Genomic DNA, 54,742 nt, shown 5'->3' on the forward strand with positions numbered 1-54,742 from the left:
GGGTGACGGATATCGTGCGACGATGAGCGCAGCACCCGATGCGTCGCTTGGCGGCGGGCCTGTGTCAGAGAACCCGCTCATCGATCTCGACACCATGCCACAACTCGCAAGGTGGCTCGAACTTCAGGAACTGCCAGCGACCGATGACGGACTACTCGAAGCGATCGAGCGGCTCCGGGAGCGGGGTTACCTCAGCCACTCACTCACTGAGGGTGAGGGCGAAGGTCTCTGGTTGAGTGAACTTGGCGAAGATCAGGTGCGCTTCGTTTCGAGCCCTGGCGGGCACTCTCAGGCACGCATTGAAGACCTATTTGCACAGCTCATCGAGCAGCAGGTTGCGGCTGGCGAGGGTGCCGATCAGTCTATGCTCGTCGCGGGTATCGGAGACGACGAGCAGTTCGCTGCCGCGTCGGCACTTCTCGCGAGAGCGATGGGGTATGAATCGCGGGTTGTCGTCGGTGTGAGACTTGGTGGCGAGGCGGCGGGTGTGCCGGGTATTCCCGCATGCTCCGAGGTGTGCGCAGGTATCAATGTCGCTGCGTGGATCGAGGTGCGCGGGGCCGACGGGGTGTGGGCGCCAATCGATGTATCGCCGCAGACCGATATCGCGCCAACGATGCTGCAGAAGGGTGAGCAGCTTCCCGAGTTCCCGACGCAGCCCGAAGAGCAAGACGCAACCGAGGCTGACCAGCCTGTGGGCATGAGCAACCAGGAGGGTGGCGATCCCGGAAATGACGAGGAGGACCGCCTGAGCGCACTGTGGCCGATGCTGCGAATCGCTGGTCTGCTGCTGCTCGCAGTGCTGCTCATTGCGATGCTCGCGCTATTCATTCCAGTCGTGAAGCGCATCAGAACAAAGCAGCGCCGCTCGCATCCGTCACCCGAGGTGCGAGCCCTCGGTGCTTGGGATGAGCTGCTCGACACCTACCGTGATTCGGGCGCCGTGTTGCCCCGCATTGGCGGCAGAGACGCGAGCATGCGAGCGCTTGGTATCGCGGGCGGCGACTGGATCGCATGGACGACGGACCAGGCGGTGTACTCTCGAGAGGGAATCACGGTTGAAACCGCGACAGCACTTTGGGGAGTGGTCGACGCGAAAATTGCAGAGCGACGCAAGACCCAGAGTTTCTGGTCGAGACTCGCGAGCCGATTCTCACTGGCATCGTTCGGCGGAATCTTCACAAGAAAGAAGCACGGCGCAACGCGCGGCCGTGGCGCAAGGGGGACAGTGCGATGATGCAAGGCGTGCAGCTTGAGGCGGCCGTCGTGAGCGATGTCGGCCGCAAGCGCCAGGTAAATGAAGACACTGCGCTCGCGCTGTCACCTGCCTTTATCGTTGCCGACGGCATGGGTGGGCACGAAGCGGGCGATCTTGCGAGCCAGGCCGCGGTCGCCGCATTTTCTGAGCGGATCGCACCAGGGAGGCCCTCAACGGTGGTTGAGGTCTCAGAAGCACTCGACGCTTCACGCATCGCGGTTGCGCACGTCGCAGAGGGTCGCGCGCACGGAGCCGGATGCACGTTTACTGGCGCAGTGCTCGTCGAAAACGAGGGCGAGCTGAACTGGCTCGTTGTGAACATCGGGGATTCGCGCGTGTACCTGCATCGTGGCGCAGAGCTGCAGCAGGTCACCGTTGATCACTCGCTTCGCGACGAAGTGGGCCCGGCGGCAGACGGCACGCGGGTTCCGCGCAACGTGATAACTCGGGCGCTGGGGTCGGCCGATACGACCGCGGACTCGTGGCTGCTGCCTGTCGAAACAGGTGCGCGGCTGCTTATCTGTTCTGACGGACTCACCACCGAAATTGACGGTGAGGAATTGCGGGCGACCCTCACGATGGGTGGCCGAGCTGAGTCGGTAGCTGCAGAGCTCGTGCGTCGGGCGAACGAGGCTGGCGGCCGCGACAACATCACCGTTGTCGTCGTTGACATTCTGGCCGGAGGCCTTGCGTGGCACCTCGGTCCCGAACGATCCACCATCGGCGAGACGTACGACGATGACACACTCACCGCGACTGTACCGCGGCGCAGGCCACCCGTGTTGGGAGGTGCGACGAGTTGAACCCTGACAAACAAAGCGGCGATCCCCGCAAGGATCAACCTGACGAGGACGCGTCCGAGGCAGAGATCGCGCCCGAAGAAGAGTTCGACGACGCAACGGTAGTCGCGACTCACGACGACGCCACTGTGGTGGTGACGCACGAAGAGTTTTCTGACAGAACCGTAGCTGTATCAACGGGCGATGCTCGCTCAGGCAGCGAACCGCTCCACAAAACGGTCGTTGCGAGCGGCGTGCAAACCGATTCGGGGGTTCCGAGCGGGCCGGTCGTCGACGGGGTTGAGATCCCGCCGAGCCTCGCGAAGTTGCTCTTCAAGCGGCCGCTCGATCCGAAGCGCAGGGCGCCCGAATCACCGTTCCCCAAGAAACAGTCATCGCTGCCGCGCGGCGGGGTGCGTCCAGATATTCCGGTGATTTATGGGGCGCGGCCTGAAGAACTCGTGCCGCAGAATGAGGGCACAGATTTCGCACGGTGGATCGGCCCACCCCCTGCAAGCTACGCGCTCGATCCAGTCGACCGCGACACATTGCCCTCGACAGCGCGGGTGAATCGCCGCTTTTCGCGCATCGCAATGTACGGCGGGGTCGGCGTCATCGTTGTCACGTTGTGCGGCCTGTGGTGGATCGTGGGAGAACTCTTTTAGAATTGAGCGGGCGGAACCACTGGGGAACTGCCTTGAAGACTGTATACGGTACAAAGACGAGGAATACATGAACAGCGACATTGCGTACCCGGGTGTTGGGGGAGCCGTCTTCGCGATGGTCGGTATCTGGTCGGTCGTTGTGATCGCGTTGTACGTCTGGTACCTGTGGTCGCTTGCGCGCCTCTTTCCCTACCTTGATTTGCCGAAGGCTCATGGGTGGATCCCGGTCTGGAACCAGTGGAGGTTGATAGATCGTGGTGGCCTCCCAGGTTGGATGGTGCTGCTCGGCCTCATTCCCGGCCTGGGCATTGTCGTGCTCATTGTGTCGATCATTGCGATCCACCGCATTAATAGCGAGCACAACGAGGGTGCCGGAATGACGGTCTTGGGGCATTCATACCGCCACTGTGGGCGACGCTGCTCGGTACCCGTCTGCGCGATCGCGGGTATGGATCTACGTCTGGCGGAGGCAACGCTCAGGGCGCACCTGGCGCCTTCGCGGGTCGCGGTCTCGTCGAGTACGGCCCGAATGGGCAGGTATATCCGCTACTCAACACGAACGGTGGGCAGGTGCCGGTGCAGCCAATGCAGCAGGCACCTCACGCGGCTCAGGCTCCCCAATCCCCGATGTCGCCGCAACCGCAACAACCGGCCGGGCAGGGCTTTGCTATGCCGCCGGTTCCCACAATGTCTCCCGCACCGAACGCCGCTCAGCCCCAAATGCCACCGGCGCCCGCAATGCCGCCCGCACCTGGCGCGCCTGCTCAACAGCAGCCAAATACGCCAGTGGCGCCTCCTGCCGATAAGCAGTGGAGCCTGAGTAAGACAGTCGATAGCAACTTCGAGCGTCTCGCGAACGAAGAGAATCCCGCGATGGATCGACTGTTCGCAGCGAACGAGAATGCTCGCCCGTTCTCGTGGCCCGAGCCGCAGCCTCACGGACAGGTGCCGCCAGCGCCTCCGGTAGCGCAGCCTGCACCCGCGCAGCCTCCAGCGCTGCAGCCCCCTGCAGCCCAACCGCCGGTAGCTCAGCCACCGGCGGCAAAGCCGCCGCTCCCAGCGTTCATGCCACCTGCGCCGCCAGTTCAGAACGGAGCGCCGCCAGCGGCAGCCCCAGCGGCTCCTGCCAACCCAGCGGCCCCAGCGGCCCCCGCAGCTACTCCCGTGTCTCCAGAGCAGCCCGTAACTCCCGCAGTTGTGCCTGGTACTCCGGCCGCAAACGCAACACCCGAAGCTCCAGCGCGACACGCGGTTCCAAGTGCCAAGCAGGGTCCGCCCACGGTTCCGACATACGCTCCACCCATCCCGAAGCCTGCAGCAGCCCCTGCCTCGGTCGCACATGACCCCTCAGAGGACGAGCTCGATCGCACGGTAGTGGTCTCACGCAAGGCGGCTTGGGTCATCGAGTTGCCTGACGGGCGCGAGCTTGACCTCCCCGGTGATGATGTCGTTATCGGGCGCAGGCCCACCGCGGTCGGCGAATCAGACGTACTTGTGGTTCCTGATCCGACCCGCACACTCTCAAAATCACACGCGCGACTTCGCCGCACCAGCGACGCTTGGACAATCGAAGATCTCAACTCGACGAACGGCGTTTTTGTGTTCGACGATGCGGGCGTGCAGATCGAGGTCGAGCCTGGTACCCAGAGGCTCGCGAGTGAGCATCTCATCGTCGGCACGCTCGAGGTACGGTTGCGCCGCGCAGCGTAAACTGCTGCCGCTGCATAACGAAAGCGAAGAAACATCGGTTGTCCAGCAATTTGAGTAACATCGCGGAAACACTTCGACGACTCTAAGCCAACTGATGGGTTTGAGACGTATGCTGACCGAGTGAGAACGATTAGTTACAACTTGCGCAAGCATCGTGCTGTGGGGGAACTCGCACATCTTGTCAAGAAGCACAACGCTGAACTGCTGTGCCTACAAGAGGCGAAGTCTGCGGGACTCCCGGCCCACATTGGGCCGCTCAAACTTGTGCACGCGACCGAGAAGAACCGTCTCGGCCTCGCGATGTATGTGCACTCTGACCGTTTCAAGGTGAAGTCAGCACACACGTTTGAGTTGAAGAAGTCGCTCCACGACAAGATGCTCGCTCCAGCACACGAGCGTTTGCTTGGTGCTCGTCTCCACGACCACGAGACCGAGACCGACTTCATTGCGGCATCGTTCCACGCGGCACCCCTCACAGCGCCAAACTCGCTCAGGCGAACCCAGATCAACTCGGCGATTAGCGAGCTGCGCGGCCTGGGGTCGGGACTCCCCACGATCATGGTGGGCGACTACAACTACCCAATGTTTCAGAAGAGTCTCGCGAAGAAGATGCAAGACGAGGGCTTTCAGCTGAAGCGTAGCGACAAGAGCACCTACAACCGATACTTCTTCTTCCGCGGCCACTACGACTTCGTAACCTCGACCGGGTTTAAGGTCTCGCAGGTGAGCACCCTCGACCGCGGCAGCTCCGATCACATGCCGATCATGGTGACCGCTGCGCACGCCCCAAAGATCAATGAGGCGCGCGCGGCCTAAAGGCCAGACAAGAGACTAGGCCTCGCTCGTCTCTTTCGCCTCGTTCGCGTGCTTCGCGCACCGCACCGCCGGGCTGTCCTGTCGAACATCGGCGGTCGCCGCATTGAAGCGGTGCAACCCTTCACGAAGCTGATCTAGCTCATCTTCAGACCAGTTAGCGAAGCGCTCGCGGTATGAGTTCGCCCACTGCTCGCGAATGCGACCAAAGATTTTCTGTGCTTTATCGCTCGCCGTGAGCAGTTGCACGCGGCGATCCTCAGGCGCTTCCACCGATTCGACGAGCTCGAGCTCTCTCATCTTGGCCACCTGGCGGCTCACGATTGACTTGTCCATTTCAAGCATCTGGCCGATACCTGTTGCCGTGAGTGGACCCTTGCGCACGATGATCTGCAGCACCATCATGCCAACCGGGCCGAGTTCGATGTCGACCTCTTCTGCGTAGCGTGCCCAACGCGTGCGCGAGAACGCCATCACCTCGGTGAACTCGGTGATGATCGCGGCGATCGTGTCGCCGTCGTTCGTCTGGTTTTCCCCCATGCTCATGACACTAGCGGTCCGTGGGGGTGCCCGGTGATCGATTCGGCAACACAATGGGGCCGGTGAAGTCGACGAGTACGCGCTGCTCTGGAGCTTCTGCTGCCGTGAGTTCGTCGAGTTCAGCATCGAGGTCGGTCCCGGCGCCGATTCCCGCCACATCGTCGCTCTCGGCGGCCTTGCGCAGTTCATGCAGGCGCTCAGCATTGCTCTTGGTGCTCAGCGGGATGTTCGGGATGAAAATGATTGCGATGAGTGCAATCAGCGCCGCCGGTGACACGTACAGGAAGATGTTGCCGATCGCGTGACCGTATGCAGACTCTACGGCATCGCGAAGTGGGGCCGAGAGATCCGCAATTTTGGGAATCTGCCCACCCGCAAGCGCCTCAGCGCCCTTGAGTTCTTTCGGCGAGAGCTTCGCGAGCGCCTCGTTCATGTACTCCATGACCTGGGTGGCGAGCAGCGCGCCCATGACCGAAATGCCGGCGGTTCCGCCGACCGTGCGGAAGAAGGTGACGGCTGCGCTCGAGGTGCCCATCTCGGTTGGCTCGACCGTGTTCTGCACGACGAGAACGAGATTCTGCATCGTAAGGCCGACGCCGACGCCGAGGATAGCGAGCCCGACACCGATGTACCAGTAGCTGGTGTCGTATCGCATCCATCCAAGCATGAAGATGCCGACGAAGAGTGAGATCGCGCCGCTCACCATGTAACGCTTCCACTTGCCGGTGCGCGTGATGATTTGGCCGACCACAGTCGATGAGACGAGCACGCCCGCCATCATTGGCAGCGACAGCAGGCTCGCCTCGATGACTGAGCGGCCGCGCGCGAGCTGCATGTACTGGCCGATGTAGACCATCGTCGCCATCATCGCGAGGCCGACGGTGACGCTCGCGATCGATGACATGGTGAACGTACGGTTCTTGAAGAGTGTCATTGGGATCAGTGGCTCTTCGACTTTGAGCTCGACAAAGACTGCGATGACGAGCGCAACGACGCCGCCGCCCGCCATGAGGAACGACTGCCACGAGAGCCACTCGAAGTTCGTGCCAGCGAGCGTCACCCAAATGAGAATGCTTGAGAAGCCGAGCGAGATGAGGGCGGTGCCCCAGTAGTCGATCTTAATCTTGCGCTTGAGCGTCGGCAGGCGCAGTGTGCGCTGCAGCATGATGATTGCGACGAGCGCGATCGGGGCTGCGACGTAGAAGTTCCAGCGCCATCCGACGGTATCGGTGAGTAGACCGCCGAGGAGGGGGCCACCCACAGTCGCGACTGCCATGATCGCACCGAGGATGCCCATGTACTTGCCACGCTCGAGTGGGCTTACAATCTCGGCGAGGATGATCTGTGCGAGCGCACCGAGGCCACCTACACCGATGCCCTGGAATACGCGGCAGGTGATGAGCCACGATGGATCTTGCGCAAAACCAGCCGCAGCCGAAGCCAGGATGAAGATGACGATCGCGACCTGCAGTAGCATCTTCTTGCTTGTGAGGTCTGCGAGCTTGCCCCAAATCGGCGTAGCGATAGCGCTCGCGAGCATGGTTGCCGTCACCACCCAGGTGAATGCGGTCTGTGTTCCGCCGATGTCAGCGATGATGATGGGCATCGAGGTGCCGACGACATTCATCGCGAGCATAGAAACGAAGTTCGCGAGAAACAGGCCTGCGAGGGCAAGGTTCAGTGCGCGACCGACAAGTGGTGCGCCGCTGGCTGGTGCCGATGGGGTGGTGAGAGAGCTCCGGCTCATTCGGTGGTGGGATCCTTACGATAGTTGATGACGGTCAACTATATAGGTTTAGTTGATCAATGTCAACTAATGCGGATCCCGCGACACTAGGACCGGTCTGACCTACTTCACGTCGCTCGTGCGCTGCGCTCGCTGCGAGAAGTAGACCGGGATAAGCGAAAGCAGAATCATCACAGTCGCAACCACGTTCACCTGATTGACTTCGTTCGGCCGCGCCATCTGATTCATGATCCACAATGGCAATGTCTCAACACCCGGCGGGGCCGTAAAGATCGTCACCACGATCTCGTCAAATGACAGCGCGAAGGCCAGGAGGCCGCCCGCGATAAACGCCGAGCGAAATTGCGGAAAGGTGATGAGCCGGAATGTCTGCCCAATACCGGCACCAAGGTCTGCCGAAGCCTCTTCGAGGTTCGGGTTCATGCGGCGCAGACGCGCGATCACGTTGTTGAATACCATGACCACACAGAATGTGGCGTGCGCGATTATCATGCCCCAGTAGCCAACATTGATTCCCATCGGCTTGAGTACTTGGTAGTACGTATTGGATAGAGCCACGCCGGTTACGATGCCGGGCAGGGTGATCGGAAGCACGATGAGCAGATTCACCGTGTGCTGACCAAAGAAGTTAAAGCGTTGCAGCGCGAACGCCGCGAGTGTGCCGAGCACCAGCGCAAAAGCGGTTGCTACGGAGGCGACAATCACCGAGTTGAGCACGGCGGCGTGCACCGCTGGGTTGACGAGCGCCTTCTCCCACCACTCGAGCGAGAACCCGGCAATCGGCCACCCCGATACTCGCCCCGAGTTGAATGAGTTCGAGATGATGACGAACATCGGAATGTACATGAACCCGAGCACCACAAGCGTGACGATGCTGAGAATGATCTTGGTTCCGCGATTCAGGCGAAGCATGACGTAACTCCTGGGTTCAGACTTACAGGTTGTTGAGCGCACCGGTGCGGCGCACGGCAGCGAGATAGGCGATCACGAGCACGATTGGCACGAACGAGAATGCAGCAGCGAGCGGTGGGTTCAGGTTGATGTTCTGTGCGATGATGCTGCCGATCATCTGTGTTGATCCACCGACGTACATCGCGGCAATGAAGTCACCGAGGCTCAGCGAGAACGTGAACACTGAACCGGCGATGAGTGAGGGCAGCAAGAGCGGTGTGACTACGGTGCGGATCGTACGGAAACCGCGCGCCCCGAGGTCGGATGAAGCGTCGAAGAGGTTCGCGGGTATTTGGGAGATCGCGGAGTAGACCGGAATAGCCATGTACGGGAACCAGAGGTACACCAGCGTGAAAATCACCGTAAGTACACCGAGACCGGGTCCGTGAATTCCCAGCGGCTCGAGGGCCCAGTTAAAGAATCCGTTTTCTGTCCAAACCAGGCGCATACCGATGATCTTCACGAGATACCCCGCCCAGAGGGGCAGCGTCACGAGAATTGCGAGCACGGCGCGTAGTTTTGGTCCGGCGACCTGCGACATGAAGACCGCGAGTGGAATCGAGAACAGTGCGCAGATGAGGGTGACTGCAAGCGCAATGCCGAGGGTGCGCAGCGCGGTCATGGCGTACGCGGGCACTGTGATGAGTTGAGTGAAGTTTTCGAGCGTGAAGCCTGGCTTCACGCGTGAGGTAAATGGGTCGGTCGTCCAAAATGCCGTAATGAGCATGATGGCGAGCGACAAGATGTACACGCCGACAAGCCAGACCATCGGCAGAGTGAGAAGTGACGCGAGGCGTCCCTTCGGGTGCCGATAGAGTGCCGTCGAAATTGGCCTCGGTGCGCGTTCGCGAACGGTCTGCGTACTCACGGTGTTCCTTGCTGACGTGGTGAATGAGGGTGGGTGTGGATCGGGCGGGAGGTCTCTTACCTCCCGCCCGCATCACACGGCGCGGCAGCCTTTGAAGCTAGCCCTTTACGGTCGCCCAGGCGTTGGTCCAGTCCTGGTAGTTTGTGCACTGAATATCGGTGCGGCCGTCGAGGCACTGATCAATTGGGGTGGTCCAGAACCACACCTGCTCGAAGTACTCCTCGTCGGTTGCGTTGTAGTAGTCGCAGTGTTCCTTGGCCTCGTCGCTCATCTCACAGAATGCGGCGTTGGCAGGTGCCATGCCGAAGTTCATTGCGATAGCTCCGTTAACGTCTGGCTGGCTGGTGTAGTCCATCCATGCGTAGGCGCAGTTCGGGCTCTCTGATTCTGCCGCGAGCATCCAAGCATCCGACCAGCCGGTCGAACCCTCTTGTGGCAAGACGCTCTTGAATTTCTCGTCCTGCGTGGCCTTGCGCAGCACCTCCCACGAGGTACCAACGACCGAGTTGCCGCCAGTGAACGAGGTGACGTTCGTGGCGGGTGACCAGTACTCAGACACCATCTCGTTCTGCTGCTTGAGCAGGTCGGTGGCGGCAGCGAGTTGCTCCTGGTCGAGCGCGTACGGGTTCTCAATGCCGAGATCTGGCTCGTGGTGCATGAGGTAGATCGCAGCGTCGGCGATGTAGATCGGGCTGTCGTAGGCCGCAATCTTGCCGGCGTAGGGGCTGTCAGCCTCCCACACGACGTCCCAACTTGTGGGCTCATCAGTGACGACTTCGCTGTTGTATTCAAGGATGTTTGCGCCGCGGCCGATTGGGATACCGTAGACGTTGCCGTTCAGGGTGTCATAGAGCTGACCCTTCATGCCTGACACAATGTCGTCACCGAAGTTCGGGATGAGCTCGGTGTTGAGTGGCTGCACATTGCCGTCGACGATGAGTCGGAGGCTCGCGTCGCCCGAGGCCGAGACGAGGTCGTACTCACCCGTGCGCATGAGCTGCACAGCCTCATCGCTGGTCGCGAAGATCTTGCGGTTAACGGTGCAGCCGGTGTCTGCGGTGAACTGATCAGCCCAAGCTGGCTCGACGAAGCCCGACCAGGCGAGAATGTTCACCTCGTTCTCGAAATCGCCGAGCTCCTCGATCATGGGAACCTCGGGCACGTCGATCTTCAATGTGCCGTCGTCTGAGACGGATGCCCCACCGTCACCGCTTGCGCAGCCGGTGAGAGCGAGGCCGAGTGCCGCCGCCATAGCGAGTGGCACTGCGAGCATCTTCTTATTCATCATTACTCCTTCGGATGATGGATTTGGTGGTGGCTTTAGGCGGCAGCCGAAACGGGTTGCGTGCCGGGGATCGGGGTTGCGTGTGTCTTTTGGAAGCGGAGGCTGACGGTATCGCCGCGGCGCAGGCTCGCCTCGGTGCGGGGGGTGTGGCGGTTCTGTTTCTCGGAGATGTACCGCACACCATCTTCGACGTCGACGAGGTAGCGGGTATGTGCGCCCGCGTACACGATCTCGGCGATCGTGCCGCCGAGGGCGATCTCATCGGTCTCGAGTGGAGTCGTAGGATCGGCGAGCTCGACGCGCTCGGGCCTCAGGCTGTGCAACTCGCTCGAGCCGAAGAAACGGGCTGCAGTTGCGGACGGGATGATATTCGTGATGCCGAGGAACCGAGCGACAAACTCGGTCTCTGGAAACTCGTAGACTTCGCGCGGGCTGCCGACCTGCTCGATCTTGCCGTTGTTGAAGACGGCAACACGGTCTGAGAGCGTAAGCGCCTCTTCCTGGTCATGCGTGACGAACACGAAAGTGATACCAACTTCGCGCTGAATCTGCTTGAGTTCGATCTGCATCTGCTCGCGAAGCTGCTTATCGAGTGCGCCGAGAGGTTCATCGAGCAGTAGCACTTTCGGTCGCAAGATAAGGGCGCGGGCGAGCGCAATGCGCTGCCGCTGCCCACCCGAGAGTTGCGAGGGTTGGCGGCTCGCAACGGCGCTGAGCTGCACCTGTTCGAGCGCCTCGCCAACGAGACGGTTGCGCTCGGTCTTTGAAACGCCGCGCACTCGCAGTCCGTAGGCCACATTCTCGGCGATGGTGAGGTGTGGGAAGAGCGCGTAATCCTGAAAGACCGTATTTACTTCGCGATCGAAGGGCGCAGCGGCGGTTACGTCGTCGCCGTGGAGGAGGATCTTGCCGGCGGTGACGTTCTCGAACCCAGCGATCATGCGGAGCACGGTCGTTTTGCCTGAGCCCGAGGGGCCGAGCATGGAGAAGAATTCACCCTCGTAGATCTCGATGTCGAGATCTTTCACTGCGGTGAAGTCACCGAACTGCTTGGTGACACCGTTTACGGAGACTGCGACATTCGCAGACTGGAGCATTTGCGTGTGGGCGTCATTCTTGCGTTCTCGCGAACGACCAAGGTCGAACGGCTGAGTCATTGCTCGCTCCTCAAACTTCGTTGTTGGTGTGAATACCATGAAACTTTAACATATGAGATTATAGGTTTTAAGCGAGCGCGCAAGTTCGCCGTTACATTTTGGTTACGCTTTACGGAGGGGGCCTATGACTCGCTCGGTATCTGTCGAGTGAACAAACCCCAGAGTCGTGGCAACAACACAGATCGGAGGTGTTCGTGAACTCACCAGCGAGCACTGCATCGCCGAGTCGTCTGCGCACCGCTGCCTTCGCGCCCATCGGTGAAGAGGGTCGAGCTGACATGGTTGTCACGAGACTCGTGCAGGCGATTTCTGTCGGAGCCTTTACTGAGGGCGAGCGACTTCCCAGTGAGAACGAGCTCTCTGCGCTGCTAGGGGTGGCCGTGCTCACCGTGCGTGAGGCGCTCAGTGAACTGCGTTATCGCGGCCTCATTGAGACAAGACGTGGTCGAAACGGCGGCAGTTTCGTGAGGCAAAGCCAGGCAGCGGTTGAGGATGTGAATGCACTCGAGCTCGTAGAGCGTTCGCGAGTGGAGCTCGCGGATCTCGGGGTGCACTACGAAGTAATCTCTGCTGCGTGTGCTGAGTACGCATGCTTGCGCGCGATGCCTGAGGAACTCGAAATTGTCGAACAGATTCTGCACGCTGCTCGAGAACTTCCCGCATTCGCTTGGCGCAGGCGAGTAACCGAGGTGCAACTCGAGCTCGCAGCCTTGAGTCAGTCTGTGCGACTCACGACCGAACACGTGCGAGTACAGACGGAGTTCACTCCATTGCTCGCGCTGCAGGACTTCGACCATGACGCCAGAATGCACACGCACGACGGCCTCATCGAACAAATCGCGGCCACGAAGCGTGGCGATGTTCAGGGAGCGAGAACGGCAGTGCGCGAAAGCGTGCGTGGATCAGTGAAATGGCTGGTCGAGTTTCGCAACGACCTGCTTGCCTCTGCGCCAGACAACTTCTCGCGCGAACGCGATGTTCGTGGCACACTTGAGGCTCGACGGAGAAGTCGTGAAGGGGGTGCGGGTCATGTCGCTTGACGTGAAGCAAGTCGATATCAGTGCGACCGAGGGTATCGCCGTAGTTGATGATTTTTTTGACGGTGTGTTTGCCCCGCTCCGTGCCTGGCTGCCCGAACTCGCCGAGTTGTTTGGGGCGCTCGACAGCAAGATCACCGGGTCACAGCTCGCGTCGCTCGTCGAAGGTGGATCGTATGCTGTGCTTGATACGGCCGACCGACCTCTCTACGGCGCGGGGTTTTGTGGCAGCGACTTGCTTGTGAGCGGTGGCAATCCGCTCGCGTGGTGGCAAGGTCCGGAAAGACAACTGCTCGCGTCTTCCACGTTCGGCCCGGGTCAGGCAGCAATCGATCTCGAGCGTCTCGAGTGGTACCGTGTGCCTCGCCAGACGGGCGAGCATCACGTGGCTGGCCCTTTTGTTGACTACCTCTGCTCGAATGAGATCACGCTTACCTCGACGGTTCCGCTTATTACCGACAGGGGTTTCCTTGGCGTCGCGTGCGCTGACGTCTTGCTCGCAACGGTCGAAGAACTGCTCATGCCAAGTATTAGGGGTATTGAAGGCGCAGCTCTCGTGAATTCGAACGGACGCGTGGTCGTGTCGACGGATCCAGATCACGAGACCGGCGACCGGTACTTTGGCATAGCTGACGATGACCATGCGAGCGCACAGTTGCTGATCGGGCGATCCACACGCTACCCATTCGCGCTTGTGCAACCGCGGTAAATGCACCCTGAGGCGACCCTGAAATCACCCTGATTCGAGCCCCCTGCGGGGTCTTTTTCAGCGAAATCCCGTACGCTCTGGAAGCGTGACGATACCCGAACATGACGCCGATAAAGCCCGTCGCCTCGCGCGACCGGTGGCGAAATTCATGGCGCGCTGGCGCCATTGGATTCGCAAGCGACCCTGGCTCGACATCGTTTACCGTGTACTCGTCACAACTTTAGGCGTGCTCATCATGGTGCTCGGCCTCATCATGGTGCCGCTTCCGGGGCCCGGCTGGCTCGTTGTGTTTATCGGCCTGACCGTGCTCGGGTCTGAGTATCACTGGGCGAGGCGTCTACTTGGCTGGCTCCGGCGGGCGCTCGCGCGATTCTGGGAGCGTTGGCGTGCGTGGCGGCAGAGCAGAGAAGCCCGGAAGGAAGCAATCCGCCAGGCCGACGCAACGCGGCCGTAAACACGCATGGCCCGAGCGTCGCCCGGGCCACACGCAGTCTCACCAGTGTTACTTGATGAGTGGAACGTTAAAGATAAACGGATCGCCGCCACCGCGACGGTAGGTCTCGATGACCTTGGTAGCCGCAATGATGTGGAACACGAACAGCACTAGGTGAGCGATAAGGAGCACGAGCGGCCCAATCACCGGGATGAGCGCGAAGATCCACCCAACGACGCCGAGCGCGGTGCGGAGGAGGGCGAAGTTCAGGTTGGCTGCGTGCAGCGCACGAACCTGCGGATTGCCCTTGTCTTTCTCGATGATGTAGAAAATGAGCGCCGGGATCCAGAGGAAGAACACCGAAAGCCAGTAGTTGAGCGTGAGGTTGCTCGCGGGGTCAGCTGGCGGAACCTGCTGCGGAGCGCCGTAGGAAGGCTGCTGCGGCGGAGGAGTCTGGCCAGGAGGCGCGGCAGGCGGTTGTTGCGGTGGCTGCTGACCACCGGGCTGCTGCGGTTGGTTCGGTGCGCCTTCACCTTCGGGTGGGAGCGTAGTCATTCAGGTCTCCTCCTTTGGAGCGTCACGTGATGAACTCGACGAGTAAATCTCGACCAGGTAACAAAAACACTACCGTGATCGCACCGTGAGGGCTAGAAGACGTCTGGGCTCGGCGTGGATGTGTGCAGGATCGAAACGTCTGCGTGACGGTCGAAGCGGTACCCGGTGCCGCGCACGGTGCGCACGATGTCTTGGTACTGGGCGAGCTTTACGCGGAGACGGCGCACGTGCACGTCGATGGTGCGCTCGCTCGGAATCTCCTCGCCTTCAGCGTCTGCCCACAGTGTCTCGATGATCTCTTCGCGGCTGACTGTGCGGCCCTCGCGAAGCACGAGAAACTGCAGCAGTTCGAACTCGCGGAAGGTGAGCGTTGCTGGCACGTTGTCGAGCAGCACGCGCTTGCGCGAAAGGTCGAGAACGACGCCACTCGCCGCGCGGTCGAGGTCTTCGTCGTGCTTCTGGCGTGCGTGCGCTGCTGGGTCGCCGAGCGCGAGGCGCACGACGTCGATGTCGCGGCCACCGGTGCCCTCGGGTGCGAGGGCGACCGCTGCGTAGGTTTCTGCGGCGGGTGAGAGTTGCGCTACGAGGTCTTTGATCTGAGCGACGATCGCGCCGAGGTGTGGATCGTTCGAGTTCAGCTTGTCTTCTGCGAGCCCTACGTAGAGGGCAAAGCCGCGAACCTCTTGACCGGCGGGGAGATGAGCGGCCGAGGTCTGGTGAGCGGGGGTCTTGGTGATGGTTGCGTTCTGAGCCATGATGATGAAGTCCTTATGCGTGTCCCGGTTGCGGGAGATGTGCTGCGAGTGTGGGTGCGCTCTGTGTTTGCTCTTACGGCCGCGGTAATAGTGCGGATCACGTGTGCTGTGAGCAAGCCGAGCGCCAGATTCGATGAAACGTGCGTGTCGGTTACTTACACATTCGGCAGCACATAGCATCGCGACCGGACATCATCATGCCGGTCATCCCAAAGTTCACCTCGGAGGCGGACTGGGTGCGAATAGAGCTATGCATAAGGACAAGTTAAAGGTCAAATTGCAAATATGTCAAGCCGAGCCCTAAGATTGGCCCGCAAAATCGGGGCCGAACTAGACAGTTCCGTAGAGACGGTCGCCCGCGTCGCCAAGACCCGGCACGATGTACGCGTGCTCGTCGAGCCCCTCATCCATAGCCCCGAGCACGAGCGTGACATTGCGATCGCCGGCGGCTCTCTTGATCGCCTCAACGCCTTCCGGCGTGCCCAGGATGCAGATTGCGGTGATGTCGTCGGCACCGCGCGCAAAGAGAAATTCGATTGCGGCCGCCAGCGATCCACCGGTTGCGAGCATGGGGTCGAGCACGAAGCACTGCCTGCCAGCGAGCGAGTCGGGAAGGCGCTCTGCGTATGTGGTTGGTTCGAGGGTTTCTTCGTCGCGCACCATGCCGAGGAAGCCGACCTCGGCGGTCGGCACGAGCTTCACCATGCCCTCGAGCATGCCGAGCCCAGCGCGCAAAATCGGCACGATGAGCGGTAGTGGCTCGCTCAGTCGCACACCGGTTGTGGGCGCTATCGGGGTCTGAATCTCGACCGGATCAACCCGCACCTCACGCGTCGCTTCGTAGGCGAGGAGGGTCATGAGCTCTTCAACGAGCAGACGGAACGTCGGCTGCGGCGTCTTGGCGTTGCGCAAGACGGTGAGTTTATGGGTGATGAGTGGGTGATCTGCCACGAAGACTCGCATGCGCCTATTCTATTGCCGTGAGCACTATTCCAGCATCGCCCGGTGAGCGAACGGCCATGGCGGCGGCGCTCGAAGAGGCGCGAATCGCGGGCGCTGCGGGCGAGATTCCTGTGGGGGCGATCGTGCTCGGGCCCGACGGTGAGGTGCTCGCGCGGGGTCGAAATGCCCGCGCGCACGGTGTGGATCCCACAGCTCACGCCGAGGTCATCGCGATTCGGGAGGCAGCAACCCAGCTTGGCGACCGGTTTCTCGACGGCTGCACACTCGTCGTCACGCTTGAACCGTGCACGATGTGCGCGGGGGTGATCCTCGCGGCTCGCGTGCCGCGCGTGGTGTTCGGTGCGTGGGACGAGAAGGCTGGCGCAGTGGGGAGCGTCTATGACCTGCTGCGCGACGGCAGGCTGCCGCACCCCGTGCCCGAGGTGGTGTCTGGCGTGATGGCCGCCGAGTGCGCTGCCGTGCTCACTGAGTTCTTCGCCGAACGTAGGTAGGCGAGTCGCTGCCGTGAGTTAGTGGATCGCCCGCCGCTCGCGTGCGGTTACTCGCAACCCGGAGGCAATGAGCCGACGAACGAGCTCGTGTCCACTCACGTGGGTTGCACCCGCAGCGACGAGTTGCGCGTGCATGTCAGCTGGCACGTCATAGTGGTCGCGGTCAAATCCCCGCTCCGGGATTCCGTTTGCGCGCGCAAACGCGTGCAGCTCCTCCAAGTTGTCGTCGCTCACCAAGTGCGCCCAGAGCTTGCCGTGGGCGGGCCAGCGGGGATCGTCGATGAGCACCATGATGGGCAGCGTTTCACACGTTAGTCGCTCGAAAGCATCACGATCGAGCTGGTGGTCGGGGAGGGGAGGGTTGGGTCGATCCACACATCTGGTTCGATGTAAATGACCCGCGCCGCAGGTACCGCCTTGCGCACGCGACGCTCGGCGAGGTTGATGATCACCGACACCTCCGCCATCGTGGTGGTCGAGGCGAGCGAAATCTTTGCACCAACCATGAGCTCGTCTGGGCCGAGGTAGAGAGTCTTCATGTGAATGACCTTCTCGACGTCTTTCGAGTCGGTGAGCGCGACCTGGATCTTTTCGTGGTCTTCGAGCGTCGCGCCCTCGCCGACGAGCAGGCTCTTCGTCTCAGCACCAATAATGAATGCGACCCCAACGAGCAGCACACCAATGAGGATCGTGCCGATCGCGTCGAACAGGCTGTTGCCAGTGAGCGCGGTGAGCCCGACGCCGAAGAACGCGAGCACGAGGCCGGTGAGGGCTGCAAGATCCTCGAGCAGAATCACCGGCAGTTCGGGCGACTTTGAACGCCTGATAAATGAGAACCAAGACGAGTCGCCCTTGAACGGACGGCTCTCGCGAATAGCGGTGCGCAGCGAGAAACTCTCGAGCACGATTGCGATCGCGAGCACAACAAGTGGCAGCCACCACTGCTGCAGCTCGTGCGGGTGACGAATCTTTGAGATGCCCTCCCAAATCGAGAACAGGCCGCCGACCGAGAACAGCACAACCGCAACGATGAACGCGTAGACGAATCGCACGCGACCGTACCCGAACGGGTGCTCGAGGTCTGCTTTGCGCTTCGCCCTGCGGCCGCCGAGCAGCAAGAGGAGTTGGTTGCCCGAGTCAGCGAGGGAGTGCACGCCCTCGGCAAGCATCGACGATGAACCCGAAATGGCCCATGCGATGAACTTTGTAATCGCAATCCCGACGTTTGCAAGCAGAGCCGCGATTATTGCGCGGGTGCCACCCTGAGCACTCATGTTTGCCTCCCTGGCGGTAACCTCTCGATCTCAGTGTATGGGGAGACGCATTCTCAGGTGCTGAATATGCGCGCGTCCTGAGATTTCCGCCCGCCGCACCGCGATCTAGTCTGCCTACACACCTTGGTTTCAGGCAGACTAGAAATCATGACCTCAGCACACAGCCCCGTCTCACTTCCGCGCACCGTCATGATTGGGGTCGGATCGATGGGTGGGGCTATATTGCAGGGGCTCCGAGACCCAGCTGTCGAGATTCCGCGCCCCATCACTGTGACGACGAGCTCGGCGTCGAGCGCAAGCGCATTCGACGGCGCCGACGATGTTGTCGCGCTCTCGGGTGAGGTGGATCCTGACGCGAACCGCGTTGCTGTGCGCGGCGCAGAGCTCGTGATTCTCGCGGTGAAACCCTGGATGGTCGTCGACGTCGCCCGCGAGATCTCAGCCGATCTTGCCCCGGGTGCGATCGTTGTGAGCGTTGCTGCCGGGGTGCAAAGCGAGCGCATCGAAGCCGAACTGCCCGGCGCTCAGGTGGTGCGCGCGATGCCGAATACCCCGTCGCACATTGGGTGCGGCGTGACGGGTGTGGCTGGTGGATCCACTGCGAGTGACGGCGCTGTGGAGACCGTGCGAAACCTCTTCGAGACCGTGGGAGACGTTGTCGTCGTGCGCGAGGACCAAATCGACGCGGTGACCGCAGTGTCTGGATCGGGACCCGCCTACCTCTTCTTGTACGTCGAAGAAATGACGGCCGCAGCGCTGCGCATGGGATTCACCGAAGAGCAGGCGCGCGTGCTCGTCACAGGAACCGTTTCGGGTTCCGCCGAACTACTCGCGCGCAGCGGGGAGAGCGCAGAACAACTGCGCAAGAACGTCACGAGCCCGAAAGGCACGACCGAGCAGGCAGTCTTTGTGCTGCAAGACGCCAAGTGGGGCGAACTGTTCGACCGCGCGCTCGCCGCGAACGTGCGCCGATCAGAGGAACTCGCCGCGGACGATTGAGGTAGCGAGGCAGGTTGGCGAGTGCGTTCACCTCGTCTTCCGGCTCGCTTCGCTCGCTGCCAGACCCGACCTGCCGAGGTGAACGCACTCGCCACCCAGCCGGGAGCGCTAACCGATCGTTGCGAAGCGCTCTACGTCGTCGGCTGTACCCGACACGATGATGAGGTCGTGCGGAGAAACCACGGTGTCTTGCGTCGCGTGCGTGAACGGTTGCCCGGGAGCTTTTACTCCGACGACCGTCACGCGATATCGGGTGCGCACCCCACTGTCAGTGAGCGAGCGGCCGCGAATTGAGCGAGGCGGGTACATCTTCGCGATGACGTAGTTGTCGTCGAACTGAATGAAGTCGAGCATCGACCCCGAGAGCAGGTGCGCGACGCGCTCGCCAGCTTCGCGCTCGGGGTAAATCACGTGATTCACGCCGATGCGCTCGAGAATCTTGCCGTGCGAGTGCGAGATAGCCTTCGCCCAGATTTGCGGTACGCCAAGATCCACTAAGTTCGCGGCAATGAGCACGCTCGCCTCGATTGACGCACCGGTCGCCACGACGGCGATCTGAAACTCGTCGGCCCCGATCTGCTCGAGTGCCTCCATCGACCTCGCATCCGCCTGCACTGCGTGGGTGACTCGATCCGCCCACTTTTGCACCAACTCAGGGTTCGTATCGACCACGAGCACCTCACGGTCTTGACGATCAAGCTGCCCGGCTGTCGAGGCGCCGAACCGGCCCAGCCCGATTACAAGAACGGGTTCATCACTTCGAATTTCAACCAACGATCGGCCTTTCTTCTGGGAGTCTGAACATGCGTGAGCGACTCGTAGCGGCGACGGCCGCGGCGAGCGTGACGGTGCCGACGCGGCCCGCCCACATCGTCGCGGCAAGAATGTATTTGCCCGAATCGGGCAGGGCTTCTGAGAGGCCGGTCGAGAGTCCACACGTGCCGAAGGCCGAGATGACTTCGAACAGCGTTTCATCGAGAGTGGTACCGGCGAGGTGCATGATCGCTGTTGTGGCGACGAGCACGATGGTCGCGCCCCAGATAAGCACGGAGACGGCGACGCGGAGCACCTCGTTCGGAATGCGGCGCCCGAACGCCTGCATGTCTTTGTATCCGCGTGCTTCGGCGTAGGCTGCGATAAACAGCACCGCCAACGTTGTGACCTTAATGCCGCCAGCGGTCGATGCCGATCCACCACCGACGAACATCAGCATGTTCATGACGAGCCTCGTAGAACCGTTCATTTCGGATGGATCGATAGTGCCGAGGCCGCCCGAGCGGGTCATGACCGACATGTACCCCGCATCAAACAGCGTGCGACCGAGCGGCTCTGAGCCGAGCGTGAGCGGATTGTTCCACTCGAGCGACCCGATGAGAAGCCACCCGAGAATGAAGAACGCGAGCGTCGCGGTGAGCGTGAGCTTCGCGTGTAGGCCGATGTGGTTACGGCGGATCGAGCTGCTTCGCAGCGTTCGGTAAAGGGCAAAGATGACGGGGAACCCGATGCTGCCGAGGAACACACCGAGCGCGAGCACGCTCAACAGGTAGTAATCGCCAAGGTGCTCGGTGAGGCCATCGTCGAGCGGAACGAAGCCGGTGTTAGTGAAGGCCGAGGCGGCGAAGTAGAAGCTCTTCCAGAGGGCGTTCCAAAAGCCCAGGCCGTCGGTGAGTAGACGGGGAAGAATGAGTGCGGTGAGAGTTGCCTCGATGACGAGGAGGCTGAGCACCACCGCCGTGAGCAAGCCACCAATATCGCCGAGACCCACCGCCTGGCGTTCTGAGGCGCCCTTGGCGGTGCGATTTGGGTTCGTGTCGCTCGCGACCATCAGTCGCTGCCTGAGCCCGAGCCTGCGGGTTACCGTGAGCCCGAGAAGGCTCGCGAGCGTGAGTACGCCCACGCCGCCGATCTGGATGCCCAGCAAGACGACGACATCACCAAATACAGACCAGTGCGTCGCCATATCGACCGTGGCGAGGCCAGTCACGCAAATGGCTGAGACCGCGGTGAAGAACGCGTCTGAGATTGGCGTCATCTCGCCAGTTTCGCTCGCGATCGGAAGGGCGAGAAGCGCGGTCCACAGAAGCACAAGTGCACTGAATACGAGGATCGCGAAGCGCGCCGGTGTCGTGTGGATCAGGGCATGAAACCACGAATTACGCCTGCGTTGAAAGGAGGATCTGCGGGCGAGTGCGCTCGTGCTCACGTCTCCTTCTTTCACGTTCGACAAGATCAATGTTGTCATGCTACACACCTGGCGAGATACCCTGGTCTGTATGCCAGACATTTTCGGAGTCATCGCAGATGCGACAAGGCGCGACATTTTGCAGGTTTTGCTTGAGCGTCATGGTGCCGGGTCAGAGATTAGTGTTTCCGAAATCGTGAATCAGCTGGAGATTAGCCAGCCAACTGTTTCGAAACACCTGAAGGTGCTTCGCGACGCCGAGCTCGTCACCGTGCGCGAAGAAGGGCAGCATCGCTTTTATTCGCTCGACCCTGAACCGCTCGAGATGATCGAAGACTTCGTGATTCCGTTTCTCTCTGTTGGGTTCGATACCGAGGTGACCGTCGAGTACCTCAACGGAGACGGCGAAACGGTCACAGGGCCCGACGGTCTCCATGACGACGCGATCATTTCTGAAGAGGCAGCTGGAGCCGCTGAGCGAATTGGACGCGCTGCAGCCGCTGCCGAGCACCGGGTAAAAGAACTGGTTGCTCGCTTCAAATTGCATTCCTGAGAATTACTCGGTTCGCGCGAGGCCCTTTCGGGTTGTAGACTAGACATTCTGTGGGCCACGATACGGTTCGGCCCGTACGGCCCGAGAAACTTTGTGAGGTAACTGAATGGGTTCAGTAATCAAGAAGCGCCGCAAGCGTATGTCGAAGAAGAAGCACCGCAAATTGCTTCGTAAGACGCGTCACCAGCGCCGCAACAAGAAGTAGTAAAAAGAGGCGGTTGGCAACAGTAGCGATACGTTGTCAGCCGCTTTTTTATGCCGTTTTTGAGGTTGTTGATGATGGTGTCAAACTGTCCGCAACTGGCACTCTTGCGGACTCAGTGCGGACAGCTTGCGGACTAGGTGCGTTGGCTGAGTTCTATCGTCAAGTGATGCGTCTTGCCACGCGCTGAACGGTCGAGCACCCCATCGACGCGGTACTCTTCCCCGCGCCAAACGATCCAACTCGACACGGCCTGAAGATCAGTACCAGGATCGCTGACGACAGCACGCAACTGCTCGACAGCAACCAAACGACCATAGCCCGACTCGAAGTTCACGCCAGCGGTCGAGTAGTACACATGCGCCGGTATCGTCGCGATCTTCCCCACAGGGGCAGGTAGCTCATTCCCCCGGTCGTCATAGCCTGGCGACGGGCCTGTCTCGCCCCATAGCTCGATCTCGTCGCGTAACTGCATTAGGCGGCCTTGCGTCGGTGCGCGTCGAGTACAGCACGCTCGAGGATCGACCAGCCCTGAAACGTCGTGTAACGCGCCGAGTAGTCACCGATCTGCTCAGACTGCAACAGCTCAGGATTATTCGTGAGCCGTGCCGTTGCTGAGACGATGACGGCCGCGATCGCGTCGTTCGGCTCCCCGTCGTCGAAGCCAACGCCACGGGTGTGCATACGCGCCATTTCAGTGACGAGCGGCAGATGATCCCCGGCCAGGGCGACGAGGCTGGTATCGCCACCCCGACCGAGAAACTTTGCTACGTCAGCAGCAGTAACAGCAGCCATGATTAGCCGATGTTGATGCCGCGAAGCACGACGACAGCTTCAGGGTTGAGCGGCTGCGCGTCGTAACGTGCGGTCACACGGATCGCCTGCTGGTCGTAGTCACCGAAAGTCTGGTCAAGAATCTTGACGGTCGGTGCCTGGTCGCGTGCGACGGCGATCTGACTGAAGTCTGCGAGCACGGCGCTGGTCGTGTCCTGAGTGTCGTCGATAATCGGAATACGGTTGGTGACGATGACCTGTGAACCAAAGAGGCGGAATACGCCGTCCTGGGTTGCATCAGGGGTGAGTAGGTACTGATTCGAGCCACTGTCCTGCTTGATCTTGCGAAGCTCGATGAAGGTCTCTGGTCGCATGAGCCACTTCGCTGAAGCGGTGTTTGCGTTGCCTGAGAGCAGCTTGCCCCATGCGTCGAGCACGTCGTCGAGGCCGATAGCGCCGACGCCGGTGATCTCCTGCACGCCTGCATAGTTGATGATGCCGGTCGGGGTGGTCTGTGGGTCAGGGGTGCCCGGTACGGTTTCGGTGGGTGCTGCGCCACCGATGAACGCTGCGTCGAGCTTGTCGGCAACGTCCTTTACGAGACGATCCTTGATCGCTGCTTCGAGGCTGACGACCGACTGGCGTGCAAGCTCGTTGCTGAAGCGGGTGAGCGTCTTGACTGACTTGATGGTTGACGGCAGCAGCACGATCTCGTCGAAGTCGACGTCGTCGTTGCTGATCTGCTCGTTTTCACCCTTCCAGTCGGGGGTGGTTGCGCCGCCGAGCTTTGGTACGCGAACGGGTGAGCCGTCGGTGTCGAAGATGCGGGGGCCAGCTGAGAGGAAGACTGATGCTTGCTCGAGCGGCTTGACGAGAATTGACTGCACCTGTTCAGCGGTGAGTTCTGGTGCATTGGCGGTTGATACGGCCATGATGATTCCTAACGTGAGATGTCCACCTTGGTAGACAGTTAATGAGTCACGTTGGAGTCAGTCCAAACGAAAGGGGCAGGCCATCAAGACCTGCCCCAAGTATACCCCATAGGGGTATTTCTACATGAACTTAGCGCCGCGCGGCTTGTCTTCGACCTCGATGACCTGCATTGGAATCTCAGGGCTGATGAAGATAGAGACGTTCTGGCCCTTCGCTGTCGTCAGGTCGAGCATGTGAGGCTTGGTCACGTCGACACCTTTGAGTGGGTGCTCGTCAAACACGTAGGTGTCGCCGTTGTACTTCAGCCGGTACTTCATCTTCATTGCTGCCCCTTTGCTAGCTTGCGTTGTTTTTGAGCAGAGCGCTCAGACTGAACGTATCGGATACCCCCGACAGTCCCTGCCCAATGTCCCCTGAAGGCTTGCGTGTTGCAAGATGCGGCTTCGTTTTGAGCAGCGCGTCGATAGCTTCGACCATTTTGTTGGGGTCAACAATATGGTCATTGTCGAAGGGCAGATCGCTAGGGTCAGCCAAACGCCCAGTAGCGGCAACAAGAGCAGTGTGCAGGCGAGTCGCGATCTCGTCACGATCCTGAGCACGCTGCCGGTACTTCGCGTTCTCGTCGCGTAGCTTCACGACGTAGTCGCGGGGGAACGTGTCACCGTCCAACGTCCCGGATTCGGGATGATCGCTACTTCCAAATTCGGAAGTATCGCTATTCCGGAATTCCAGATTATCCGGTAAGTCAGAATCTTGACTTACTACCTGTTCGGTGTTCTCTTCACTCATTTTTCCTCCTCAGTGATTGGCTGCGGGGTACACCTGCAACCGGGGTGATGGATCATTGTTAGGTCTTTCGGGAACATGTAGCCGCCTCTTGCCCATGACGCGCATAGTTCGCACGCGCCAGGGTCTAGACGTCGCACCCAGCCGATGACGACGCCAGATTCACGCATAGCGTCATTCCAGCCGCGCTGTGCAGCAGCGGCAGGTTCAGCGAACGCGAACCTTGCCAGTCGTGCCGTAACGTCGACCGTGCCAGCGGCCAGCGCGAGCGTCAGCAGGCCGTCACGCAAACGATCTTGGTCGTCTGGTGCCACGACCCCGACCGTCGGCTGCACGGTGCCCAGCGTCACGCTCAATTCGGTCGCGAGTGCGAGATCGGCCAGAGTGACCGCGCGAGCGTTACCCTGTGCCACCTGAGCGGCGGCAAGCTGCACGAACTGATCTTGCGTTAGTTCGCCAGCCTGCCACGCCTCAAACGTCGCCAGTACCTTCGCCTGCACGTCGTCAGTGAGGCGTTCTAGTGTGCCGTGGTAACTCATTCGTCAGTCACCAGAAACGCGCTCAGATCAGCACCTGTAGCGTCGAGCGCTTCAGACCTGCGAGCCTGCTTGATCTGCTCAATCTGCGACGGCGAGTAACCGAGCGGGTCAGCGAGCACAGCTTCAAGCGGTACACCCATACCAGCAAGCTTCGCGGCAGCGTCGGCAACCTGCGCCGGGGTGCGAGTCTCTGGTGAAGCCCAGAGCGTTTCAAAGTCGCGAGTATTGTGACCGTCGCGAACCTTCAGCACGAGGTCGGCAACCTTCGCCCATGCGCGACCGTAGGTGCGTTGCTTCGAGATGACCTTCGCGACGAGTGAAGCTTCAGCCGAACGGATCGCGTCAGCACTTGGCGGCTGGTCACCATTCAGGCCGAGATAGTGCGGCGGCAGACCTGAGACCGCGCCGATCTGCTGAGTGAGTATCGCGACGAGATCGCCATAGCCGTCGATGCGTGCGCCGTCGAACTGGCCGAACTTGGTCGCCGGGTCTTCAGACTGCCAGAGCCGGTCACCCTCGTTGCTGAACGGGTTGATCGGGTTGCCGTCGTCGTCTTCGACAACTTCAAGCCCGGTCACCCAGCGGCGAGGCCTGGCGAAGTATTCCGACGAGACCATCGCGTCACTCATGATCTTCGCGAGTCCGTCAGTGAGGTCGAGAATGTCAGCCATTTCTGACGACCCTTCGACGTCGAGCAGCCTGGCACGGTTCACCAGCGGCACGACGGGAACTTCACCGAGTGGGTTGTCGATGATCTCGGTCACCTTCAGCGCGTTCTCTTTGCCCTGGTAGCGGGTGATCTTGTCAGCCTCATAGACGACAGCATGATGATCTTTGCCGTCTTCCCAACGCTTCACAGCAGCCCTCACAACGCCCGTTGCCGGGTCGGTTGCGACAGACACCTGCCGAGCACTTTCGACGGTCACCAGCGGGCCTGTAGCGCCAGCCCAGACGAACACGAACGAGCGCCCATAAGTGAGCGCGTCGACGTGAGCGAGGTGCGCCTGCGATTCGAGATCGTTCGCCTGCCAGATACGCCAGAGCTGGTCGTCGGCAGCGTCTTCACCGATTGCCCTGAAGCCGGTCACCTGCATACGCTCAGCGACCGACGACACGAGCAAGCGGGGGAAGTTGATGCCCAGCACCTTCAGCCGTGAGCCGAGCGCTTCACGCGACTTCGGTGACAGAAACGCTGCGGGTTGTCGGCCCTCGTAATATGCATCGAGCTGCGAGAGTCGCGACTGCGATTCGTCGAGCTTTGCCGACAGATTTTCGAGAATAGTTTGCGTGCTCAAAACGAGACCGCCTTTCTTGATCGTTTACGGCCATGCCAGGCGGCACGGTCGAAAGCGGCGATCATCGCGACAGTCGCGTCGATCTTCCGCGGTGAGTTTTTCTTGTCCTTCTGAACAAGAGCGCCGACAGCGGTCTGCTGCGCGACAGTGTTGCGAACGTGCTCAGCAAGACGCTGGTCACCGTTATGGGTTAATTTCTTCTCCATGACAGCGGCATACACACGATCAGCAGCTGGCCCCATACGGTTGCGGTAGCCGGTATTGAACTCGACGACGCGACGGTCGCCGAACTGTTTGCCCCACTCTTCAAGCTCAGAGCGCCAACCCCACGGGTCAGCAGCAAGCTCGACGACGTCGTAACGGTCGAACGCTTCAGCGACCGCGTCACCCACGTCGCCACGCGGCACGCGCCAGCCAGGTTCGCCAGGGTTCGCCCAAATGTTGAGCGGCACAACATGGAAGTCGAGCGTCACAGCCACCAGCGCCGTCGAGTCGCCAGAGGCCGACCCGTCGAAGCCGAGCACAACCCTCTCGCCGTCTTTCAGATGCCGGTCGACCGCGAGAGCATCCCAGACACCGAAGGGCAGCCACGAGTCGTTAGCGCCGACCCATTGGCCGAGCCGGTAACGCCTGAACGCCGCTTCACGCATCGTCTTCGCGACAGAGAGCAGACCGTCGGCGGTGAGGAAGTCACCCAGCGCCGGGTTAGCTTTCGCCCACTGCTCACGGTCGAAGAGATCACAGCCCTGGTCGGCGGCGAACTCTTTGAAGTAGAACGACGGGTCTTCATTTAGCCGGCCATATTTGACCAGCTCGAACATGACTGAGTCTTGTGAGTCAGACGGCGTCGAGATCGCCAGGGTGAGCGACTGCGGTCGTTTACCGGCGACCGATGATGCAGCTTCCCAATCGTCAGCCGTGACCGTGTGTAACTCGTCAACGATCAGCAGGCTAGGGTCGAAGCCCTGCAACGCGGCCACGGTCGACGCTGCGGTGAGTAGTTCCCCGCCAGTGTGCGGCACCTTGATCGACGCCTGCAGCAAGTGAGCACGTTCAGCAAGCTCAGGCGATAACTCGATCATTCGTGAAGCGATCTTCAGCGTGTGCCGAGCGACCTGCTCGGTGCCAGCAACGACCATGACCTGCGGCGACAACGTGCCAGACGCGAACAACTCATACAACGCGATGATCGCGGCAAGCGTCGTCTTCCCATTGGCACGGGGCAACGACACTAAGCCGGTACGCGGTCGACCAGACTCAGGGAAGAGACCCTTCACGATCTCGACCTGCCACTCACGAAGCTCAAACGGTTCGCCAGCGCCCACACCCTTCGGCACAATCACAAACTCTTCAGCGAACCGAACAAGACGCTGCCAGCCCGGTTCAGGCCAGCCCGTGAAGTCCAACGGGTCAGCCGTAATCGCACCCTTAGCGCCAGCCCTTGCCACCAGAATCACCCCCTAATTGAGAACCGTTCTCAAATTGTGTAAACCTAAATGCCTGGCCGCGGGGGTGGGGAGTCGGGGTGGTGTGGGTCTTCCCCCGTGGGTCGTTTGCTTCGGTGGGTGCTCCCTTGCGTGCGTTGCAAGGGCGGCAGAGTACGTCGACGTGTTTCAGTGTTGTTGCTGGCCATTCGAGATGGTCTGCTGTGAGGTCTTCAGACGTGCCACAGGTTGAGCACCAGGGTTGTAGTGCTCGAGCGCGTTGTGAGAGTTTGCGCCAAGCATCGTTGTAGCCTCGTTCTTCGCGGCTTCGCTTCGTGGGTTGTGCGTGTGGATGCTGTGGGCAGCGTGACTCTTCGGATGGTTCGCCACAGAGTCCGTCGTTGGTGGGGGCGGTGCAGAGTTTCATGACCGGGCCTCTTCTTCTTCAGCGAGGTCGTGTACGCGGTTCACGAAGGCGTAGACGCGGGGGCCGTACTCGATGAACGCGACGATCCTTTTGCCGGAGTAGATAGCGATGACGGGGCGTGACGTGTCCCCGGTCTTGTAGTTGTAGTGTGCTGCTCTCACACGCGGAAACTTCCGACTCATGGTGTTTTCTCCTTCATTGGATTGTTCGCGAGATTCGTATGAGTCTTTGGAAGAGTTTTGTTTTTCTCCTTCGCCCTTGGTTTTCGAAGAAAACAAAGCTGATCAAGAATCACTAATAAGAACTGGTCACTTACTGGTAGTAGGCAATTCTTTCCGGTTCTTTGCGCGAGATTTGCCGGTTTGTTTTGCGAGATTTGCCGGTGGGTGCGAGAGATTTGCTTATGGTGGCAGTGATTTCGGCAATTCTTGCCGGTGGTTTCTGTGCTCCATCGGCAACTCTTGCTACTGGAATATCGGCAAGTCTTGCCACTGGCCCTAAGCACTTCGAGCCTCCGACCAGCCGTCCTGGTAGCGCTGCCACTCAGGGTCTTTCGCTCGATAAGTTTCTGGCACGTTCAACACATAGACGTTGTTGAGCCATTTGCCCTTGCGTGATTTTCGTTTCTCGATTTTGAAGGCGTTGTTATGTTCCAAAGTCTTAACGTGCGTTTGGATCGTGCGCACGCTCTGGCAAGTCATTTGGGCTAGGTAGTCGTAGCTGGGGAACGCGTAGCCGTATTCGGCATTCTCAGACTCTGCAATAGCGAGTAGGGTCAGCTTTTCTCCAGGCTTCAGGTCGCGAACTAATTTGTTGCCGAGATTGAACCTGTTGACATCCCACGCCCAGTTTCTTGCGGACAGTGTCATGACTCCCCCTTCCCTAAGTAGTGGGGGGAACGACCGCTTGGCCGCTCCCCCTTGTCGTTATTCAGCGTCGCCCTCGACGAGCGGCTTTGGTTCGAGTCTGTTGTGCCTCTCGAAATACATGTGCCGAGCGTGCTCGAGGTTGACGAGCAGGTGGCGAACGAGCACCATGACCTCGTCTTCGTCGAGCGGCTGGTCGTTGATGATGACGACGGGGTGGTCGTCTTCAGTGATGCCGCTGTCGATGGTGAGAGAGCCGCCGTGGATCGGGAACATCTCGATCATGGGGCTGTATCCGTCGATGTATGGGAATGTCATTTAGATTGCCTCCTCGTGCTGAGGCGCGCCGGGTTCCGTGCAGCGTCTGATGAAGCGGGACTCTTCTTCGAGTACGTGCGTTGCGACTGATTGAAGAGCGGCAGCAACGGCCAGGGCTTCATTCGGTTTCATGAGAATGTTCGAGGTGAGATCGTCGGTTAGTTCGATGATCGACTCACCGTTTGCGAGGCTGGCGGGTTGTACCCAGACGCGGTTGCGGCCTACGTGCAACACGAAGAGCGCATCGAAATTGTCTGAGGGGTGTGGGATACTGGTATTCATCGTTTCTCCTTCGTAGGGGTTTCGGTTACCCTCTTCGCGACTGTCGCCAAACTGTTTCGCGTAGGGGGTTTTTTCTTGGTTACTGTGCATCGAATGCCTCCTCGATAAAGCGGTCAAGCTCAGCTGCGGAGACGACTGTGCGGCCTCCGAGCTTTCCGGTCTTGATCTGGCCTGTGTGGATTAACCACCTCGTAGCCGCCTCGGACCGACGAAGCTCTGCTGCTACTTCTTTGACGAAGTAGAAGCGCGGTGACGCTAACTCCTGCGTGGTACTCATTAGAACTCCCATTTCTGCGAGCGATCTGCTTGCAAGAATGAGACTAGCACAACGAATCTCATATTTGGGCAACTTTCACAACCATTTTTGTGAGAGGCTTATCTTCATGGATGAAGAGAGCGGTCTAGAGTCACTGTTCGGCAAGCGCCTACGCGAGCTGCGTGAGGAGCGCGGACATACGCAAGCTCAGGTCGTGGAGTGGCTTGTGGATCATGGTGTGAGTTACATGAATACTTCGACCCTGTCTCGGATTGAGTTGGGTACGAGGCCGGTTCGGCTTGGGGAGGCAACAGTCTTTGCCCGTTACTTCGATATTCCTATGGCGGCGCTTGTGACGACTAGCGACAATTACCGGGCTATTGATTTGGTGTCTCGTCGGCATAATGAGGCGCGGAATAGATTCGTTAGATTCCGGCAGGCGGTGGTCGATGTTTCTCGTCATCAGCAGTCGCTACCGAAGATGCTTGAAGTGCTTGATGAAGTTATCGAATCTGAACCGAAGGGCAGTGAACTTCTTAAGCCTGTCAAGTGGCTCCGTCGAAACGTGCTCGACTTTGTTGAGATTGATCTCGTGGAAGAGACGCGCAATTTGGTAGCAGAGACAGAGGCTCGATTTGAGCAGGGTGAAGAATCAACGGCAGGTAGATTCTTGAACAGCCGAGACACACGTGGCTAGCATTACGAAGCGTCCTAACGGGAAGTACCGGGCTCGTTATCGCGACCCTGACGGTAAAGAGCACGCACGGCACTTCACGCGCAAGATCGACGCTCAGCAGTGGATCAAAGAGGTAGACGCCTCGATCCTTACTGGGCAGTATGTCGACCCGAAGGCTGGCGAGATCATTCTTGCTGCCTACTTCAGGAAATGGGAAGAGCGGCAGGTCTGGGCACCAGCAACCCGCAAGTCCGCGCACAACGCGCTCAAATGGTGCGACTTCAAAGACTTGCCGATCAAGGCGATCAAGAAGTCTCACATCGAGTCTTTCGTGAAGTCACTGCATGACAAGGGTCTTGCTGTGTCCACGATCAAGCTGAACATGCGCTTCATGCAGATGGTGCTCAAGTCTGCTGTTGACGATCGTTTGATTCCGAGCAACCCGACGATGGGGGTGAAGCCACCGAAGGCCGAGCGTAGCGAAGAGATGGTCGTGCCTGACGTGCATGAGGTCGGCACGCTAATCAATATGGCCGAGCGGCCACTCAAGCTACTTGTCGCATTGTGCGCGTTTGCTGGCCTTCGTCGGGGTGAAGCGGTCGCGGTGCAGCTTGGCGACTTCGACTTCGACGCGAAGACGCTGAACGTGCAGCGCCAGGTGCGCCAGGCTGACGGCGGCAGCGAGTTCGAGTCGCCGAAGCACGGTAGTAGTCGCGTCGTGTACTTGCCCCAACAATTGCTCGATCTCGTTGCTGATCATGTTGAGAATTGGGGTGTTCGCGGTGCTGAGAAATGGCTGTTCTCGACTACGCCTGACGGGCCTGGTCGTGGCTATCTCGAGCCTCATTGGCGCGCGCTGAAGGTGAAGGCTGGTCTTGATGATCTGCGCCTGCACGATCTCAGGCACTTCTACGCTTCAGGGTTGATTGCTTCGCGGTGCGACGTCGTTACCGTTCAGCGAGCGTTAGGGCATTCGTCCGCGACGATTACACTGAACACATATTCGCACTTGTGGAAGACCGCTGAAGACCTCACCAGGGGTGCAGCGGGTGGCCTGATGGAAGAGGCGAGAATTGAACTAGCGTAGCTCTTGCGGACTGGGTGCGGACAGTACCCTTTTTAGCCGCATGTTTCTGCGGTAAGTGAGACAACAAGAAGTAAATTGAACTGGCGGTTGGCAATGATCTCAGATCGTTGTCAGCCGCTTTTTCGTGCCGTTTTGATGTGAGAACACTCTGGGGCTGCCGCGCTCGCGCTACAGGTGCCGAATCCTTGCGGCAGGGCTGGGCTACGACCAATAGGCCTACGAAATTACGGAAGGCGGGTGAGAGCCATGGGCGACGAGGAGAAGCCACCGCAGAATTGGGTCATGACCTCAGCGGACTTCGCTAAGCGCGTGGCGAAGAACCGCGAACGACACCAGGCGGGCGCCTCCACCCGTGACACGTTCGTCGGCGACGACATCCGGAAGTTTCGCACGGGGCGGATCACCTGGCAGCAGGGCTTCGTTGATTTCGATCTCATCAAGCCGTCCGAGGTCGAGAGGTCCCTGTTCCACCTGGAGAAGTCGCTGCCCGTGCTGGTTTGGAATGCGGCGGCACTGGGGGGGTAACACCTTCACGCTTTCGCAGGTGCAGGCACTGCTGAACGGCGTGACCGTCGGGGGAAGGAACCCGAACAGGCAAAGCAGATCCTCGCGCTGAGCGAAGGTATGGGCCTGATGATCAGCGCGGTGCGCAACGGTTCCTTCTCTCTTAGTAAGGAGATGAGCGAACGGGTTCACGGTGTCGTCGCTCAACACGAGGCGATTGAGTCGGGTAACTTCCGTGGCGAGGGCAGCGTCCACGGTGGCGGTTCCGTCAGGCTTGCTGGCGGCGGAACCGTCGAGGGAGACCCGACCGGTAAGAACGGGGCTCAGTTGCAGCTCGACTACGCAAACCTGCTGGCCGCACTCGGTAAGCTGAGCGACCCGAGAGAGCGTGCGTTGGCGTACTTCGCCTCAGCGACCCGGTCCCAGTTTACTTCGACGGGAACAAGCGCACCGCAAGGATTATGATGACTGGCGCGCTGATCCAGGCGGGGTTCGAGTTGATCAACATCCCGTACGCGCGGCAGGAGGAGTTCAATGTCGCGCTCGACGAGCTATTCCGCACCGACGACGGAACGAAGCTGATTTCGTTCCTCACGACGTGCACGTTGGTCGACAAGCGTTGAGTCTGCAAGCTCCAGTCGCGTGCTGTTGTCGTGTGCAGTGACCGGTGAGCGATTTAGCGTCAGGCGAAGTTGGAGCACCAGGCGAACTCCCGCCGCCGAAATCGTTCGTATGACGCTAGATTTTCGCCTGAAGCTCACTTGTGCACGCCAAATCTTATCTTGAGTGATTCAAAATAAGGTGCTAAGCTTGGAGCACTATGACCGAGGCGCAGACAGTAGATCCGACGCAGTTGAGCGAGCAGCTCAATGCTGTCGGCTTACGCTCTACGGCGCAGCGCCGCGCGGTCATGGAGGTACTCGCGCGCGGTGGTCACTGGACCGCCGCTGACGTCTTTGATGCGGTTGCAAAAGACCTCGACGGCACCTCGCTGCAGGCCGTGTACGGCGTGCTCTCGGCGCTGACCGAAGTCGGCCTCGCTCGCAAGATCGAGCCGCCAAACAGTCCGGCGCTGTACGAGCGGAGGGTCGGCGACAACCATCACCACCTCGTGTGCACCGAGTGCGGAGAAATCAAAGACGTGCCGTGCGCGGTGGGCGAAGCCCCGTGCCTTACGGCATCGGAGCAGTACGGTTACGCGATCCACACCGCTGAGGTCACGTACCACGGAGTGTGCCCGACCTGTCGGGCAGCGTAAGCCACTCACGCAACGCCACAGATTTCATAGATTCCCAAACATCTCACCGTCCGACCCAATGTTCAGAAAGGTCATCATGACAGAACAGAAGATCACTACCACCCAGACCGGTACGCCGATCGCTAGCGACGAGCACTCGCTCACCGTTGGCGCAAACGGCCCGACCGTTCTTCACGACCGCTACCTCGTTGAGAAGCTGGCTGCGTTCAACCGCGAGCGTGTGCCCGAGCGCAACCCGCACGCAAAGGGTGCTGGTGCATTCGGCGAGTTCGTGGTGACCGAAGACGTGTCGCAGTACACCCGCGCCGCAGTGTTCCAGAAGGGTGCGAAGAGCGAGACGCTCATTCGCTTCTCCTCTGTTGCTGGTGAGCAGGGCTCGCCCGACACCTGGCGTGACGTGCGCGGCTTCTCGCTTCGCTTCTACACGACCGAGGGCAACCTCGACATCGTCGGCAACAACACCCCGACCTTCTTCTTGCGCGACGCGATCAAGTTCCCTGACTTCATCCACTCGCAGAAGCGACTCGGTGCATCGGGTCTGCGCGACGCAGACATGCAGTGGGACTTCTGGACACTGTCGCCAGAGTCGGCACACCAGGTCACCTACGTCATGGGCACGCGCGGCCTCTCGAAGTCGTGGCGCCACATGAACGGCTACGGCTCACACACCTACCAGTGGGTGAACGCGGCTGGCGAGCGCTTCTGGGTGAAGTACCACTTCATGTCACAGCAGGGCGTTGTGCCAATGTCGGGCGATGAGGCAGAGCGGATCGCGGGCAGCGATGCTGACTACTACCGTCGCGACCTGTTCGACTCGATCGAGCGCGGCGAATACCCATCGTGGGACGTATACGTGCAGATCATGCCGTACGAAGAGGCGAAGACCTACCGCTTCAATCCGTTCGATCTCACCAAGACTTGGTCGAAGAAGGACTATCCGCGTATCAAGGTGGGTACCTTCACCCTGAACCGCAACCCGCAGAACTTCTTCGCTGAGATCGAGCAGGCTGCGTTCTCGCCGGGCAACCAGGTTCCGGGCACCGGCATCTCGCCAGACAAGATGCTCATGGCTCGCGTGTTCTCGTACGCAGACGCGCAGCGCTACCGCATCGGTGCGAACTACAACCAGTTGCCGGTCAACCAGCCGCATGCCACCGAGGCCAACAACTACATGCACCAGGGCAACATGCAGTACCACTTCCCGCCCGCAGAGCAGCGCGTCTACCACCCGAACTCGTTCGGCGCGGCAGGCGGTCCGGCAGTTGACGCTGCGGCTGGCGTCGAGGCGAGCTGGGAGTCAGACGGCGAGCTCGTGCGCGCCGCCTACACCCTGCGCGAAGATGACGGTGACTTCGTACAGCCCGGCATCCTGTACCGCGACGTGTTCACCACGGAAGACCGCGAGGCGTTCCACAGCACGCTGCTCGGCCAGGCAAACGCGATCACCATCGACGAGATCCGCGAGCGCTTCTTCCAGTACTGGACGAACGTTGACGAGGGCCTCGGCAAGTTCCTGCGCGAGGGCTACGCAGCTGGCGCGGGAGACACCGCGACCGACATTCACGAGTCGACCGACTAAGTTGCGCGAGTGATGCGGTCCTAGAGACAGCGAAAGCGAAGGCCGGCGGGGGAGTTCCCCTCGCCGGCCTTCGCCCTATTTGTCAGTTCCGCTTACTCGGCTTCGTCGAGCGGGTAGTTTGTGGCCGCAAACCTGTACATCGAGCCCTTCTCACGAATCCAGGCCTTTATATCGAACGTCTCAATGTCAATTTCCTCAATGGGCTCGGGTGTTCTCGTGACACCATCCCACCCAATTTGATCCATCGCCCAAAAGAGCTCAATGAGGTTGTTTTCGGGATCCCAGAAGTACATACGAAGCTGGCTTCCTGGCCCTCCCTTGCGCATTCCCTGGATTGTCAAGCCCTCTTTCCGGCAAATCTTTGCCGCACGACGGAGGTCTTCAAAGTCCGAGAGCTCGAATGCAATGTGGTGCAATCCTGGCTTCGCGGTGAGATTGTCCTTTTCGTTTGACCAGGTACCTGGCTGACCTTTTGCTGCCTCGGTCGGCGCTTCGCCTTTGAGTCCAAAGATTGAGACAACGTGGTGCTCGGTATTGCAGCGGAGCCATGCGCCCTTGTCGTAGGGGGATGACTCGGGGAATGGGAGCCAGTCTGAAACTTCCATTCCCAGAATCCGGCAATAGAAGTCGACGAGTCGATCGACATCCTGTGCGACCAAACCGATGTGTCCAATGGTTGCTGGGCGAATACCCATATCCTGAAATCCTTCCAGATGAAACTTGCTGACTTGCTCGATAGTCAACCACAGGGGGCACTACACTAAAACAAGCAAATCCCGATAACTGGGAAAGTTAGATGAGGTGTGATCGTATGTCTGAAGCACAGCAGGCCTCGTCGAGTGGAGGCCAGTACTCGAGCATCGGACGTGCGCTAGAGATACTCGAGGCGTGCGCTGCAGCAGAAGAGCCTCTTTCGATCACTGAGATCGCAAAACGTACGCGCATCTCAACGAGCGCGGTGCACCGCACCTGTTGGAAGCTCGTTGATCTCGGGGCGCTCACGCAAGTTGGGCACGGATTCAACCTTGGTATGAGAGTGATTGCGCTAGGCGGTTCTAGCCCTTGGCTGCGGTTTCTTCGCACTGAGGCGGCGCCCCTGCTTCACCGTCTGGCTTCCGAGACCGGGCTCTCAGGCAATCTGGCATGCTTGGTGAGCGGCAAGGCCATGCTTGTTGACGAGGTGTTTTCCGCTGAATTCGGTGTTCCGAAAGAACTTGGTAGAAAACTACCTCTGCATGCCACGGCGATAGGCAAGGCCCTGTTGGTCAATAGATCTGAGTCAGAGATCGAGCGCATCCTGGGAAATAAAGAGCTGGATCGGTATACGCCCGCAACCGTGTGCGACAAGGAGCAACTCATTGAAGAGCTGGTGTCGGCTCGCGAGCAGGGATACGTGCTGAGCAAGGGTGATTGGAAGATGGGCCGGTTCGGCGTTGGCGCACCGGTGCTTGCTGATGGTGTGACTGTCGCATCGATCGCGCTCATAGGCTCATTGGCGTTCACGATTCTTGATGGCTTGGGTGAACGAGTGCGCGAAGCGGCTGCTCAGTTAACGGCAAAACTGAGCAGCGATCAAAAGAATTAAACGATCCGTCGGCTTATTTAGAAAACGAACTGTTGGCCAATTGCAAGCACGGCTGGCAGTGTTCCAACCGAGCAGACAGTTTGGCAACCCGAAATGGCAGCCATAAGTCGCTTGTCCCCACCCATGATCGAAGCAAGTACGTAGGCAGTGGGTGCGGCTGGACCAGCGCAAATGAGGATGATGCAGATTAACGTGGTGCCGGTCACCCCGAGACTGGCCGCGATGAGCGCGGCGCTGAGCGGCAGTATGAAGAGTTTCACAGCCACACTGACGGTCATGAGAACGACGTCGTGGCGTGTGGCAACGAACCGAAGCGCCGCACCAGCAATCAGAGTTCCGCAAGCAAGTGCCGGAGCAGCGGCAAGGTCGAGGCTCACAACTACGAGATCAGGTATAGGAATGTTTAAAACATTCAGCAAGAAGCCTACGGCGCAGGAGATGATGAGCGGATTCTTGACCAAACTCCCGAAGAAGGAAATTTTGTGAGAACCGTGCGCGGGCTTCCCCCAGTGCACTAGCGCTGATACGCAAATGATGTTGACGAGGGGAACGACGATTGCGCACGCCAGTGCAAAGATCGCGACTCCTTCGTCGCCGCGATACGCAGATGCGAATATTAGGCCGATGTAGGTGTTGAACCGGACAGAACCCTGCAACAGAGAGGTTAGTTGTGGGCCGTCAATGCGAAGTAGTCGCTTACTGCAAATAACTAATAAGGCAACCGCGACAATGGGAACAACCAGGCTAATGACGAGAGAACCGGTGGGAATGATGCTGAGGTCAACGTTATAGATGGTTGAAACGAATAGCGCGGGTGCAAAAACGAAGTAACTGAGCCACTCAAGGCCTCGCCAGAACGGTTCTTCTTTGAGGAAGTGTCTCTTGAGCAAGACCCCAAGCCCCAAGAGCACCATGATCGGCAGGATCGCTGTCGATATGAGGTTGATCATGTAAGGGCTCGAACTTAAACGAAGTCGAGATTCGGTGAGGTGGTGTTATCACGCATCCACAAGACCGTCGGACGACTTGTGCACCTTGCTCTGAGCAATCAATGCGTCAATGACGTTACTCAATGTGTGACGAATATGGTTGCGAAGCAGCTCACATGCTTTGTCAGTATCGCGTCCGAGCGCGGCCTCCATAATCATCTTATGTTCGTCTGACTTGTTACGAGGGCGCGTGCGCATTCTTGCTGAGACTCGGCGATAACGATCGGCCTGATCAAAGAGCATGTTGCTAAGTTGCAACGAGCGAGGGGATTGAGCGTAGGAGAGTAGCTCCATATGGAAAGTCTTGTGCGCATCAGCCCAATCGCTATCGAGTGCTACCGGGCCTGAACCCAGTCGAGTCTCGATTTTCTCCAACTTGTAGAATGCGGCGACAACATTCGCTTCCCAATCGTCATCGCCGAACTGGATAGAACGCGCAAGTGCATTGGTATCAATCAAGACGCGCAAGTGTGTAATATCAGTAAAATCTTCAGCTGAAAGGGGAGGTACGTTGAATCCTCGACGCGCATCGGCCTCGATGAGACCCACTTGCGAAAGTCGGCTGAGTGCTTCTCGAAGCGGTGTGCTGGAAAAACCGTACAACCCTTGTAGCTCTTGCATCTTCAGGCGAGCCCCTGGTTCGAGTCGCCCATTGATGAGGTCTCGTCGAAGCTGTTCTTCTGCCAAATAGACCATCGGGGCCGATGGGGTTAATGCAGGTCGGATAGTGTTCACAAACCCTAGATTATGCCATATTTAAATTTTGTGCATTATTAATATGAAACATTTCCGACATTGGTAGCGAAAGCTCGAGTCGTTAGCAACCTCCCATTCGATTCGGACACTCTTCTTTGCGAGAAAATCGCTTACTCACTATGCAGATCACCGCAATTATGCCGTTTATTAAAATTATGCATAATCTGTTGCTATGTGCATTAAAGCTTGTTAGTGTTGGCGACGCACACAAAGTGGTGGGACAAACCTAGGAGGGTTTTCGTGAAACTTGTTTCGTTTACCGTTGGCGAAAAGGAGTCGTTTGGCGCTCTCGTCGATGAGACTGTTTACGATCTTTCACAAGCGAGTGGATCATCAACGCTTGCTGAATTCATCGGCAGTGACGGTTTCAAGAACCGTGAAGAGCTCGTGCAGCGAGCAGAACACTATCCGGCATCGGAGGTCGAATTTCTCGCACCAATTCCGAAGCCAGAGAAAATCGTATGCAGCGTGCGTAACTACATGGACCACCATAATGAGGCCATAGCGGCAGGGCTGCAGCGTGAACTTTCGGAGTTTCCACCAATCTTCCTCAGGACTTGGCGATCGCAGGTCGCGCATGACAAGCCGATTATTCGCCCCCGTGCCTCCGAAACACTGGATTGGGAAGGCGAACTGGCCGTGATTATCGGTGAGGGAGGCCGCGATATTCCTGTCGATTCGGCTATGAACCACGTCGCAGGATACAGCTGCTACAACGATGCAAGTATTCGCGAGTTCCAGTTCCATGCGAAGCAGATCGCGGCCGGAAAGAACTTTGAATCAACTGGTGGGTTTGGGCCTTGGATGATCACCAACGAAGAGTTGGATCTGACCCAACCCATACGAGTCGAGACGCGACTGAATGGTGAAGTAGTGCAGACTGGAGATACCAGTCAGATGATCTTCTCAGTTCCAGAACTCATCAACTACGCGTCGACAATCTTTGAACTCGTGCCAGGTGATGTCATCATAACGGGAACGCCAGCTGGCGTAGGATTCAGCCGAAAGCCACCTCGCTACATGAAGGCGGGAGACATCGTTGAGGTAGAAATCGAAGGTGTCGGCACTCTGCGCAACCCTGTCGAAGACCAGAAGTAGTGCCCTGATGGATGCTTCAACACTGGTACAGGTTCGCAAGCGCGCACTCACCGTAGAAACGATTTACCACGAGTTCGGCCCGAGGTCAGAGACGCCCGTGCGAATGGTTGCAGCAACTGCCGTCGTTGCGAATCCATATACTGGATCGTTTGTGGAAGACCTGAATCCATTCATGGAGGCGCTGCGGCCACTCGCTGAGGAGATGTCTCAGGAAATGGTGAAGGCTCTGGGGGATCTGACAACGTTGAGTCGTATGGCAAAGCGGCGATTGTGGGAACTGCAGGTGAGATAGAGCACGGCGCTGTGTGGCACGTTGCAGGGGGATGGGGAATGCGTCACGTTCTCCAGGAGGCACTCTCTATGGTGCCCTCTGCGAAAGCGGTTGCAGCAACGGGGTATCGACTTATGGTGCCGATGCATCACGTGAGTGCCTCATACGTGAGAAGCCATTACAGCGGAATGGAAATCGGAATTCAGGACGCGCCACGTCCAAACGAGATCTTGTTTAGTCTCGTCATGGCCGATGGGGGAAGAATCAATTCGAGGTTGGGGGGACTTACTGCGAACGAAATTAGCGTGCACGATGGGCAACGCTAGCTATCTCGAGAGTTTCAAGCTCAGAAACTCATCGGTGATATAGCGAGCAAGTTAGCAAAATAGCAAACTGCAGGGCTTTGTCACTCCGGGTGATTGACTTCGAGACGTAACCATCTGCTTTTATTCGACTACCAAATTGCATGTACAACTCAAAGAAGAGGAAACATAAGATGATTGATCAACCGCTTGGCGCTTCAGTGGCACTCGAGAAGCGCTCGCCGCTTCGCCGTGGACTCAAGGTGCTGGTTCCGCTCGTGGCCGCGAGTCTAGTGCTCTCTGCGTGCGCAGGGAATGGGGGTGCTGCTACAGATGGTGAAACAGCAGACTCGCAGACGTCCACCGACAACCCAGTTCTGCAAGAACTCTATGAAGCAGCTCAAGCTGCCGGTGAAAATCAAGTGAATGTGCTTACGGCAGGCAACGATGCAGATTTTGCTGACCCGAACTCAGGACTCGGTTACGTCGGTGCGCAGTTCGAGGAACAGTTCCCTGGAATCACTATTGAATGGACCGGGACACTGGGAACTGCTGCATTTGCGAATCTCGATGGACAGGCCCAGAGCGGGAACTACAGTACAGACGTCGTAATGTACTCGACCACGTCGGGTATCTTGAACCACCAGGCCGATGAGGGCCGATTCTTGTCGTACGCACCGAAGATCGCCGAAGAACTTGGCGCAGACTCGCGAGGACCAGATGATACGTACACGGTTGCATATAGCTCGGGCATCGGCATGATGTACAACACCTCGATGTATGAGGAAGGTGACTTGCCAACCACCCTCGACGAGCTAATGAGCTCGGAATGGGCCGGAAAGTTCGGTATGACGGAGCCAAACGGAGCCTGGCCGGCTGACGTCACGATGGCTTCGCTCGGCGAAGCGGGCGAAATGACCGAGGCTGAGATTAAGAGCCTCCTCAGCAATGCGGAGCTCTACCAGGACATGCCGACCGCGCTCAGCGCACTCGCACAGGGTAGGACCGGTGTGATCCTGTGGGCCCCAGCATCTGTGGCGATGAACATGCAACGAACCGGAGCTCCGATTGGACTTGCCTCTATGGATCGCATGTTCCTACAGCGCAACGGTCTGGGTATTGCAGCCGAAGCGCCGAGCCTAAACCTCGCGAAGCTGTTTGTCGAGTGGGCGTTCTCAGAGAACGGACAGAATGCTCTTAATGAAGGCTGGTTTGCTTACGGAGAAATGTCGTACGCACCGGATCGTGACGACATGCCACCCGCATCTGAGTTCACTGTTCCTCAGCTGCCTGTCCATGAAGAAGCAAACACTCGTCAGATCTTCTTTACTGATGTCGTGCAACCAATTCTCGAGTCTGTGAAGTAACCAAACGACTCCGCGAGAGGACGAAGATTATGAGCAATGTTGAGATTCAAAACTATGGAAAAAGCTTTGGTAAACATCAGCTAATTTCAGGCGTGAACCTCAGCATCCAGGAGGGTGAGTTTGTCACCCTCCTGGGTCCCAGCGGGTGCGGCAAGACGACGTTGTTGCGATCGATCTGTGGCTTGAGTGCACCAACCGAGGGAACTATTCACATTGGCGGAACCCTCGTGGATGATCCCGCGGCTGGCGTCTACCTACCACCGAACAAGCGCGAACTCGGAATGGTCTTTCAAAGTTATGCGCTCTGGCCGCATATGACTGTGCGAGGCAACGTGGCTTACCCGCTCAAGGCGCGTAAGCGTGACCGGGCATCGATAGCCAGGCGAGTCGAAGAAGCGCTCGAGCGAGTCGGTCTTGCGGGTCTCGGTGAGCGTCAAGTTTCAGATCTATCGGGTGGTCAGCAGCAACGTGTTGCATTCGCTCGGGCGCTCGTTGATCGCCCGAAGGTCATTCTTCTCGATGAGCCATTGTCAAACCTTGATGCGAGTTTGCGTATCGATATGCGGCAAGAGCTCCGTGATCTTCATCGTCAACTCGGGATGACGACGATATTTGTAACGCACGACCAGGAGGAAGCCATGACGCTTTCTGACCGAATCGTGCTGATGCGCAAGGGGGCGATTATGCAGGAGGGGCCACCCGAAGAGCTGTTCGCAACACCTGCCCGTCCGTTTGTCGCCGAATTCCTGGGCTACGACAACATGGTTCCAGCTACAGTCGCGCAGGGTGGTGACGAATTTGTCGTTGTTCGTTCGCACCTGTGGGCGGGGGATCTCGTCGTCAAGACTCCCGCCCCGCTGCAAACGGGTGATGAAGTGCGCGTCGCAATTCGCGCTTCGAGCATCTCGGTTTCGCATATCTCGGAGGCGGAATCTGATTCGAGGAGCGGTGCGCGGGTACACGACGTCAAGTTCTTGGGTGAAGACATTGAGTATTCGTTGCGTGCGGGGGATCTCACCTTGCTTGCTCGAGTGCCAGCTCAAGCGGAACGTATCGGTGTGGGGAGCAGAGTGAGCCTCGATATTGCGTCTCGCGTTGCAGTTGCGTTCGGCCAGGATTCGAATGATGTTTTGGGTGGATCGCCTGCATACTCCGCTCCGCAAGGCACGGGTGTGCTCACGGTTCCAACCAAGCTGGGAGTGTCATGACTGCGCCACGAACCCCACGTCTTACGCAACCAAAGGGCGGGAAGCCGAGTGGATCGACCTTACGTATTGCTCTGATCGCAACGATCCTCTTCGTTCTCGTCGTATGGCCGCTCATTATGTTGGCCTACGGTTCGTTCCGCACCGCATCGCCATTGAGTCCGGGGGAATGGAGCTTCGGGGCTTATGAGCGCCTCTGGGGATACATGAATGACGAGAATGCGCTGCGAAACTCGCTCATCGTTGCGCTCATCGCGACCCCATTGAGCGGAATTCTCGGAGTAGGTATCGCCCTGATCGTAGAGCGGACGGATGCACCATTTCGGCGAATGATGACTCCCGTCATGGTCATCATCGCAATCATGCAGGGCATCATCTATGTCGTCGGGTGGTCGCTGCTCGGTAATACCTATACCGGGGTCCTCAACGTTGCATACCGTGCGTTGACGGGCAGCGACGGGCACATCATGAATATTGAATCGTGGCCTGGGCTCGTGCTCGTGCAGGGACTTCCGTCCGCAGCAATCGTGTACCTCTTAGTACTCGGTCCAATCCGGGCGCTCGACCGCTCTCAAGAAGAGGCTTCGCTGACATCGGGTGCAAGCTGGCTTCGAACGACGTTCCTCGTCACGCTTCCGTTGCTGGCACCGATTCTCACCGGGGTCATGATGATCGGTTTCTTGGCAGAGATCATGTCTCTTCCTACAGGACTTGTCATTGGCGCACCCGCTGGCATCATGCTGCTACCGGTGAAAGTGTTTGAGAACCTCAACAACGGTAACCCGCCGCCATATGCTGATGCCGCTGCGGTGTCGCTGACACTCGTGGTTGCCACTTTGGTACTCATGCTCATTCAGGCGAAGCTGCTTGGAAAGCGTTCGTTTACCACCGTCAGCGGTAAGCCATCACGGGGAGACGTCTGGCGGCTTGGTAGGTGGCGCTGGCTCATGGGAGCAATCCTTGGCGCCTACATTGTGTTCATGTTGGTGCTGCCACTTGGGTCGATTGTGCTGGCTTCGTTCCAGCCATTCCCAGGAGTATTGACTGGGTTGTCGTTCAATAACTACAAATCGGTGCTGAACAGTACTGGCATTGTTCAAATCGTTTGGAACACGCTATTCATTGCTGTCGTCGTTGGCTTCATTGCGGTGTTCCTAGCCTTCCTGGTTGCATACATCAGTATCCGTTCGAACCCTCGCGCAGGTGTGATCCTTCGGGGCATGACCGTGCTGCCGATCGCGATGCCAGGAATCATCGGCCCGATCGCAGTGCTGTGGGGCTTCGTTTCGGTTCCCGGTTTGCGAATGCTGTTCGGCACGATCTGGCTGGTGATGTTGGCGCTGATTGTTCGAGTGCTCCCCATCGCTGTACAGCTGGGTAGCGCCGCGATCCGACAGGTCTCCCAGGATCTTGAAGACGCTGCTCGAATTTCTGGGCGCACTTCATTTCAAGCAGCCATTGGTATTACCGGGCGGTTGCTCCTTCCGAGCTTCTTTGTTGGATGGTTCATGTCGGGTCTGCTCGTTGTGAACAACTTGGAGGTTCCACTGCTGCTCGGGAGCGCTCAGTCGCAGACTGTGGCGTCACGAATCTACGGACTCTACATGGGCGCTGTTCCCTCACAGGGTGCTGCACTGTTGGTGCTGACGGTCATCGGAGTGGCGGTAATCGGCTCCGTTGGATTCATCATCACCAAAATACTGGCAAGTCTGCTCGAGCGCTTTGCCAATGCTCGGTCTGAGGCATTTCTTCAGGAAACCGAGCAGTTCAAGAATTCCATTGCACTACCAACTGACGCGGCAGGGATTGAAGAAGATCCTGCAACCACTCGGGGTGTGCAAACGATGACAAGGAGTAAATGACAATGGTTGTAGAGGCTGAGGTAACACCTGTTTCAGTGATTCCTGACCACGCCACTGTGCTGATTGCGGGTGGCGGTCCGGTGGGAACCGCGCTGGCTCTCGATCTCGCGCAGCGAGGAATCCAGAGTGTCGTTATCGAGCGGCGCACGAGTATCAAGCAGGCTGTTAAGGCACAAGAGCTGAGCGCACCGACGATGGAGCAACTTGAGCGTTGGGGTGTTGCAGACGAGATTCGCAGGCGGACGAAGGGAAGCACGCACGCCACGATCTCGTTTCGTGGCCCGTTCATTCATCAGCCTTTAGGTGAAGTTTCATGGGTGAAACCTGATCCCGAGGTGGTTGCCCAAATTCCACACGTCGCGGCACAGCGCCACCTCAACGCACTGCTGAGAGAGCGGGCTACCGAGCTTGGAGTTACCCACGTACTTGGTTGGATGGTTGACGAGATCGATGCGCAGGAAGATGGTGTAACCGTTTCATTGCGCACAACCGAGGGGGACGAGACGGCAAGCATTGCTGCCGATTACGTCGTTGGAGCAGACGGTGGTCAGAGCAGGACTCGACTGTCTGTGGGGATCGATCGCAACGAGTCTGATCCACAGGCTCGGCACTACAACCTGGTGGTGAGCCTCCCAGATCTTGCAGAGCACATTGGCTACGAGCCGCGTGGGGGAAACATCGTCTGGACCTCTGATTGGCACGCAACGGTGAGCCCCACCGATCTCGGCGAACACGTCTGGAGAGGTATCGTCGGTCCTTTCCCATTCGAGCACGAGTTAGATGACGAAGGCGTGGTCAACATCATGCGCCGGATAGTTGGCGCCGATGTCACAGTCGAGGTCATTGAGAAATCATGGTTCCCTATTCAGAGTAGAGTCGCTGCTTCCTACCAGAAGGGCAGAGTATTTCTGGTGGGTGACGCGGCACACCTCTTCCCGCCGAAACTTGGTCAGAATATGAACACGGGTATCGGTGATGCGGCGAATTTGGGTTGGAAACTCGCGGCGACTATCAATGGGTGGGGAGGCCCCCAGCTGTTGGAGTCATACGATCCTGAACGCCGCCCCCTTGGGGAGGCGACTGCGCAGGCCTCGCTCCGTGCATGGCAAGCAACGGTTAACGTTCAGAAGTTTGCCAACATCAATGGCGATCTCCCAGATCCAGACACTCTGAGTGATGAAGAGCAGCAACGACTTGTGGAGACCATGAATGAGGTCTCATATGTCGAATGGAACAAAGACGGCGTGGTCTTGGATACTCGGTACCCGAATTCAGAGATCGTGGTTGATGACGGATCAGTTGCTGAGCCGTGGGAACACACGGTGTACATTCCGCAGGCGAAGCCGGGTCACAGGGCTCCGCACGCGTGGCTGCCAGGCGGGGCGGGCGATGCTGCTGGTGAGTCAGATCGCATATCGCTCTACTCGCTCCTTGGCAAGGAATTCACACTGCTCAATATTTCGGCGTCAGAGGCCGAAGTTGAGCAAGCTAAGAGCGATGCTGCGGGCCTTGACTTGCCGCTGACAGTTGTGGATCTCACAGGGCATAACCTTCGTGGTCTATACGAGGCAGACCTCCTGCTCGTTCGACCAGATCGGTACGTTGCATGGAGGGGAAACCAAGCACCGGCTGAATCTGAATGGATCACAGCGCTCGGTGGTACTTCGCGCCGACAGCTCTCCGCGGTGAATGCCGGTGGCCTCGAGGCGACAGCAACTGGCGTGGTGGGTTAGACGTTGAGTGCCACACCGAAGTGGCAGGTCACTCTTGTCGCGGTGACTACGGTGCTGACTCTGTCAGTGTGGTTTTCAACAGCTGCGGTTGCACCTTCGATTTCACAGGAGTGGGGGCTGGTCAGCCATGAGACTTCATGGCTGACCATGTCGGTGCAAATTGGCTTTGTGGTTGGTGCGTTGCTGTCGGCTGCAGTGAACCTTGCTGATCGTGTGAGTCCTCACGCACTCATGACCGCGGCGGCTCTGCTTGCGGGTTCGCTCACCCTCATGTTCGCTTGGGTCGCCCCAAACTTGTCGGTGGCTATCGCGCTCCGCTTTCTTACGGGAGTGGCTCTGGCCGGAATCTATCCGGTCGGAGTCAAAGTCACAGCTTCGTGGTTTCGGCAGGGGCGAGCGCTAGCGATGGGGATCATGATCGGAGCGACTGCCCTGGGATCCGCCACCCCCCACCTCATTACGGGGTTCGGGGCGCCGCTCCCATGGCGCACGCTTCTCACCGCGACCAGCGTGCTGTGTGGTGTTGCGGCCCTCATCGCGCTCATGATTCGCGAGGGGCCAAACCGCCAAGAGCGGGCGCCGCTTCGACCAGGATATTTGCTCGACATGTTCCGCGACCCGGCTCAACGCCGTGTCAACCTTGGCTACTTCGGGCACATGTGGGAACTGTATGGATTCTGGACCTGGCTTCCGATGTACCTGACGGCCAGCCTTGTGATCACGCAGGCGCAAACAAGTCCAGATACGGCCTTGCTCGAGGGGCAGATCGAATCCACCGTCGGCATGCTGTCCTACTTGGTGATTGGGATTTGTGGAGCTGCAGGCTGTGTGCTTGCGGGTATCGTGGCGAAGAAATTGGGGTCGTGTCGGGTCGCATCGTGGTCCTTGGCAATGAGCGGTGTTTGCTGTGTGGCAAGTATTGCCGTGTTCGGGCTATCGACGTGGATCCTGATCCCATTTCTGTGTGTCTGGGGGGTTTCGGTTGTCGCGGACTCAGCGCAATTCTCTGCGGAGCTCAGCCACAAAGCTGATCCGCGCTACGTCGGAACTGCGTTGACGTTACAGATGGCGGTGGGTTTCTTGATCACAGCAGTGACCATTCAAATAGTTCCAATCATCGCCGCCGAATTCGGATGGCGCTGGAGCTTCTTAGTGCTCGCGCTTGGTCCGTTGTGCGGGGTGCTGGCGATGAAAAAACGGTCACAACTACCAGTTCGGCAGAGGGCATAACGGCCGTCTCAGCGAAAGAGGAATCAGAATCATGGACGAAGCAATATTGGTTTTGCGCCTCATCTTGGCCACTACTCTTTTTGCGCATGCCACGCAGAAGCTGCTTGGTTGGTTTCAAGGGGCTGGCATTGGTCGATCGGCTGATCTATTTGAGGCTCTCGGGCACCAGCCGGCGAAACTCATGGTGATGCTCGCAGGTGCTACTGAGCTCGGTGCCGCGTTGCTGTTTGCGACGGGCTTCCTGTTTCCAGTCGCAGTGGTGATGGGTGGGGCAACACTGTTTGTGGCAGCACACGCCTTGATACTCCGTTCGGGGAAATTTTGGAACTCTGCCGGAGGAGGCGAGTTTCCGTTTGTTCTCGCGGTGATGTGTTGCGCGATTGGTATCGCGGGCCCTGGCAGATGGTCTATGGATCGTTGGTGGGATGTGCCGTGGAGCGATGCTTCATACCTCACCGGAATCATCGCTATCGTGTTGGCCGTCTGTGGCGCACTGCTTCCCGTAGTTCGCGCGCGCAAAGTGGTTAGGGCGCGTGCTCACGAGCAACGCATGTCATGACCGCAAATGCGCATTGTCGTCGAAGTAAGGAGTCTAAGGGCGAACATGCGTAGCGGACGACTGCCCTTCGGGCCTGCTGCCACGCTCGCCGTGCTCTCATCGGGGGCAGGCGTATTTACCATCTTGCAGTCGATCTTGAGTCCAGCACTTCCTGTCATTCAGGCTGAGCTAGGAACAACTCAGCTGCACGTGACGTGGGTCGTGACCGCGTATTTGCTGTCTGCATCGATATGTACCCCAGTGCTTGGGCGGCTGGGCGACACCTTCGGCAAAAAGCGAGTGCTCGTCATCGCGATGTCGACCCTCGCGTTTGGTGTCTTGGTGTCTGGGCTTTCGACATCGATCGGAATGATGATCTGTGGGCGGGTAATACAGGGAGTGGGCGGGGCAATATTTCCGCTGTCATTCGGCATTCTGCGGGATCAACTTGAGGGCCGGTCTCTGCACAGATCTGTGGGGGTTCTCGGCAGCGTCGCGGCTGGAGGGGTGGCCATCGGCAGCCTGTTGTCTGGCCTGATCGTCGACACACTCGGCTTTCGCTGGCTGTTCTGGTTCCCGCTGATTGTGCTCCTCATCTCACTCCTGTTCATGAGAGTGCTGTCCGATTCGCCGGTACATCCAAGCCCCGTCAGTGTTGCGCCGATCCTCTCCTTTGCGACCTGGCTCACCGGCCTCCTCTTACTCACCACAAATGCCCAAGTGTGGGGAATCGCATCGCCCATCACGATCGGGGTTGCGGTGATCTCAGTGCTCGCGTTCATTGGGTGGATCCTCGCGGAGCGGTACTCGAGGGGCGCACTCATCGACCTGAAACTCATGAAATCAAATATCATGTGGACTACGAGCGTGTTGTCAGCAGTCATCGGCATTCCGCTGTTTAGCCTGCAGACGTTCGTACCGCAGTACCTGCAAGCGCCTCGGGCCACTGGGTACGGATTCGATATGACCGTGTTGCAGTCGGTGTTGGTCATGCTGCCACTGTCGGTGGCGCTCTTTGCCATGGGGTTCGTATCTCACCATCTCATCGCCAAGTACGGGTTCCGCAAGGCGCTTGTCGGTAGCGTCGCAGTGGTGCTGCTCGGCTGCGCCTTACTCGTTACCCCGGTCGTCGAAATATGGCAGGTCTCGGTTGCTTCGCTACTCGCCGGGGTGGGTATGGGCGCGGTCTTAACGATCATGCCGGTGCTTGTCGTAACTGGTGTGTCTGCTGATCAAACTGGTGTTGCAGGCGGAATTAATGCCAATGTTCGTGCGGTCGGCGGAGCTATCGGAACCGCAGTTATTGCGGCGATCATTAACGCGTTCGAGGGGCCAACTCCGAGAGCACAGGACTACCAATACGGATTCACGGTGTTCATCTTCGCGTTACTCCTTGCGCTGATTGCCTGTTTGCTGATCAGGGCCAGTGGTGAGTCGCGGTGAGCAGGATCCGAATGGCGTACCCTTGATTCGTGCCCGTAACCCTCACGCTCATCGGTAAGCCCGGTTGTCATCTCTGCGATGACGCGCGGGTAGTTATCGAAGAAGTGCGTGGGTCGGTCGCGAAGTCGGGCATCGACACCGAGCTCGTTGAGCGCAACATTCTCGAAGACGAACAGCTCGCGAGGCTGCACTCCGAAGATATTCCCGTTGTGCTCATCGGTGAGAAGCGGCATGCGATCTGGCGAGTGGATCGCGACAAGCTCGAAGCCGCGATAACAAAAGCGGCACGCACGTCGAAGCTGCCGTGGCGCAAGTGATCCACAACGAACGTAAGTGCTGAACCCAAAAACACCAAAGGAGTCATTGTGACCGTACGCCACATCGTGTGCTGGAAGTTGAACGGCGAGACCGCCGAGGAGCGCGCAACGCAGGCCGCAGATATTGAGGCGAAGCTGCGCGAACTGCCGGCCACCGTGCCCGGCATTGTGGCGTTTGACGTGTTTCGCAACGAGTACAACGGCGACGTGAACTGGGACGTAGCGCTCGTCAGTGATCACCGCGACAAGGCGGCGCTCGATGAGTACGCGGTTCACCCCGACCATGTTGCGGTCGCGGGGTTCATCAAGGAGCGCGTCGCGCAGCGCTCTGGCGTTGACGCAGAGCTGACGGGCGCGAAGTAACGCCGATTCGGGGCATGGCTGTGAACGTTCGCCCGGTCATCGTCGCTGCGCCCGATTCATTTAAGGGAAGCTGCGAGGCGATCGATGCCGCGCACGCGATGCTCGACGGTGCGAGGGCGGTCTTTGGTGACGCTGCCGAGTACGTCGCGATTCCGCTTGCCGATGGGGGAGAGGGTACGCTCGACGCCATGCTCGCGGCGTGGGGCGTCGACGCGCGCACCGCGCAGGTGCACGACGCCATCGGCCGCCCTCGCACGGCGCGCTACGGGTTGAGCCCCGATGGCAACACGGCGATCGTTGAGGCCGCCGAGGCGAACGGGCTGCCCTGGGTGAGCGACGTAGATTTGCGTCCACTCGACGCGAGCACCGAGGGTGTCGGCGAGATCGTGCTCGCCGCGCTCGATCGGGGCGCGACCTCGATCCTGCTCTGCATCGGTGGATCGGCGACGAGCGACGGCGGCACCGGCATGCTCCGCGCGCTCGGCGTACATTTTCTCGACGCTGCGGGCCGCGAGGTGCCGAGGGGCGCCGCGGGGCTCTCGCAGATCGAGCGGATCGACGCTTCGCGCCTCGATCCACGTGCTAAAAATGCGAGCTGGCGCATTGCGGTCGACGTCAACTTCCCGCTCACCGGGCCACGGGGAGCGGCAGCGGTGTTCGGCCCGCAGAAAGGTGCGACCCAGGCAGATATCGAGGTCATCGATGCAGGTCTCGCGCACCTTGCCGCTCTGCTCGCGAGTGGCGCCGGCATTGCGGCCTCTAAGTACACCGACAGGCCAGGTTTCGGAGCTGCGGGCGGCATGCCACTGACGGGTGTCGCGCTGCTCGACGCCGAGACAATCGCGGGCGCTGACCTCGTCTCAGAGACCATCGGGTTACCGGGCCTGCTTGCGCCCGCAACGCTCGTGCTCACCGGTGAAGGGCGCCTCGATAGCCAGTCCGTGAACGGCAAGGTCATCGACCTCGTGGTTCGGTCGACACCGGCCGATGTGCCGGTCGTGGTGATCGCCGGTTCGGTTGCACTGAGCGCGACCGAGTGCCGAGACGCCGGTGTCACCGCTGCATTCTCCATCGCGCCGGGTCCGACGACGCTCGAAGACCTCATCGCCACCGCCCCCACACGCATCGCCGAGACCGCTGAACAGGTGTGCCGCCTGTACGCCCGCTCACTAGGCCTCGACAGCGGGCGATAGCGGTGAGAATATGTGTATAGGGCCGGGCGCATCCGACGCTCGGTGCAGCGTGAGGAGGCAACCATGCGTTATCTCTTGTTCTGGCATATACACGATGAAGAATTGCGGGCGAAGACTCCGGAGTGGCAAGAAGAGATCACCGAGTTCCTTGCTGTTTTCGAGAACGAGCTTTCGCAACGTTCTGAACTTGAGTGGGTCGAGGTTCTTGCCCCTGATACCCAGGCGGTAGTAGTCGGGCCCGATCTGGTGTTGAGCGACGGCCCCTATAACGTGAACGGCAAACCTGTGGCACGCATCTGGTCGATTCGCGCCGCAAGCAAAGAACGCGTCGTGCAGATCGCCGAGCGATTTGCTGGCGAACTCGACACGTGGATTGAAGTGCGGGAGTGTCTTGAAGGAGCGCAGCGGCCGTGAGTGAGCAGTCACATGAGCATGCGGATCATTCCCGCACTGACCTCCAGACCGAGGAGCTCCACCCTGAGGAGTACTGGGAACGCCGGTACGCGAGCGCAGGCGCTGTTTGGTCGGGTGAGGTGAACGCATCGCTTTCCAAACTCGTGCGCGACCTCACTCCCGGCACCGCTCTCGATCTTGGGTGCGGTGAGGGTGGCGACGTGCTGTGGCTCGCCGAGCAGGGCTGGGAAGTCGCGGGCATTGACCTGTCCCCGACAGCGATCGAGCGGGCAACGCGGGCCGCGGTCGAGCGAGGGTTCACACACGCTCGGTTTTATGCGGCGGACCTTGGGCGGTGGGCCGACCAACCTGCGTCCGTCGGCGGCCCGATTGGGCCCTTTGACCTTGTGACAGCGAGTTTCTTCCAGTCGCCTGTTGAACTGCAGCGCGAACATATTCTCCGTGCTGCCTCCTCCCGGGTTGCGGTTGGAGGGCACCTGGTGTTGGTGTCGCACGCATCCGGACGACCGGGTCACACCGACCCGCCCGAGGACCAACCAGACCACTTCGTGTCGCCTGAGGATGAGCTCACTGCGCTCGCGCTCGACGCCTCGCAATGGCGGGTCCTCGTCGCCGAGCGGCGCAGGCGCAGTGACGCGGCGGATCATCACCCCGACGACACCGTCGTCGTCGCCCAGCGCATCGCCTAAGCGAAATCAACGGACTCGGCGAGGTTCTCACAACTCGGCGCGAGGGCTGAGAGCATCCCCGACGCATTGTTGCAGGGTGGCCCCTGGAGTTCTCAACTGAGAATTGAAATTGCTATCGACCCACTTCAATGGGTGAATGAGGGATCTAGTTCGCACCGAACTGTGGGTTTCGGGTACGAAGATGCGCGATTCTGTGGTTGCCCAGTTGCGAACGATGTTCTTGAAAGCGTTCGGTGCCCAGTCGAACTCATTTGAATCGGTGAAATGATAGTGTACGGTTCGCGAAGTAATCGCGCACAACCAATCTGCGAATTGCATTGCCCCGTAACGATGGCTTTCGAGTTGCATTGGCACCTCGATTATCCGCTTCATTTCAGGTTCCTTCGCTGAATAAATGAACGAGGCCATACGTGTGATCGCATCTTCGCGAGGCATAGGGCCTCCTTGATCGAGGAGTACGGTGAGGTTACGGCCATTGCGTTCGGCGTATAAACACAGCCGCTTCACTACATCAATAAGTACCCTGCTTGTGAGTTCTGCCGGGGTTTGCCCGGTCATCGTCGTCGTTCCTAAAGGCATAACAACGCCGGAGTAAAAGCAGTTGCCGCCAAACCGTCGCACATTCTCGGCCGGGACAAGGATGCCAGCGTATCCAAATACTGGATTATGGAAGAATTTCTTGTGATTAGTCCCGATATAAGGTCCGACGTGTCCGAACTCATCAAGATACGCAATGAGCATGCCGTCGGGTATCTGCTGGAACGCAGAAGGCGACCCGAGGCCGCCTTCTGGAGTTGGCGCGTGGTCCGCTGAAGAACTGCTACCGCCTTCAGTGTAAACGTGTGTTTTGCGTGAACGCAATTCCGATCTACCCGACGGCTACTTGGAGTCCTCGTCGATTCCGTGCATTGGATAGAGGCCTGAACTGACTGCGGTCTCGAGGTCTTCTTTGAATGAAGCTTCGTCAAGTTTGGGAATCTCGCCAAATTTGGCGATAATTTCGCTCGTGGTGGCAGAAGTTGTTGGCACCAGGAACTCCTTACGGAATCGAAGGCTAGCGTTGGCTCACGGAGACCCCTTCCGCGGGGACGATTCTATGCCCCGGTATTGTGTTGGGGTCAAGCCGAGCACCGCGGTGAAATCATTCGTGAAGTGGGCGTGATCTGAGTACCCGAGTTCGGCGGCAAGATCTGCCAGCGAAAGGTTTGCGTCCGCACTCAACCGTTCCGCACTTTCCTGCAGTCTGCGCCTGCGGATCATCGAGAGTGGAGGGAGCCCGAAGTACTGATCCGCAATGCGCTGAACCGTACGCGCTGACGTGCCGAGGCGATCTGCGAGCTGATCCACTCGCGTGATCGAAGCATCGAGCAGCAGTTCGCTCATGCGGTTCGCGAGCTTGTCGGTTGCGCTCCTCGCGCTCGCCGCGGGTACACGGTTGTGGATCCACGCACCCAGTGCCGCAGCCGCAAGTTCGCGTTGGCCGGCACGATTTAGTGGATCTCCCGCATCTTCAAGACCGCTCGAGGCGTTCCGATCCATCGCTGCCACCACCTTGGCCAGCAGATCAGGAGCATTGACGATGACTTCAGTGTCGCGCACCGACGGCAACTGGGCGTGAAGCGCATGTGCAGCGGCTGGTCGCAGCAGCGCACCAACTGCCCAACCCTGCCCCTCGAGCACGCGCTCGGAGCGTCGCGTCGGTGGCCCGACGAAAGAGACACGGCCAGTGGACGCGCCTCCGGCCGACTCAACAACAAGATTGCACGCTGGAAAAGGAAGGATCTCTTGCCGCGACTGCACGCCGTGAGGTAGATCCCACACAGGGATCCAGAACCACCTCACCGCATGCGCGAGCGACTCGGGTGCTTGCAAGCGGTGAAACTCAGGGAGCCTGCTCGGGTACAGGATCCCGCGCGCTGACGACTCGCTCTGGCTCACGTCTATAATCTTCCGAGGTTGGCGCAAATTTTCAAGCCCTCGCCTAGCGAAGCGGCGTACGCTGCATACATGAGTGAAACAGCAAGCCGCGCGGCGAGCGGCGAACACACGACCAACGGACGGCCTCACGGGTCGACGAGCCTCACCCCGTTCATCGTGGTCGAGCGTGCCCGCGAGGCGATCGACTTCTATCGCGACGTCTTTGGCGCCCGCGTCGTTGATGTCACCGAGATGGGCGGTGTGGTCGCCCACGCCGAGCTCGACTTCGGGTCCGGCAGGCTGCAACTCGGCCAGGCGATGCCCGACTACCACCTCGTGCCGCCGCCCGCGGGTGACGACGACTGCTATTCGCTTGCGCTGTACAGACCCGATGTCGATGACGTGGTGGATCGCGCCGTCTCCGCCGGCGCCACCTTACGCGAGCCTGCCGCAGACTTTGTTTCGGGCGACCGTTTTGCGAGCATTCGCGACCCTTTCGGGGTGCGTTGGTCGATTATGACGCGCGTGGAGGATCTCTCG

66 protein-coding genes and 1 pseudogene (2 of these 67 only partly in view) are annotated in these 54,742 nt (G+C 59.2%); 35 read left to right on the forward strand and 32 right to left on the reverse strand.

Features of this window, described 5'->3' with window-relative positions; all coding sequences use genetic code 11:
- From H9L06_RS08625 to H9L06_RS08645, 5 genes are all read left to right on the forward strand, one after another.
- A protein-coding gene (locus tag H9L06_RS08625) for a transglutaminase domain-containing protein (RefSeq protein ID WP_187554801.1) crosses the window boundary here: on the forward strand, positions 1-1,237 show its 3' portion. It extends 1,295 nt beyond the left edge of the window; 1,237 of the gene's 2,532 nt are visible here — the last part of the coding sequence; its start codon lies beyond the left edge, outside the window; it ends in the stop codon at positions 1,235-1,237.
- Entirely contained in the window at positions 1,234-2,061 is an 828-nt protein-coding gene (locus H9L06_RS08630; RefSeq protein WP_187554802.1) for a PP2C family protein-serine/threonine phosphatase, read from the forward strand. The genes H9L06_RS08625 and H9L06_RS08630 overlap by 4 nt, the downstream gene beginning before the upstream one ends.
- Positions 2,058-2,702, forward strand: a complete 645-nt coding sequence (locus tag H9L06_RS08635; protein WP_187554803.1) for a hypothetical protein — start codon at positions 2,058-2,060, stop codon at positions 2,700-2,702. Before H9L06_RS08630 ends, H9L06_RS08635 begins: the two co-directional genes overlap by 4 nt.
- A gap of 570 nt (positions 2,703-3,272) precedes the next feature.
- A complete protein-coding gene (locus H9L06_RS11620; RefSeq protein ID WP_223165184.1) occupies positions 3,273-4,412 on the forward strand; it encodes an FHA domain-containing protein in 1,140 nt (379 codons plus the stop codon).
- A gap of 120 nt (positions 4,413-4,532) precedes the next feature.
- A complete protein-coding gene (locus tag H9L06_RS08645) occupies positions 4,533-5,228 on the forward strand; it encodes an endonuclease/exonuclease/phosphatase family protein (RefSeq protein WP_187554804.1) in 696 nt (231 codons plus the stop codon).
- Positions 5,229-5,243: 15 nt separating this feature from the next.
- Here H9L06_RS08645 and H9L06_RS08650 read toward each other — a convergent pair whose 3' ends face one another.
- The 6 genes from H9L06_RS08650 to H9L06_RS08675 all read right to left on the reverse strand — a co-directional run bounded on the left by H9L06_RS08650 (position 5,244) and on the right by H9L06_RS08675 (position 11,713).
- The gene (locus H9L06_RS08650; RefSeq protein ID WP_246454343.1) at positions 5,244-5,765 is read right to left on the reverse strand and encodes a MarR family winged helix-turn-helix transcriptional regulator; all 522 of its coding nucleotides are present in this window, start codon (positions 5,763-5,765) and stop codon (positions 5,244-5,246) included.
- Between the two features lie 10 nt (positions 5,766-5,775).
- The gene (locus H9L06_RS08655; protein WP_187554806.1) at positions 5,776-7,512 is read right to left on the reverse strand and encodes a DHA2 family efflux MFS transporter permease subunit; all 1,737 of its coding nucleotides are present in this window, start codon (positions 7,510-7,512) and stop codon (positions 5,776-5,778) included.
- Between the two features lie 102 nt (positions 7,513-7,614).
- Positions 7,615-8,424 carry an ABC transporter permease gene (locus H9L06_RS08660; protein ID WP_187554807.1) on the reverse strand — a complete coding sequence of 270 codons (810 nt, stop codon included), beginning with the start codon at positions 8,422-8,424 and terminating at the stop codon, positions 7,615-7,617.
- A gap of 22 nt (positions 8,425-8,446) precedes the next feature.
- Entirely contained in the window at positions 8,447-9,331 is an 885-nt protein-coding gene (locus H9L06_RS08665) for an ABC transporter permease (protein WP_187554808.1), read from the reverse strand.
- A gap of 97 nt (positions 9,332-9,428) precedes the next feature.
- The gene (locus tag H9L06_RS08670; RefSeq protein WP_187556448.1) at positions 9,429-10,616 is read right to left on the reverse strand and encodes an ABC transporter substrate-binding protein; all 1,188 of its coding nucleotides are present in this window, start codon (positions 10,614-10,616) and stop codon (positions 9,429-9,431) included.
- A 35-nt stretch (positions 10,617-10,651) separates the two neighbouring features.
- Positions 10,652-11,713 (reverse strand): ABC transporter ATP-binding protein, encoded by a 1,062-nt coding sequence (locus H9L06_RS08675; protein WP_187556449.1) that lies wholly within the window; start codon positions 11,711-11,713, stop codon positions 10,652-10,654.
- A 254-nt stretch (positions 11,714-11,967) separates the two neighbouring features.
- Between H9L06_RS08675 and H9L06_RS08680 the strand changes: the two genes are divergently transcribed.
- The 3 genes from H9L06_RS08680 (at position 11,968) to H9L06_RS08690 (ending at position 13,973) form a co-directional block, all read left to right on the forward strand.
- Complete coding sequence (locus H9L06_RS08680; RefSeq protein ID WP_187554809.1) at positions 11,968-12,813, forward strand: FadR/GntR family transcriptional regulator; 846 nt, start codon at positions 11,968-11,970, stop codon at positions 12,811-12,813.
- The gene (locus tag H9L06_RS08685) at positions 12,803-13,519 is read left to right on the forward strand and encodes a PDC sensor domain-containing protein (RefSeq protein WP_187554810.1); all 717 of its coding nucleotides are present in this window, start codon (positions 12,803-12,805) and stop codon (positions 13,517-13,519) included. Before H9L06_RS08680 ends, H9L06_RS08685 begins: the two co-directional genes overlap by 11 nt.
- An 85-nt stretch (positions 13,520-13,604) precedes the next feature.
- Positions 13,605-13,973, forward strand: coding sequence for a TIGR02611 family protein (locus H9L06_RS08690; protein WP_246454345.1), 369 nt, complete (start codon positions 13,605-13,607; stop codon positions 13,971-13,973).
- Between the two features lie 48 nt (positions 13,974-14,021).
- On the opposite strand, the gene H9L06_RS08695 is transcribed toward H9L06_RS08690, so the two are convergent.
- The 3 genes from H9L06_RS08695 to upp all read right to left on the reverse strand — a co-directional run bounded on the left by H9L06_RS08695 (position 14,022) and on the right by upp (position 16,225).
- Positions 14,022-14,507, reverse strand: coding sequence for a magnetosome magnetite crystal formation protein family (locus H9L06_RS08695; RefSeq protein ID WP_187554811.1), 486 nt, complete (start codon positions 14,505-14,507; stop codon positions 14,022-14,024).
- Between the two features lie 92 nt (positions 14,508-14,599).
- A complete protein-coding gene (locus tag H9L06_RS08700; protein WP_187554812.1) occupies positions 14,600-15,262 on the reverse strand; it encodes a winged helix-turn-helix domain-containing protein in 663 nt (220 codons plus the stop codon).
- Positions 15,263-15,592: 330 nt separating this feature from the next.
- Complete coding sequence (gene upp, locus H9L06_RS08705) at positions 15,593-16,225, reverse strand: uracil phosphoribosyltransferase (protein WP_187554813.1); 633 nt, start codon at positions 16,223-16,225, stop codon at positions 15,593-15,595.
- 56 nt (positions 16,226-16,281) lie between these two features.
- Here upp and H9L06_RS08710 point away from each other — a divergent pair, with 56 nt between their 5' ends.
- Entirely contained in the window at positions 16,282-16,716 is a 435-nt protein-coding gene (locus H9L06_RS08710; protein WP_187556451.1) for a nucleoside deaminase, read from the forward strand.
- An 18-nt stretch (positions 16,717-16,734) separates the two neighbouring features.
- Here H9L06_RS08710 and H9L06_RS08715 read toward each other — a convergent pair whose 3' ends face one another.
- Together H9L06_RS08715 and H9L06_RS08720 are read right to left on the reverse strand one after the other, a co-directional pair.
- Entirely contained in the window at positions 16,735-17,010 is a 276-nt protein-coding gene (locus H9L06_RS08715; protein WP_187556452.1) for a DUF4031 domain-containing protein, read from the reverse strand.
- Between the two features lie 17 nt (positions 17,011-17,027).
- Positions 17,028-17,990 (reverse strand): cation diffusion facilitator family transporter, encoded by a 963-nt coding sequence (locus tag H9L06_RS08720; RefSeq protein ID WP_187554814.1) that lies wholly within the window; start codon positions 17,988-17,990, stop codon positions 17,028-17,030.
- 147 nt (positions 17,991-18,137) lie between these two features.
- On the opposite strand from H9L06_RS08720, the gene proC reads away from it, so the two are divergent.
- Positions 18,138-18,989 (forward strand): pyrroline-5-carboxylate reductase, encoded by an 852-nt coding sequence (gene proC / locus H9L06_RS08725; RefSeq protein ID WP_246454346.1) that lies wholly within the window; start codon positions 18,138-18,140, stop codon positions 18,987-18,989.
- Positions 18,990-19,097: 108 nt separating this feature from the next.
- Here the strand turns inward: proC and H9L06_RS08730 are convergent, their stop codons facing one another.
- Positions 19,098-19,763 (reverse strand): potassium channel family protein, encoded by a 666-nt coding sequence (locus H9L06_RS08730; RefSeq protein ID WP_187554815.1) that lies wholly within the window; start codon positions 19,761-19,763, stop codon positions 19,098-19,100.
- Positions 19,756-21,126, reverse strand: coding sequence for a TrkH family potassium uptake protein (locus H9L06_RS08735; RefSeq protein ID WP_187556454.1), 1,371 nt, complete (start codon positions 21,124-21,126; stop codon positions 19,756-19,758). Before H9L06_RS08735 ends, H9L06_RS08730 begins: the two co-directional genes overlap by 8 nt.
- 136 nt (positions 21,127-21,262) lie before the next feature.
- Here H9L06_RS08735 and H9L06_RS08740 point away from each other — a divergent pair, with 136 nt between their 5' ends.
- On the forward strand, positions 21,263-21,724 hold the full coding sequence (locus H9L06_RS08740; RefSeq protein WP_187554816.1) for an ArsR/SmtB family transcription factor: 462 nt from the start codon (positions 21,263-21,265) through the stop codon (positions 21,722-21,724).
- Between the two features lie 106 nt (positions 21,725-21,830).
- On the forward strand, positions 21,831-21,929 hold the full coding sequence (locus H9L06_RS08745; RefSeq protein ID WP_005504750.1) for a 30S ribosomal protein bS22: 99 nt from the start codon (positions 21,831-21,833) through the stop codon (positions 21,927-21,929).
- 133 nt (positions 21,930-22,062) lie between these two features.
- On the opposite strand, the gene H9L06_RS08750 is transcribed toward H9L06_RS08745, so the two are convergent.
- The 13 genes from H9L06_RS08750 to H9L06_RS08810 form a co-directional block, all read right to left on the reverse strand.
- A complete protein-coding gene (locus H9L06_RS08750) occupies positions 22,063-22,401 on the reverse strand; it encodes a hypothetical protein (protein ID WP_187554817.1) in 339 nt (112 codons plus the stop codon).
- Positions 22,401-22,721, reverse strand: a complete 321-nt coding sequence (locus tag H9L06_RS08755) for a hypothetical protein (RefSeq protein ID WP_187554818.1) — start codon at positions 22,719-22,721, stop codon at positions 22,401-22,403. The genes H9L06_RS08750 and H9L06_RS08755 overlap by 1 nt, the downstream gene beginning before the upstream one ends.
- Positions 22,722-22,723: 2 nt before the next feature.
- A complete protein-coding gene (locus tag H9L06_RS08760; RefSeq protein WP_187554819.1) occupies positions 22,724-23,632 on the reverse strand; it encodes a phage major capsid protein in 909 nt (302 codons plus the stop codon).
- Between the two features lie 120 nt (positions 23,633-23,752).
- Entirely contained in the window at positions 23,753-23,956 is a 204-nt protein-coding gene (locus H9L06_RS08765; protein WP_187554820.1) for a hypothetical protein, read from the reverse strand.
- 13 nt (positions 23,957-23,969) lie between these two features.
- Positions 23,970-24,422, reverse strand: a complete 453-nt coding sequence (locus H9L06_RS08770; protein ID WP_187554821.1) for a hypothetical protein — start codon at positions 24,420-24,422, stop codon at positions 23,970-23,972.
- Positions 24,419-24,958, reverse strand: a complete 540-nt coding sequence (locus H9L06_RS08775) for a hypothetical protein (RefSeq protein WP_187554822.1) — start codon at positions 24,956-24,958, stop codon at positions 24,419-24,421. The genes H9L06_RS08770 and H9L06_RS08775 overlap by 4 nt, the downstream gene beginning before the upstream one ends.
- Positions 24,955-26,253, reverse strand: a complete 1,299-nt coding sequence (locus tag H9L06_RS08780; protein WP_223165185.1) for a phage portal protein — start codon at positions 26,251-26,253, stop codon at positions 24,955-24,957. The genes H9L06_RS08775 and H9L06_RS08780 overlap by 4 nt, the downstream gene beginning before the upstream one ends.
- Complete coding sequence (locus tag H9L06_RS08785; RefSeq protein WP_223165186.1) at positions 26,250-27,710, reverse strand: terminase TerL endonuclease subunit; 1,461 nt, start codon at positions 27,708-27,710, stop codon at positions 26,250-26,252. Before H9L06_RS08785 ends, H9L06_RS08780 begins: the two co-directional genes overlap by 4 nt.
- A gap of 390 nt (positions 27,711-28,100) precedes the next feature.
- On the reverse strand, positions 28,101-28,265 hold the full coding sequence (locus H9L06_RS08790) for a hypothetical protein (RefSeq protein ID WP_187554823.1): 165 nt from the start codon (positions 28,263-28,265) through the stop codon (positions 28,101-28,103).
- Between the two features lie 336 nt (positions 28,266-28,601).
- On the reverse strand, positions 28,602-28,973 hold the full coding sequence (locus H9L06_RS08795; protein WP_187554824.1) for a helix-turn-helix domain-containing protein: 372 nt from the start codon (positions 28,971-28,973) through the stop codon (positions 28,602-28,604).
- Positions 28,974-29,030: 57 nt separating this feature from the next.
- Complete coding sequence (locus tag H9L06_RS08800) at positions 29,031-29,288, reverse strand: hypothetical protein (protein ID WP_187554825.1); 258 nt, start codon at positions 29,286-29,288, stop codon at positions 29,031-29,033.
- On the reverse strand, positions 29,289-29,570 hold the full coding sequence (locus tag H9L06_RS08805; RefSeq protein ID WP_187554826.1) for a hypothetical protein: 282 nt from the start codon (positions 29,568-29,570) through the stop codon (positions 29,289-29,291). It abuts the gene before it with no gap.
- 79 nt (positions 29,571-29,649) lie between these two features.
- A complete protein-coding gene (locus tag H9L06_RS08810; RefSeq protein ID WP_187554827.1) occupies positions 29,650-29,847 on the reverse strand; it encodes a helix-turn-helix domain-containing protein in 198 nt (65 codons plus the stop codon).
- Between the two features lie 106 nt (positions 29,848-29,953).
- Here H9L06_RS08810 and H9L06_RS08815 point away from each other — a divergent pair, with 106 nt between their 5' ends.
- From H9L06_RS08815 to H9L06_RS08845, 7 genes are all read left to right on the forward strand, one after another.
- The gene (locus tag H9L06_RS08815) at positions 29,954-30,523 is read left to right on the forward strand and encodes a helix-turn-helix domain-containing protein (protein ID WP_187554828.1); all 570 of its coding nucleotides are present in this window, start codon (positions 29,954-29,956) and stop codon (positions 30,521-30,523) included.
- A complete protein-coding gene (locus H9L06_RS08820; RefSeq protein WP_187554829.1) occupies positions 30,516-31,589 on the forward strand; it encodes a site-specific integrase in 1,074 nt (357 codons plus the stop codon). The genes H9L06_RS08815 and H9L06_RS08820 overlap by 8 nt, the downstream gene beginning before the upstream one ends.
- 246 nt (positions 31,590-31,835) lie before the next feature.
- Positions 31,836-32,114 carry a hypothetical protein gene (locus H9L06_RS08825; protein WP_187554830.1) on the forward strand — a complete coding sequence of 93 codons (279 nt, stop codon included), beginning with the start codon at positions 31,836-31,838 and terminating at the stop codon, positions 32,112-32,114.
- Positions 32,115-32,267: 153 nt separating this feature from the next.
- On the forward strand, positions 32,268-32,558 hold the full coding sequence (locus H9L06_RS08830; RefSeq protein WP_187554831.1) for a hypothetical protein: 291 nt from the start codon (positions 32,268-32,270) through the stop codon (positions 32,556-32,558).
- Entirely contained in the window at positions 32,558-32,716 is a 159-nt protein-coding gene (locus H9L06_RS08835; protein WP_187554832.1) for a hypothetical protein, read from the forward strand. Before H9L06_RS08830 ends, H9L06_RS08835 begins: the two co-directional genes overlap by 1 nt.
- Positions 32,717-32,913: 197 nt before the next feature.
- Positions 32,914-33,351 carry a Fur family transcriptional regulator gene (locus tag H9L06_RS08840; protein ID WP_187554833.1) on the forward strand — a complete coding sequence of 146 codons (438 nt, stop codon included), beginning with the start codon at positions 32,914-32,916 and terminating at the stop codon, positions 33,349-33,351.
- A 76-nt stretch (positions 33,352-33,427) separates the two neighbouring features.
- Positions 33,428-34,930 carry a catalase gene (locus tag H9L06_RS08845; RefSeq protein WP_187554834.1) on the forward strand — a complete coding sequence of 501 codons (1,503 nt, stop codon included), beginning with the start codon at positions 33,428-33,430 and terminating at the stop codon, positions 34,928-34,930.
- A 92-nt stretch (positions 34,931-35,022) separates the two neighbouring features.
- Here H9L06_RS08845 and H9L06_RS08850 read toward each other — a convergent pair whose 3' ends face one another.
- Complete coding sequence (locus H9L06_RS08850) at positions 35,023-35,625, reverse strand: VOC family protein (protein WP_187554835.1); 603 nt, start codon at positions 35,623-35,625, stop codon at positions 35,023-35,025.
- A 116-nt stretch (positions 35,626-35,741) separates the two neighbouring features.
- On the opposite strand from H9L06_RS08850, the gene H9L06_RS08855 reads away from it, so the two are divergent.
- On the forward strand, positions 35,742-36,515 hold the full coding sequence (locus H9L06_RS08855) for an IclR family transcriptional regulator (protein ID WP_187554836.1): 774 nt from the start codon (positions 35,742-35,744) through the stop codon (positions 36,513-36,515).
- Between the two features lie 17 nt (positions 36,516-36,532).
- Here H9L06_RS08855 and H9L06_RS08860 read toward each other — a convergent pair whose 3' ends face one another.
- Together H9L06_RS08860 and H9L06_RS08865 are read right to left on the reverse strand one after the other, a co-directional pair.
- Entirely contained in the window at positions 36,533-37,465 is a 933-nt protein-coding gene (locus H9L06_RS08860) for an AEC family transporter (RefSeq protein ID WP_187554837.1), read from the reverse strand.
- A gap of 48 nt (positions 37,466-37,513) precedes the next feature.
- Positions 37,514-38,239, reverse strand: coding sequence for a GntR family transcriptional regulator (locus H9L06_RS08865; protein WP_223165187.1), 726 nt, complete (start codon positions 38,237-38,239; stop codon positions 37,514-37,516).
- Positions 38,240-38,500: 261 nt separating this feature from the next.
- Here H9L06_RS08865 and H9L06_RS08870 point away from each other — a divergent pair, with 261 nt between their 5' ends.
- The 14 genes and pseudogenes from H9L06_RS08870 to H9L06_RS08935 all read left to right on the forward strand — a co-directional run bounded on the left by H9L06_RS08870 (position 38,501) and on the right by H9L06_RS08935 (position 52,285).
- Positions 38,501-39,358 carry a fumarylacetoacetate hydrolase family protein gene (locus H9L06_RS08870; protein WP_187554838.1) on the forward strand — a complete coding sequence of 286 codons (858 nt, stop codon included), beginning with the start codon at positions 38,501-38,503 and terminating at the stop codon, positions 39,356-39,358.
- Positions 39,359-39,365: 7 nt separating this feature from the next.
- Positions 39,366-39,955, forward strand: a pseudogene (locus tag H9L06_RS12055) (amino acid synthesis family protein).
- 170 nt (positions 39,956-40,125) lie between these two features.
- Positions 40,126-41,298, forward strand: a complete 1,173-nt coding sequence (locus H9L06_RS08880) for an ABC transporter substrate-binding protein (protein WP_187554839.1) — start codon at positions 40,126-40,128, stop codon at positions 41,296-41,298.
- 29 nt (positions 41,299-41,327) lie between these two features.
- Entirely contained in the window at positions 41,328-42,506 is a 1,179-nt protein-coding gene (locus H9L06_RS08885) for an ABC transporter ATP-binding protein (RefSeq protein ID WP_223165190.1), read from the forward strand.
- Positions 42,503-44,365 (forward strand): ABC transporter permease, encoded by a 1,863-nt coding sequence (locus H9L06_RS08890; RefSeq protein ID WP_187554841.1) that lies wholly within the window; start codon positions 42,503-42,505, stop codon positions 44,363-44,365. The genes H9L06_RS08885 and H9L06_RS08890 overlap by 4 nt, the downstream gene beginning before the upstream one ends.
- Positions 44,362-46,098 carry an FAD-dependent monooxygenase gene (locus H9L06_RS08895; protein WP_187554842.1) on the forward strand — a complete coding sequence of 579 codons (1,737 nt, stop codon included), beginning with the start codon at positions 44,362-44,364 and terminating at the stop codon, positions 46,096-46,098. The genes H9L06_RS08890 and H9L06_RS08895 overlap by 4 nt, the downstream gene beginning before the upstream one ends.
- A 66-nt stretch (positions 46,099-46,164) precedes the next feature.
- Entirely contained in the window at positions 46,165-47,328 is a 1,164-nt protein-coding gene (locus tag H9L06_RS08900; protein WP_187554843.1) for an MFS transporter, read from the forward strand.
- A gap of 31 nt (positions 47,329-47,359) precedes the next feature.
- Entirely contained in the window at positions 47,360-47,887 is a 528-nt protein-coding gene (locus tag H9L06_RS08905) for a DoxX family protein (protein ID WP_187554844.1), read from the forward strand.
- 45 nt (positions 47,888-47,932) lie between these two features.
- Entirely contained in the window at positions 47,933-49,309 is a 1,377-nt protein-coding gene (locus tag H9L06_RS08910; protein WP_187554845.1) for an MFS transporter, read from the forward strand.
- A gap of 29 nt (positions 49,310-49,338) precedes the next feature.
- Positions 49,339-49,626 carry a glutaredoxin family protein gene (locus H9L06_RS08915; protein WP_187554846.1) on the forward strand — a complete coding sequence of 96 codons (288 nt, stop codon included), beginning with the start codon at positions 49,339-49,341 and terminating at the stop codon, positions 49,624-49,626.
- A gap of 48 nt (positions 49,627-49,674) precedes the next feature.
- Complete coding sequence (locus tag H9L06_RS08920) at positions 49,675-49,989, forward strand: Dabb family protein (protein ID WP_187554847.1); 315 nt, start codon at positions 49,675-49,677, stop codon at positions 49,987-49,989.
- A gap of 14 nt (positions 49,990-50,003) precedes the next feature.
- Entirely contained in the window at positions 50,004-51,182 is a 1,179-nt protein-coding gene (locus H9L06_RS08925; protein ID WP_187554848.1) for a glycerate kinase, read from the forward strand.
- Positions 51,183-51,245: 63 nt separating this feature from the next.
- Positions 51,246-51,596: a YciI family protein gene (locus H9L06_RS08930; protein ID WP_187554849.1), complete on the forward strand. Its 351-nt coding sequence runs from the start codon at positions 51,246-51,248 to the stop codon at positions 51,594-51,596.
- Entirely contained in the window at positions 51,593-52,285 is a 693-nt protein-coding gene (locus tag H9L06_RS08935) for a class I SAM-dependent methyltransferase (protein ID WP_187554850.1), read from the forward strand. The genes H9L06_RS08930 and H9L06_RS08935 overlap by 4 nt, the downstream gene beginning before the upstream one ends.
- Before the next feature lie 27 nt (positions 52,286-52,312).
- On the opposite strand, the gene H9L06_RS08940 is transcribed toward H9L06_RS08935, so the two are convergent.
- The 3 genes from H9L06_RS08940 to H9L06_RS08950 are packed head-to-tail and all read right to left on the reverse strand — an operon-like array spanning position 52,313 to position 54,223.
- Positions 52,313-53,146 (reverse strand): DUF3800 domain-containing protein, encoded by an 834-nt coding sequence (locus H9L06_RS08940; RefSeq protein WP_187554851.1) that lies wholly within the window; start codon positions 53,144-53,146, stop codon positions 52,313-52,315.
- Between the two features lie 18 nt (positions 53,147-53,164).
- Positions 53,165-53,314 (reverse strand): hypothetical protein, encoded by a 150-nt coding sequence (locus H9L06_RS08945; protein ID WP_187554852.1) that lies wholly within the window; start codon positions 53,312-53,314, stop codon positions 53,165-53,167.
- Positions 53,315-53,350: 36 nt separating this feature from the next.
- Positions 53,351-54,223 (reverse strand): helix-turn-helix domain-containing protein, encoded by an 873-nt coding sequence (locus H9L06_RS08950; RefSeq protein WP_187554853.1) that lies wholly within the window; start codon positions 54,221-54,223, stop codon positions 53,351-53,353.
- A gap of 69 nt (positions 54,224-54,292) precedes the next feature.
- Here H9L06_RS08950 and H9L06_RS08955 point away from each other — a divergent pair, with 69 nt between their 5' ends.
- Positions 54,293-54,742, forward strand: partial view of a VOC family protein gene (locus H9L06_RS08955; RefSeq protein ID WP_187554854.1) — the 5' portion only. It continues 54 nt past the right edge of the window; 450 of the gene's 504 nt are visible here — the first part of the coding sequence; it begins with the start codon at positions 54,293-54,295; its stop codon lies beyond the right edge, outside the window.

Origin of the sequence: Leucobacter denitrificans (assembly GCF_014396385.1) — a bacterium.
In the GTDB taxonomy this organism is placed as follows: domain Bacteria; phylum Actinomycetota; class Actinomycetes; order Actinomycetales; family Microbacteriaceae; genus Leucobacter; species Leucobacter denitrificans.

Excerpts from the sequence above, each read along its gene's own strand:
- H9L06_RS08630 (WP_187554802.1), top strand. The coding sequence starts at position 1,234 with ATGATGCAAGGCGTGCAGCTTGAGGCGGCCGTCGTGAGCGATGTCGGC.
- H9L06_RS08650 (WP_246454343.1), bottom strand. The coding sequence starts at position 5,765 with ATGGGGGAAAACCAGACGAACGACGGCGACACGATCGCCGCGATCATC.
- H9L06_RS08655 (WP_187554806.1), bottom strand. The coding sequence starts at position 7,512 with ATGAGCCGGAGCTCTCTCACCACCCCATCGGCACCAGCCAGCGGCGCA.
- H9L06_RS08660 (WP_187554807.1), bottom strand. The coding sequence starts at position 8,424 with ATGCTTCGCCTGAATCGCGGAACCAAGATCATTCTCAGCATCGTCACG.
- H9L06_RS08670 (WP_187556448.1), bottom strand. The coding sequence starts at position 10,616 with ATGAATAAGAAGATGCTCGCAGTGCCACTCGCTATGGCGGCGGCACTC.
- H9L06_RS08675 (WP_187556449.1), bottom strand. The coding sequence starts at position 11,713 with ATGCTCCAGTCTGCGAATGTCGCAGTCTCCGTAAACGGTGTCACCAAG.
- H9L06_RS08685 (WP_187554810.1), top strand. The coding sequence starts at position 12,803 with ATGTCGCTTGACGTGAAGCAAGTCGATATCAGTGCGACCGAGGGTATC.
- H9L06_RS08695 (WP_187554811.1), bottom strand. The coding sequence starts at position 14,507 with ATGACTACGCTCCCACCCGAAGGTGAAGGCGCACCGAACCAACCGCAG.
- H9L06_RS08700 (WP_187554812.1), bottom strand. The coding sequence starts at position 15,262 with ATGGCTCAGAACGCAACCATCACCAAGACCCCCGCTCACCAGACCTCG.
- upp (WP_187554813.1), bottom strand. The coding sequence starts at position 16,225 with ATGCGAGTCTTCGTGGCAGATCACCCACTCATCACCCATAAACTCACC.
- H9L06_RS08710 (WP_187556451.1), top strand. The coding sequence starts at position 16,282 with ATGGCGGCGGCGCTCGAAGAGGCGCGAATCGCGGGCGCTGCGGGCGAG.
- H9L06_RS08720 (WP_187554814.1), bottom strand. The coding sequence starts at position 17,990 with ATGAGTGCTCAGGGTGGCACCCGCGCAATAATCGCGGCTCTGCTTGCA.
- proC (WP_246454346.1), top strand. The coding sequence starts at position 18,138 with ATGACCTCAGCACACAGCCCCGTCTCACTTCCGCGCACCGTCATGATT.
- H9L06_RS08740 (WP_187554816.1), top strand. The coding sequence starts at position 21,263 with ATGCCAGACATTTTCGGAGTCATCGCAGATGCGACAAGGCGCGACATT.
- H9L06_RS08745 (WP_005504750.1), top strand. The coding sequence starts at position 21,831 with ATGGGTTCAGTAATCAAGAAGCGCCGCAAGCGTATGTCGAAGAAGAAG.
- H9L06_RS08750 (WP_187554817.1), bottom strand. The coding sequence starts at position 22,401 with ATGCAGTTACGCGACGAGATCGAGCTATGGGGCGAGACAGGCCCGTCG.
- H9L06_RS08755 (WP_187554818.1), bottom strand. The coding sequence starts at position 22,721 with ATGGCTGCTGTTACTGCTGCTGACGTAGCAAAGTTTCTCGGTCGGGGT.
- H9L06_RS08760 (WP_187554819.1), bottom strand. The coding sequence starts at position 23,632 with ATGGCCGTATCAACCGCCAATGCACCAGAACTCACCGCTGAACAGGTG.
- H9L06_RS08765 (WP_187554820.1), bottom strand. The coding sequence starts at position 23,956 with ATGAAGATGAAGTACCGGCTGAAGTACAACGGCGACACCTACGTGTTT.
- H9L06_RS08770 (WP_187554821.1), bottom strand. The coding sequence starts at position 24,422 with ATGAGTGAAGAGAACACCGAACAGGTAGTAAGTCAAGATTCTGACTTA.
- H9L06_RS08775 (WP_187554822.1), bottom strand. The coding sequence starts at position 24,958 with ATGAGTTACCACGGCACACTAGAACGCCTCACTGACGACGTGCAGGCG.
- H9L06_RS08795 (WP_187554824.1), bottom strand. The coding sequence starts at position 28,973 with ATGACACTGTCCGCAAGAAACTGGGCGTGGGATGTCAACAGGTTCAAT.
- H9L06_RS08800 (WP_187554825.1), bottom strand. The coding sequence starts at position 29,288 with ATGACATTCCCATACATCGACGGATACAGCCCCATGATCGAGATGTTC.
- H9L06_RS08805 (WP_187554826.1), bottom strand. The coding sequence starts at position 29,570 with ATGAATACCAGTATCCCACACCCCTCAGACAATTTCGATGCGCTCTTC.
- H9L06_RS08810 (WP_187554827.1), bottom strand. The coding sequence starts at position 29,847 with ATGAGTACCACGCAGGAGTTAGCGTCACCGCGCTTCTACTTCGTCAAA.
- H9L06_RS08815 (WP_187554828.1), top strand. The coding sequence starts at position 29,954 with ATGGATGAAGAGAGCGGTCTAGAGTCACTGTTCGGCAAGCGCCTACGC.
- H9L06_RS08825 (WP_187554830.1), top strand. The coding sequence starts at position 31,836 with ATGGGCGACGAGGAGAAGCCACCGCAGAATTGGGTCATGACCTCAGCG.
- H9L06_RS08830 (WP_187554831.1), top strand. The coding sequence starts at position 32,268 with ATGAGCGAACGGGTTCACGGTGTCGTCGCTCAACACGAGGCGATTGAG.
- H9L06_RS08835 (WP_187554832.1), top strand. The coding sequence starts at position 32,558 with ATGACTGGCGCGCTGATCCAGGCGGGGTTCGAGTTGATCAACATCCCG.
- H9L06_RS08840 (WP_187554833.1), top strand. The coding sequence starts at position 32,914 with ATGACCGAGGCGCAGACAGTAGATCCGACGCAGTTGAGCGAGCAGCTC.
- H9L06_RS08845 (WP_187554834.1), top strand. The coding sequence starts at position 33,428 with ATGACAGAACAGAAGATCACTACCACCCAGACCGGTACGCCGATCGCT.
- H9L06_RS08850 (WP_187554835.1), bottom strand. The coding sequence starts at position 35,625 with ATGGGTATTCGCCCAGCAACCATTGGACACATCGGTTTGGTCGCACAG.
- H9L06_RS08855 (WP_187554836.1), top strand. The coding sequence starts at position 35,742 with ATGTCTGAAGCACAGCAGGCCTCGTCGAGTGGAGGCCAGTACTCGAGC.
- H9L06_RS08860 (WP_187554837.1), bottom strand. The coding sequence starts at position 37,465 with ATGATCAACCTCATATCGACAGCGATCCTGCCGATCATGGTGCTCTTG.
- H9L06_RS08880 (WP_187554839.1), top strand. The coding sequence starts at position 40,126 with ATGATTGATCAACCGCTTGGCGCTTCAGTGGCACTCGAGAAGCGCTCG.
- H9L06_RS08885 (WP_223165190.1), top strand. The coding sequence starts at position 41,328 with ATGAGCAATGTTGAGATTCAAAACTATGGAAAAAGCTTTGGTAAACAT.
- H9L06_RS08890 (WP_187554841.1), top strand. The coding sequence starts at position 42,503 with ATGACTGCGCCACGAACCCCACGTCTTACGCAACCAAAGGGCGGGAAG.
- H9L06_RS08895 (WP_187554842.1), top strand. The coding sequence starts at position 44,362 with ATGACAATGGTTGTAGAGGCTGAGGTAACACCTGTTTCAGTGATTCCT.
- H9L06_RS08905 (WP_187554844.1), top strand. The coding sequence starts at position 47,360 with ATGGACGAAGCAATATTGGTTTTGCGCCTCATCTTGGCCACTACTCTT.
- H9L06_RS08910 (WP_187554845.1), top strand. The coding sequence starts at position 47,933 with ATGCGTAGCGGACGACTGCCCTTCGGGCCTGCTGCCACGCTCGCCGTG.
- H9L06_RS08925 (WP_187554848.1), top strand. The coding sequence starts at position 50,004 with ATGGCTGTGAACGTTCGCCCGGTCATCGTCGCTGCGCCCGATTCATTT.
- H9L06_RS08930 (WP_187554849.1), top strand. The coding sequence starts at position 51,246 with ATGCGTTATCTCTTGTTCTGGCATATACACGATGAAGAATTGCGGGCG.